48 protein-coding genes and 1 pseudogene (2 of these 49 cut by a window edge) are annotated in these 57671 nt (G+C 55.6%); 18 read left to right on the plus strand and 31 right to left on the minus strand.

Annotated elements, in window-relative coordinates; genetic code table 11:
• From AC0L6S_RS09440 to AC0L6S_RS09485, 10 genes are all read right to left on the minus strand, one after another.
• A protein-coding gene (locus AC0L6S_RS09440; protein WP_473428233.1) for a WD40/YVTN/BNR-like repeat-containing protein crosses the window boundary here: on the minus strand, positions 1–1029 show its 5' portion. Its footprint begins 78 nt before the window's first position; the window shows 1029 of its 1107 coding nt (coding positions 1–1029); its start codon is at positions 1027–1029; its stop codon lies beyond the left edge, outside the window.
• Between the two features lie 191 nt (positions 1030–1220).
• Positions 1221–2744, minus strand: a complete 1524-nt coding sequence (locus AC0L6S_RS09445; protein WP_473428234.1) for an efflux transporter outer membrane subunit — start codon at positions 2742–2744, stop codon at positions 1221–1223.
• Between the two features lies 1 nt (position 2745).
• Positions 2746–5973, minus strand: a complete 3228-nt coding sequence (locus tag AC0L6S_RS09450) for an efflux RND transporter permease subunit (RefSeq protein WP_473428235.1) — start codon at positions 5971–5973, stop codon at positions 2746–2748.
• Positions 5974–5990: 17 nt separating this feature from the next.
• On the minus strand, positions 5991–7190 hold the full coding sequence (locus AC0L6S_RS09455; protein ID WP_473428236.1) for an efflux RND transporter periplasmic adaptor subunit: 1200 nt from the start codon (positions 7188–7190) through the stop codon (positions 5991–5993).
• A gap of 315 nt (positions 7191–7505) precedes the next feature.
• Positions 7506–8951 carry a phospholipase D family protein gene (locus tag AC0L6S_RS09460; RefSeq protein ID WP_473428237.1) on the minus strand — a complete coding sequence of 482 codons (1446 nt, stop codon included), beginning with the start codon at positions 8949–8951 and terminating at the stop codon, positions 7506–7508.
• Positions 8952–9066: 115 nt separating this feature from the next.
• A complete protein-coding gene (locus AC0L6S_RS09465) occupies positions 9067–9951 on the minus strand; it encodes a Rieske (2Fe-2S) protein (protein WP_473428238.1) in 885 nt (294 codons plus the stop codon).
• Complete coding sequence (locus AC0L6S_RS09470) at positions 9932–12391, minus strand: SO2930 family diheme c-type cytochrome (RefSeq protein ID WP_473428239.1); 2460 nt, start codon at positions 12389–12391, stop codon at positions 9932–9934. Before AC0L6S_RS09470 ends, AC0L6S_RS09465 begins: the two co-directional genes overlap by 20 nt.
• A 232-nt stretch (positions 12392–12623) precedes the next feature.
• A complete protein-coding gene (locus AC0L6S_RS09475) occupies positions 12624–12977 on the minus strand; it encodes a Rap1a/Tai family immunity protein (RefSeq protein ID WP_473428240.1) in 354 nt (117 codons plus the stop codon).
• 68 nt (positions 12978–13045) lie between these two features.
• Entirely contained in the window at positions 13046–13510 is a 465-nt protein-coding gene (locus tag AC0L6S_RS09480; RefSeq protein WP_473428241.1) for a PPOX class F420-dependent oxidoreductase, read from the minus strand.
• A 32-nt stretch (positions 13511–13542) separates the two neighbouring features.
• On the minus strand, positions 13543–14157 hold the full coding sequence (locus AC0L6S_RS09485) for a TetR/AcrR family transcriptional regulator (RefSeq protein WP_473428242.1): 615 nt from the start codon (positions 14155–14157) through the stop codon (positions 13543–13545).
• 176 nt (positions 14158–14333) lie between these two features.
• Here AC0L6S_RS09485 and AC0L6S_RS09490 point away from each other — a divergent pair, with 176 nt between their 5' ends.
• Positions 14334–15161 (plus strand): hypothetical protein, encoded by an 828-nt coding sequence (locus AC0L6S_RS09490; protein ID WP_473428243.1) that lies wholly within the window; start codon positions 14334–14336, stop codon positions 15159–15161.
• The gene (locus tag AC0L6S_RS09495) at positions 15151–15930 is read left to right on the plus strand and encodes an SDR family NAD(P)-dependent oxidoreductase (protein ID WP_473428244.1); all 780 of its coding nucleotides are present in this window, start codon (positions 15151–15153) and stop codon (positions 15928–15930) included. The genes AC0L6S_RS09490 and AC0L6S_RS09495 overlap by 11 nt, the downstream gene beginning before the upstream one ends.
• Before the next feature lie 26 nt (positions 15931–15956).
• On the opposite strand, the gene AC0L6S_RS09500 is transcribed toward AC0L6S_RS09495, so the two are convergent.
• The 5 genes from AC0L6S_RS09500 to AC0L6S_RS09520 all read right to left on the minus strand — a co-directional run bounded on the left by AC0L6S_RS09500 (position 15957) and on the right by AC0L6S_RS09520 (position 22328).
• On the minus strand, positions 15957–17636 hold the full coding sequence (locus AC0L6S_RS09500) for a matrixin family metalloprotease (RefSeq protein ID WP_473428245.1): 1680 nt from the start codon (positions 17634–17636) through the stop codon (positions 15957–15959).
• On the minus strand, positions 17633–18337 hold the full coding sequence (locus tag AC0L6S_RS09505; RefSeq protein WP_473428246.1) for a hypothetical protein: 705 nt from the start codon (positions 18335–18337) through the stop codon (positions 17633–17635). The genes AC0L6S_RS09500 and AC0L6S_RS09505 overlap by 4 nt, the downstream gene beginning before the upstream one ends.
• Positions 18338–18673: 336 nt before the next feature.
• Positions 18674–19846 carry an aromatic ring-hydroxylating oxygenase subunit alpha gene (locus tag AC0L6S_RS09510; RefSeq protein ID WP_473428247.1) on the minus strand — a complete coding sequence of 391 codons (1173 nt, stop codon included), beginning with the start codon at positions 19844–19846 and terminating at the stop codon, positions 18674–18676.
• Positions 19847–19858: 12 nt separating this feature from the next.
• A complete protein-coding gene (locus AC0L6S_RS09515; protein WP_473428248.1) occupies positions 19859–20584 on the minus strand; it encodes a hypothetical protein in 726 nt (241 codons plus the stop codon).
• Between the two features lie 199 nt (positions 20585–20783).
• A complete protein-coding gene (locus tag AC0L6S_RS09520) occupies positions 20784–22328 on the minus strand; it encodes an arylsulfatase (RefSeq protein ID WP_473428577.1) in 1545 nt (514 codons plus the stop codon).
• 262 nt (positions 22329–22590) lie between these two features.
• Between AC0L6S_RS09520 and AC0L6S_RS09525 the strand changes: the two genes are divergently transcribed.
• Positions 22591–23811, plus strand: a complete 1221-nt coding sequence (locus AC0L6S_RS09525; RefSeq protein ID WP_473428249.1) for a phosphoinositide-specific phospholipase C-related protein — start codon at positions 22591–22593, stop codon at positions 23809–23811.
• Between the two features lie 6 nt (positions 23812–23817).
• On the opposite strand, the gene AC0L6S_RS09530 is transcribed toward AC0L6S_RS09525, so the two are convergent.
• From AC0L6S_RS09530 to AC0L6S_RS09540, 3 genes are all read right to left on the minus strand, one after another.
• Positions 23818–23976 carry a hypothetical protein gene (locus tag AC0L6S_RS09530; protein ID WP_473428250.1) on the minus strand — a complete coding sequence of 53 codons (159 nt, stop codon included), beginning with the start codon at positions 23974–23976 and terminating at the stop codon, positions 23818–23820.
• Positions 23977–24040: 64 nt separating this feature from the next.
• A complete protein-coding gene (locus AC0L6S_RS09535) occupies positions 24041–24430 on the minus strand; it encodes a hypothetical protein (RefSeq protein WP_473428251.1) in 390 nt (129 codons plus the stop codon).
• A 164-nt stretch (positions 24431–24594) separates the two neighbouring features.
• Entirely contained in the window at positions 24595–24963 is a 369-nt protein-coding gene (locus AC0L6S_RS09540; RefSeq protein ID WP_473428252.1) for a DUF1304 domain-containing protein, read from the minus strand.
• Positions 24964–25289: 326 nt separating this feature from the next.
• Between AC0L6S_RS09540 and AC0L6S_RS09545 the strand changes: the two genes are divergently transcribed.
• The 7 genes from AC0L6S_RS09545 to AC0L6S_RS09575 all read left to right on the plus strand — a co-directional run bounded on the left by AC0L6S_RS09545 (position 25290) and on the right by AC0L6S_RS09575 (position 34602).
• Positions 25290–27464 carry an HAD family hydrolase gene (locus tag AC0L6S_RS09545; RefSeq protein WP_473428253.1) on the plus strand — a complete coding sequence of 725 codons (2175 nt, stop codon included), beginning with the start codon at positions 25290–25292 and terminating at the stop codon, positions 27462–27464.
• On the plus strand, positions 27427–28314 hold the full coding sequence (locus AC0L6S_RS09550; protein WP_473428254.1) for an HAD-IIB family hydrolase: 888 nt from the start codon (positions 27427–27429) through the stop codon (positions 28312–28314). The genes AC0L6S_RS09545 and AC0L6S_RS09550 overlap by 38 nt, the downstream gene beginning before the upstream one ends.
• The gene (locus tag AC0L6S_RS09555; RefSeq protein ID WP_473428255.1) at positions 28311–29225 is read left to right on the plus strand and encodes a carbohydrate kinase family protein; all 915 of its coding nucleotides are present in this window, start codon (positions 28311–28313) and stop codon (positions 29223–29225) included. The genes AC0L6S_RS09550 and AC0L6S_RS09555 overlap by 4 nt, the downstream gene beginning before the upstream one ends.
• A 17-nt stretch (positions 29226–29242) precedes the next feature.
• The gene (locus tag AC0L6S_RS09560; RefSeq protein ID WP_473428256.1) at positions 29243–31201 is read left to right on the plus strand and encodes an alpha-amylase family glycosyl hydrolase; all 1959 of its coding nucleotides are present in this window, start codon (positions 29243–29245) and stop codon (positions 31199–31201) included.
• A complete protein-coding gene (locus AC0L6S_RS09565) occupies positions 31201–33324 on the plus strand; it encodes a VTT domain-containing protein (protein WP_473428257.1) in 2124 nt (707 codons plus the stop codon). The genes AC0L6S_RS09560 and AC0L6S_RS09565 overlap by 1 nt, the downstream gene beginning before the upstream one ends.
• On the plus strand, positions 33321–34028 hold the full coding sequence (locus tag AC0L6S_RS09570; RefSeq protein ID WP_473428258.1) for an endonuclease/exonuclease/phosphatase family protein: 708 nt from the start codon (positions 33321–33323) through the stop codon (positions 34026–34028). Before AC0L6S_RS09565 ends, AC0L6S_RS09570 begins: the two co-directional genes overlap by 4 nt.
• Positions 34029–34143: 115 nt before the next feature.
• The gene (locus AC0L6S_RS09575; RefSeq protein ID WP_473428259.1) at positions 34144–34602 is read left to right on the plus strand and encodes a hypothetical protein; all 459 of its coding nucleotides are present in this window, start codon (positions 34144–34146) and stop codon (positions 34600–34602) included.
• A gap of 252 nt (positions 34603–34854) precedes the next feature.
• On the opposite strand, the gene AC0L6S_RS09580 is transcribed toward AC0L6S_RS09575, so the two are convergent.
• From AC0L6S_RS09580 to AC0L6S_RS09590, 3 genes are all read right to left on the minus strand, one after another.
• Positions 34855–35292 (minus strand): MgtC/SapB family protein, encoded by a 438-nt coding sequence (locus tag AC0L6S_RS09580; RefSeq protein WP_473428260.1) that lies wholly within the window; start codon positions 35290–35292, stop codon positions 34855–34857.
• A gap of 144 nt (positions 35293–35436) precedes the next feature.
• A complete protein-coding gene (locus tag AC0L6S_RS09585; RefSeq protein WP_473428261.1) occupies positions 35437–35652 on the minus strand; it encodes a dodecin in 216 nt (71 codons plus the stop codon).
• A 279-nt stretch (positions 35653–35931) separates the two neighbouring features.
• Positions 35932–36705 (minus strand): hypothetical protein, encoded by a 774-nt coding sequence (locus AC0L6S_RS09590; protein ID WP_473428262.1) that lies wholly within the window; start codon positions 36703–36705, stop codon positions 35932–35934.
• A gap of 218 nt (positions 36706–36923) precedes the next feature.
• On the opposite strand from AC0L6S_RS09590, the gene AC0L6S_RS09595 reads away from it, so the two are divergent.
• A complete protein-coding gene (locus AC0L6S_RS09595) occupies positions 36924–38219 on the plus strand; it encodes a DASH family cryptochrome (protein WP_473428263.1) in 1296 nt (431 codons plus the stop codon).
• A 97-nt stretch (positions 38220–38316) separates the two neighbouring features.
• On the opposite strand, the gene AC0L6S_RS09600 is transcribed toward AC0L6S_RS09595, so the two are convergent.
• The 6 genes from AC0L6S_RS09600 to AC0L6S_RS09625 form a co-directional block, all read right to left on the minus strand.
• A complete protein-coding gene (locus AC0L6S_RS09600; protein WP_473428264.1) occupies positions 38317–40962 on the minus strand; it encodes a S8 family serine peptidase in 2646 nt (881 codons plus the stop codon).
• A gap of 219 nt (positions 40963–41181) precedes the next feature.
• Positions 41182–43284 (minus strand): molybdopterin-containing oxidoreductase family protein, encoded by a 2103-nt coding sequence (locus tag AC0L6S_RS09605; RefSeq protein ID WP_473428265.1) that lies wholly within the window; start codon positions 43282–43284, stop codon positions 41182–41184.
• A gap of 95 nt (positions 43285–43379) precedes the next feature.
• A complete protein-coding gene (locus tag AC0L6S_RS09610; RefSeq protein WP_473428266.1) occupies positions 43380–44957 on the minus strand; it encodes a class I adenylate-forming enzyme family protein in 1578 nt (525 codons plus the stop codon).
• Between the two features lie 106 nt (positions 44958–45063).
• Positions 45064–46854: an acyl-CoA dehydrogenase C-terminal domain-containing protein gene (locus AC0L6S_RS09615; protein WP_473428267.1), complete on the minus strand. Its 1791-nt coding sequence runs from the start codon at positions 46852–46854 to the stop codon at positions 45064–45066.
• Between the two features lie 130 nt (positions 46855–46984).
• Positions 46985–47449: a MaoC family dehydratase gene (locus tag AC0L6S_RS09620; protein WP_473428268.1), complete on the minus strand. Its 465-nt coding sequence runs from the start codon at positions 47447–47449 to the stop codon at positions 46985–46987.
• Between the two features lie 37 nt (positions 47450–47486).
• Complete coding sequence (locus AC0L6S_RS09625) at positions 47487–47975, minus strand: MaoC family dehydratase (protein WP_473428269.1); 489 nt, start codon at positions 47973–47975, stop codon at positions 47487–47489.
• Positions 47976–48246: 271 nt separating this feature from the next.
• On the opposite strand from AC0L6S_RS09625, the gene AC0L6S_RS09630 reads away from it, so the two are divergent.
• On the plus strand, positions 48247–48870 hold the full coding sequence (locus AC0L6S_RS09630) for a TetR/AcrR family transcriptional regulator (RefSeq protein WP_473428270.1): 624 nt from the start codon (positions 48247–48249) through the stop codon (positions 48868–48870).
• Positions 48871–49075: 205 nt separating this feature from the next.
• Here AC0L6S_RS09630 and AC0L6S_RS09635 read toward each other — a convergent pair whose 3' ends face one another.
• On the minus strand, positions 49076–49990 hold the full coding sequence (locus tag AC0L6S_RS09635) for an HpcH/HpaI aldolase/citrate lyase family protein (protein ID WP_473428271.1): 915 nt from the start codon (positions 49988–49990) through the stop codon (positions 49076–49078).
• A 186-nt stretch (positions 49991–50176) separates the two neighbouring features.
• On the opposite strand from AC0L6S_RS09635, the gene AC0L6S_RS09640 reads away from it, so the two are divergent.
• The 6 genes and pseudogenes from AC0L6S_RS09640 to AC0L6S_RS09665 form a co-directional block, all read left to right on the plus strand.
• The gene (locus tag AC0L6S_RS09640) at positions 50177–51397 is read left to right on the plus strand and encodes an acyl-CoA dehydrogenase family protein (protein ID WP_473428272.1); all 1221 of its coding nucleotides are present in this window, start codon (positions 50177–50179) and stop codon (positions 51395–51397) included.
• Positions 51398–51434: 37 nt separating this feature from the next.
• Positions 51435–52160: an SDR family NAD(P)-dependent oxidoreductase gene (locus tag AC0L6S_RS09645; RefSeq protein WP_473428273.1), complete on the plus strand. Its 726-nt coding sequence runs from the start codon at positions 51435–51437 to the stop codon at positions 52158–52160.
• A 3-nt stretch (positions 52161–52163) separates the two neighbouring features.
• Positions 52164–53243: a phosphotransferase family protein gene (locus AC0L6S_RS09650; RefSeq protein ID WP_473428274.1), complete on the plus strand. Its 1080-nt coding sequence runs from the start codon at positions 52164–52166 to the stop codon at positions 53241–53243.
• Positions 53244–53701: 458 nt separating this feature from the next.
• Positions 53702–54241 (plus strand): hypothetical protein, encoded by a 540-nt coding sequence (locus tag AC0L6S_RS09655; protein ID WP_473428275.1) that lies wholly within the window; start codon positions 53702–53704, stop codon positions 54239–54241.
• 88 nt (positions 54242–54329) lie between these two features.
• Complete coding sequence (locus AC0L6S_RS09660) at positions 54330–54629, plus strand: hypothetical protein (protein WP_473428276.1); 300 nt, start codon at positions 54330–54332, stop codon at positions 54627–54629.
• A gap of 94 nt (positions 54630–54723) precedes the next feature.
• Positions 54724–54894 (plus strand): annotated as a pseudogene (locus tag AC0L6S_RS09665) (IS1182 family transposase); the annotation flags it as partial.
• A 45-nt stretch (positions 54895–54939) separates the two neighbouring features.
• On the opposite strand, the gene AC0L6S_RS09670 reads toward AC0L6S_RS09665, so the two are convergent.
• The 3 genes from AC0L6S_RS09670 to AC0L6S_RS09680 form a co-directional block, all read right to left on the minus strand.
• Positions 54940–55398 carry an SRPBCC family protein gene (locus tag AC0L6S_RS09670; protein WP_473428277.1) on the minus strand — a complete coding sequence of 153 codons (459 nt, stop codon included), beginning with the start codon at positions 55396–55398 and terminating at the stop codon, positions 54940–54942.
• Between the two features lie 113 nt (positions 55399–55511).
• Positions 55512–56330 carry an SDR family NAD(P)-dependent oxidoreductase gene (locus AC0L6S_RS09675; RefSeq protein ID WP_473428278.1) on the minus strand — a complete coding sequence of 273 codons (819 nt, stop codon included), beginning with the start codon at positions 56328–56330 and terminating at the stop codon, positions 55512–55514.
• Between the two features lie 112 nt (positions 56331–56442).
• Positions 56443–57671, minus strand: the 3' portion of a protein-coding gene (locus tag AC0L6S_RS09680; protein WP_473428279.1) for an FAD-dependent oxidoreductase. It continues 256 nt past the right edge of the window; 1229 of the gene's 1485 nt are visible here — the last part of the coding sequence; its start codon lies beyond the right edge, outside the window; the stop codon is at positions 56443–56445.

A 57671-nucleotide genomic window follows, 5' to 3' on the forward strand; every position in this document is an offset into this window, starting at 1 on the left:
CAGACTGAGGCCATCTGCCAACTGCTTGCGCAGGAATGACCTTCCGCCGTCCTCACTGACCATAACAGTCCCGACAGCGCCAGCGAGTACAATATCTCCCTGAGCGGAAGACGTACCGCCGGCGAGTGTAATGTGGCTGTCGTTGGGGGCCTTTTCCCAGCTTGTGCCGAAATCCATTGAACGGAAAATATTACCGCGCAATCCAAACACCAGCAGCGCGGTGTAGTCCGTGTTGTAGACTGCGCCAAACCAGCTGCCCTCATAAAAGGGTTGCAGCGATTCCCAATGTTGGCCGCCATCGCCCGAGCGGTACATCACACCGCCTTCTCCCGCGACAAAAACCTGCCCACTGCCATCTCCAGTGACGGTGTTCAAGTGATACTCAAAGGGGTTTTCCAGTTGTTGCTGTTGGCTGACCCAGTGTTCGCCGCCATCTGTCGTTGTCACGAACGTACCGAATGCACCCACCGCCCAACCCCGCTCGGCATCCTGGAACCAAACATCCAGCAGTGGCGAGGTAAATACAGGTTCACTTAAGGTCAGTTCCGCGTCTTCCAGATCCAGTTGCGCATCCTCGAGTGCCAACGCCAGTGCCGGTCGAGCTTCATCATCCGCCAGCGCAAATGCCTGTTTCAGCTGCCTGATTTTGCGGTGAGCCGTCTCGCGCAATTCGAGATTGATCTGGTGTTGGACCGACAGGCCATCGCGTTGGATGCGCCAACTGCGAGCACCGTCCTCGCTGACGAGGATCAGACCATCGTGGCCAACCGCCCAGCCCAGATGATCGTTGACAAAATGGACACCCGTGAGCATCTGTGTCGTAGGCACGCTGGCCTGCCGCCAGCTCTCGGCATTGTCATCGGAGTAGAGAATAACGCCGTGTTCACCTGCCACCACCAGCCGCTGTCCGGCTGTAGCAAGATCCAGTAACAGCGCTTGCAGCGCCAGTGGCATCATCGGGGCAGCATCCTGCGCTGATACCGGCAACACTGCGGATAGCAGCAGAGTCAGCAACACCCTAGCTGTCATGGCTGGTTTTCTCACGACATGCATAATCCAGTTTTTATCGTATATATCGGAGTATTGTCTGGATTGTGAACTGCCTGAATCACGGACAACATGATGCGCGTCAATATTCCGGCAATGAGACAAGGGGAGGCCTGCCTTTTTCCAGGCATGCCCGTTGGAGATTCAAGGAGAAGCGTCGAGCGTCAACTCAACTAGAACAGCGGTGGGGCACCATCAACCGAGTCAACTGCCGGAGGTGCCCGGCCAATCAGCTTGTCCGCCTCATTGATCCAGCCGCCCCCCATCGCCCTGTAGATATCGGCGGAGGATGTCAACACCGAAGCGCGCAGGGCCGCCAGCGTCAGTTCCGCAGGAAACAGCGCCTGTTGCGCCTGCAATACGGTAGAGTAAGGCACGTAGCCGCCATCGTACTGCAATCTCGCCAGGCGCTCGTACTCTGCCAGCGCTTTAACCAGACGCTTCTGCGCATCCAGTTGCTGTCCAATTTTCTGGTTCGACACAAACGCATAATCGACATCGGCAAACGCATTCTGCACTGCCAGTTTGTAACTCGCCAACGCGGCGCGCTGCGCCGCCTCTGCTTGTGCCACCTGACCGCTGACGGCACCGAAAGTAAATATCGGCCCGACCACCTGCCCGGCGTAATTCCATGTCCGCGTTGAGCCCTGAAACAGATCCGACAGGCTTGAACTGGTACTACCGAAGGCCCCGGTGAGTGAAATCGTAGGGAAATACAGCGCTTTTGCGGCACCAATCTGCGCATTGGATGCGATCAGTGCCTGTTCCGCCTGCAGCAAGTCAGGACGCCTTTCCAGCAGGGTCGAGGGCAGGCCGGAAGGCGCCACAGGCGCGACCATCTCTGAGATCGGCTTGCCACGCGGAATCTCACCAGGATTGTTCCCCAGTAACACCGACAGGGCATTCTCCAACTGTGCTATCTGCGACTCGATCTGAGGGATCTGCGTCGCGGCCGTTTCGTACTGGGACTGTGCCTGCACGACGGTCATCAGTGAAGATTGCCCGTACTTGTACTGCAATTCATACAGCCGAACGAATTCACCGTAGGCTTTCAGAGTGTCCTTGCTCACCGCAAGCTGCTCATCCAGCCCCCGCAAACTGATGTAGCTGTCTGCAACAGAGGACACCAGCGTCAGAATCACACCCCGGCGCGCCTCTTCCGATGCCAGCATGCTCGCCTGTGCGGCTTCGGAGAGGTTGCGTATCCGGCCCCATAAGTCGAGTTCCCAGCTGGCGGAAAGAAAGGCCTCATAAGTATCCTGCGGGTTCGGAAAATTGGGTATCGCGGCGGTCAACCCGGTATCCGGCGCACGCAGTTCCTCGCCACTGGCTCCGTACCCTAGCTGCGGGTACAGCGCAGAGCGTGCCTGAGTGACAATCCCCAGTGCCTGCTCGACATTCGCCGCGGCAATTTCCACGCTGTAGTTATTGGCCAATGCGGTCGCAATCAATTCATCCAGTACCGGGTCGCCAAACTGCTCCCACCACGCAGTGTCGGCTGTCGCGGCGACAGCTGCCGGCTCAAATCGAAAGGACGCCGGCATATCGATCGCGGGCCTTTCGTACTGCGGGGCCAACGTTGTGCATCCTGTGATGAACGCCATACTGGCCAGCGCTAAGCGCAGACGGGGATTACATGCAAACCCTGCCCAGAAGCTTTTGCCACGGCGACCTCCCTGAAATTTAGCCTGCGCCATGTCAGTCATCCTTTCCTGAACGTTCTGGCGCGGCTATAACATCGGTGCTCCCACCATCCAAACCGGTTGATTCCGTAGTGGAGGTATCCGATTCAGGCGCATCTGACGCTTTGTTTTTGCGCTCGGCAAAGCTGTCAAAGAGGTAGAACAGCAACGGAACATAGAGCATCGCCAGTGTCGTCTCACCGATCATACCTCCGATGATACCGGTACCGATTGAATGTCGTGCATTGGCGCCTGCCCCCATCGCCAATGCCAGCGGCAAACATCCAGCCGCAAACGCCAGCGACGTCATTATGATTGGGCGCAGTCGTTGCTCACCGGCCAGCACAGTCGCTTCCATAATGGATTTGCCCTGCTTGCGAAAATCCACTGCGGCGGATACACGCAGTACAGCGTTCTTGGCACCCAGCCCGATCAACACCAGCAGGCCAATCTGGAAGTACACATCATTCTCCAGACCCCGCGCTGTAATCATCAAAAGTGCGCCCAAAATGCCAAAGGGTACTGCAGACATCACCGCTCCCGGCAACGTCCACGACTCGTACTGTGCCGCCAGCACCAGGAACACAATGATGAGGCCAAACACAAAGGCGATCATGGAGGTGCCACCGGACTGCTGCTCTTCAAACGCCATACCGGACCAGCCATAGGTGAAGCCCTGGGGAAGCGTTTGATTCGCGACCTCTTCCATCGCGGCAATCGCATCGCCGGAACTGAAGCCCTCCTTCGCACTGGCGTTCACCTTGGCCGCCGGGAAGCCATTGAAATGGGGCAGCATATCAGGGCCGGATACCCACTCTGTTGTGACAACAGCGGATAATGGCACCATCTTGCCATTGTGCGATCGGGTATACAGGTGTTTCAGATCCTCCGGGGTCTGCCGATACTTTGCGTCGGATTGCAGGATCACCCACCAGACCCGGCTGAACTGATTGTACTGGCTGGCTGTCAGCGATCCGAACTGCGCCTGAATAGCGCTGTAGACATCCTCTACCGGCACACCAAGCAGCGTAGCCTTCTCGCGGTCGACATTGACCCGCAATTGCTGGGTATTGGCATTGAACGTCGATGTGACACGCGTGAGTTCAGGACGCTGGGCGGCGGCCTTGATAAATGCCTTGGTAACAGCATCGAGCTGCGAGGGATCGCCGGCACCGGTGTCCTGTATCCAGAATTCGACACCACCTGTGGAGCCAATGCCGGGAATGGGGGGGGGCGCCACCGGGTAGACGATGGCCTCCTCAATATCGGCAGTCTCCTTGGCGAGCGTCATCAGCACGGTGCGGGCATTTTCCGCCCGCGCTGTCGACGCGGAATCATAGCGCTCGTTGAAATCTTTCAGGGTGACAAAGAAAGCACCTGCGTTGGTCTTGAACCCACTGTCCAGCAAGCTGTAACCGGTAATCATCGAGCGCGTATCCACACCGGGTATTTTCGCGAAAACCGCATCCACTTTTTCGGCGACAGCCTGCGTGCGTTCAATGCTCGCCGCCTCCGGCATGATTATGGCCGCCATCACGTAGCCCTGATCCTCATTCGGTACAAAGCCGGTGGGGATGACCGAGAATAAATGGTAGATACTCCACAAAAAGAACAGCAGCAATGTCAATGCGATGGCCGAGCGCTTGATCACAAGTTCAACGGCATGACCGAAACCGCGCGTTGTCTTGTCCACCTGTCGATTGAACCAGGCAAAAAACCCGCGCTTGGCAGGCGGATTATGCTTTAGGATCATTGCACACATAGACGGTGTAAGCGTCAAAGCCAGAAAGCCGGAGATCACCACAGACACCACGATAGTGACAGCGAACTGCTTGTACAGCTGTCCTGTAGTACCGGGCAGGAAGGCAGCAGGAACAAACACTGAGGCCATAACCAGAACAACGGCAACCAGCGACGTTCCAATCTCGCCCATGGATTTGATCGTGGCGGGCTTGGGCTGGAGATTGTGGTCGTGCATATTGCGCTCGACGTTTTCAACTACCACGATGGCATCATCCACCACCATACCGATCGCCAGGACCAGGCCAAACAGCGTAATCAGGTTAATGGAAAAGCCCAGTGCAAGCATGCCGGCGAAGGTGGCTATCAGGGCCACAATGATGGCAACCGTACAAATGATGGTGGTGCGAAAACTCTGCAGAAACAGGAAGACTACCAGCACAACCAGCAACACCGCTTCGATCAGCGTGTGAATAACCTCTTCTATGGAGATTTTTACAAAGTCGTTAGTATCCAGTGAAATGAGATACTCCAATCCCTCGGGGAAACTCGCCTTCATATCCTCCAGTGTTTTGCGGACCCCCGCCGACACCTTAAGGCCATTGGCACCGGGTTGCAGGTAGACGGCAATAAACGTTGCCGCTGTACCGTTTAGTTTGGAATCGACAATGTACTGGCGCAAGCCCACTTCGGCGCGAGCGACATCCCCGAGGCGCACGATGGCGCTGTTGTCCGAGTCAGCACGAAGGATAATATTCTCGTATTGTCTGGGGTCGACAAACGGCGACTGCGTCACTACTGGCACGGTGAGCTGTACCGGGCCCTCCGTCGGTTGCTGCCCGATCTGCCCTGCGCCAAACAAGGCATTCTGTTCTGCAACCGCCGTGGCTATATCGCTGGTTGTAATACGCAGTGACGCCATTCTGTCCGGATTCATCCAGATACGCATAGCCTGGTCCGGCACGCCCATAATCTGTGCCTGTCCGGCGCCGGGCACCCGCTTCAGTGCATCCAGAATGTACACATTCGCGTAGTTGGCGATGTAATCCGCGCTGTAGCGATCATCCTTCCCGTATACACCGATCAGCATCATGATAGAAGATGACTTCTTCTGCACCGACACACCCTGTTGCGTCACCGCCGAGGGCAACTGCGGCAGGGCGAGATTGACGCGGTTCTGCACCTGTACCTGGGCGATATCGGGGTCAGTGTCCAGCTCGAAGTAGACCGTCAGTGTCAGCTGCCCCGTGGCCGAGCTGTTCGACGTCATATACAGCATATCGTCCACCCCGTTAATCTGCGCTTCAATCGGCGCAGCCACGGAGTCAGCCAGCGTTTTTGAATCCGCCCCGGGGTAAGTTGCGGTGACGGTGACCTGAACCGGCGTGATCGTGGGATACTGCTGCACCGGCAGCACCGCCATCGATACTGCGCCGGCCAGGCAGAGAACGATGGCCACAACACTGGCAAAAATCGGCCTTTCGATAAAAAATCGGGAGAACATAGCAGCGGGCCCCTTGCCTAATCGCTCGTCGTCGGCGTCGAGGAGGCAGCTTTCCCTGGTGTGGCAGCTTTCTCTGGTGCGGCGGAGTTCACGGTGACATGTGTACCGGGACCGAGCCGCAATGCACCATCGACGACGACACGATCACCGCTGGAGAGACCCTCATTGATAAACCAGCTGTCACCGTGCCAGCTACCAACTACCACAGGGCGCATCTCAGCCTGATCCGACCCGTTTACAACCCAGACAAAATGACCTTGTGCACTCTGCTGCACAGCTCGTTGGGGCACCAGAATAGCGTTGGGGCGGGTGGCGCCAACCAGTCGCGTCCTGACATACTGATTGGGCCGCAGAATACCCTCTGGGTTTTCGACCACCGCGCGGATCAGAAAAGTTCCCGTGTCCGGGTTATAGGAGGGATCCGCAAAATCGATTTTACCTTTCTGCGGGAACAGCGTGCCGTCTCCCATCTCGATCTCAACAATAAACTGATCGTTCTCGGGTGGCTTCAACTGCCCCGCTTTCTCCTCCCTGCGGATTCGCTCCATATCGTTTTCAGACAGACTGAAGTTTATCCACATGGGCGACAGCACTGATACTGTGGTCAGCTGGGCATTTTTTGCATCCAGATAGGTACCGTCGGCCACCACTGAAAAACTGCTCACACCATCCACCGGTGACGTAATGGTTGTATATGACAGATTCAATTTCGCGGTCTCAAGCTGTGCCTCGGACTGCGCCACATCGGCACCAGCCTTCTCAAACTGTCCGCGCGCATCGTCAAGATCGCGCTGCGACAATGCATTCAATTCCACCAGCGGTTTGGTTCGCGCAAGATTGGCACGCGCCACCTCCAATGCCGCTTTATTGCGCTCCAGCGCGGCAGCGGCGCCATCCACCTGTGCCTGAAACGGCTTTTTATCCATTTCGAAGAGCACTTGGCCGGCCTTGACGGTCGAACCCTCTGTGTAAACGCGCTTTTCGAGAAAACCGGAAACACGGGCTTGAATATTCACCGCCTGAGAACTTTGCGTCTGCGCGATAAACACACTGGCCACCGGTACATCCGCGGGGATGACTTTCTGCACGGTAACAGCGACAGACGGTGGTGCCGGAGGTGGCTCGGAGCCGCCACATGCCGTTAATGCCGCAGCCACCAGCAACACGAGCAACCCATGTTTTCTGGTAACACTTCTATTGTTATGTCTGAACCTCATGAGCAGGCCTTGATAATATGATCGTAAGCGACACAGATGACGGAATGTCCCCCGCGCTTCATTGCACAGCTTCGCCAGCTTCTGCGCTCAGCTGGCTGAAGGCACATCACGCGAACCTGATTAAAATCTAGTTGCCAGGTGATAGCAACCCTTAACCGATTGCATTACCTCACACATCACCAAATTTAAAACGCCTGTCACAATAACTGTTTGCCGCGACAGCGGCGCAGGTCGCCGTGCAGCCGGATAGGACACAGTCAGGGCCTGACATCGCATCGACCGCACATGCAGTACAGCGACCCTGCGAAAATCTGCTTACAAAAGCGCGTTCATAGGCACCAGCGTGTATAACAGTAACTGCAGTCGTTTCGGCCAGCTGACCTGATTGTCCGGGTTAAACGAGGGAGTGATCGCCCAGCTGTTCTCGGGCGCCATATCCGTTTCGATACTGTCAGCCAACAACTGGCCCAACGGTGCACTATCCATGACAATGCCGACCTCTGTATTCAGGTTGGCTGAACGCGGGTCCAGATTAAACGTCCCGATGTACAGCTTCTCCCCGTCCACCAACAGGCTTTTGGCGTGAATCGCAAAGATGGTGTTACTGGACTGTTCGCGCTGTATCAATTGCTGGCGAACTGCCGCATCCGGACGAAATTCGTAAATTTCCACACCGGCGTCCAGCAATGCTGCGCGTTGCTTATAGTAACCACTGAAGGCCATAAGGTTGTCGGTTGAAGCGAGGGAGTTGGTCGAAATTCTAATCCGTACCCCCTTCTCCACCAATTGTGCAAACAGCTCGATACCCCCCGGCGGCATAACCAGGTAGGGTGATTGAATGAGTATGGATTCCGTGGCCTGGGCTACCAGCTCGATCAAACCGTCCGTCGACTCTCCACTGCCATCCAGCCTGAAGCGATTGTCGTTTTTCCCGGGTGCATCACTGATGAATACCACGTGCCCCCAGACCAGATGTTGTGCCAGCTCGCTGAAACGCAGGGATAACTGATCCAGAGCACTGCGGACCTCAGGCGCGAAGTTATCCGGGTTCTGGGCATAGTCTTTGAGCATCTGATAATGTGCATGGATATCCGCTGGTGCCAGATGCTGCTCATCCGAATCGATCAGACTACTCACCGGCACGGCCAGATCGCTCTGCCAGAATTCCTCAAAGTTCTCTGACATCTGCTTCACGGCAATACCCAGTAACAAGACATCCCGGTCGCGAAAATTGTAGTGATGATCAAAATCGTAGTACTCGTCGGCCATATTGCGGCCACCGGTAATACCGGCTACACCGTCAAAGATGGCCGTTTTATCATGCATACGCTGATTGGCACCGCGAAAATCCGTCAGCACACCCAGAACCCGTTGCCACATGGAAATGCCGACCGAATGTCGGGGATTGTAAATGCGGATGTCTACATTCTCGTGAGCGCCAAGCGCCAGCAGGGTTCTATCCTCGGCATCGATCAGTAGGTCATCGACCAGCACCCGAATTTTAACGCCACGGTTTGCTGCATCCAGCAGTTCCGTGCTGGCCAGAATACCCACGTTATCGGTGCTCCAGATAAAATACTGCACATCGATGCTGCTGGTGGCATTGCGCGCAAGCCAGGCTCTGGCCAGCAGTGCATCCCGACCGTAGTTGAGTAGAAATACACCTGTGCTGTCGTGTACTTTATCCGCACAGACAGCGCAGGCTTCTTTCAGCCAGAGTTGTGTCGCACTTGCCGCCTGAGAGAATCCCAGAAGCAACAAGGCACAGAGTGCTCGGGCAAGAAGGCCGTTCCGTGCAGCTTGAGCAGCACAGATGCAGCGCTCGATCCGATCACCCTCCCTGCCGCCTGATTTCGCCCCGTTCATTATTCGATGTTTACAGTCTTGCGATTATCTCATCGTCGACGTCGATTAGCTGGGGCGCGGTAGCAAGCTTGCAATCCGCACTCTGCGGATAGACACACTGCCCAGAATCCATATCAAACTCATAACCATGCCATGGACAGCGCAGCCGGCCGGTCGACAGATCCGCGTCTGTCAATGGCCCCAGCAGGTGTGGACAGATCGATGAATGGGCAATGAGGCGCCCCGCCTGCTCGCGAAGCTGGAACTCCTGCTTCTTCAGTTGAAACAAAATAGTTGCGCCCCCACGCAGGCTTTGCAGCAGTGCGTACTCTCTACCCAGTGTGATTTCTGAGGCGTTGTCGCGCTTCTCATGCAGGCGATAGTGCCGCTGGCACATCATCGCTTCATCCTCATCCCATAGAAGGGCATACAGCGACAACATCGCGCTGCCCAGTGGCTCGACACTCTCGGCGCCGATATCAGGAAAATGGAATTCGACATGCACCGCCGTCTGGTCCGTTTCGGCCCTCAGAGTTGTCCAGATTTCCGACACCTGTTGGCCTGCGCTATAGCTTCTCGCCACATACCGTGCGCTATCCACGACGGTGAGCTCTACGTAATCTGTATGGGTGCTGTTTGACCAGGTACGCCAACCCCAATCACCGGCATCGGCCAGTTCGACATAGTCAAAGGAACTCTCGTGAAGCCAGGGTAAGTGCGCCCAATCCAGAACATTCTCCCAGACGCGAACCAGGGGTGCCGCCACCAATCGATCATAGGTGGCAACACGCACCATATTCAGCGCATTGGGATTGAATATCTGCGCTTGCTGCTGTTGTGACATCGCCATACTCTGCTCAATAGCGCCTTCTACCCCCTGAACCGATAAGGGCTGCTCAATTGCCCTCGCAATCATCGACCGGCATGCTGTTGATCCACTGCGCTATTAGCTCAACCGCCTCGGTATGAATCACGCTGCGACCGATCTCGGGCATCCGCACCTCGGTGTCATTGGAGTCCATGCGGTAGTGCAGGATGGATGCATCAGCATCTCCAGGGACAATATCGAAATCCAGACCGCCACCGCCGCCGCCGGCAGCTACCGGCTTTTTACACACGCCGGTGTCAAACCCCGCCGGGCGGAAGTACTCCAGGAACAGGCCAGAGGTGTCCGCTGCGCCGCCGGGAGTATGGCAGTACATGCAGTTGGCATCCAGATAACCGCGAGCGCGATCATCCAGATCAGCCGTGGTATCGCCCCACAGCGGGATCGTGTCGATCGAATCGGTATCCGAGGGCGCACCACTCAGAATATCGAGCGCAGCCCACTGCTCCAGTTGATTGGCCGCACCGCCATCGTAAGGAAAGTCCTTGTTGAGCGATCTGGCCTTGGGCCCGATAGGCAAGATATCGTCGTGGAACTTGTGGCAGTTGGCGCAGTTATTAGTATTGGGGATCACATAGTCCGTGGACTGCGGATCGCCATTGCTATCGATCCAACTCACACTCTGACTACCGCCCGCCAGGGTTAACATCGCATCTGTTTTGTCCGCGTTCCAGGTATAAGGCAGGGCAGTCCAACCCTCTTTGCGATGGATCAGCAGCCGCGTTTCAATAATATCCTCCGCGCTGTTGTCGTCGCGCAAATCGGCCTTGATGACAAAGGTCTTGGCTATCACAGTACCCACCGGAAAGGCGAAAACATCCTGTGAACGATACGTCGCCTTCTCACCTTCCGGTACAAAGAGGAAGCGGTATTTGCCGGCGTAATCCGTAAACAGCGGTGTGTTGAGATCGTAGATAACGCCGCCACCGTTGGGGTTTTGCGTCGGGTCACTGGCATCCGCGAACAAACGGTAATCGGACAGGTTGGGGCAGTCTGCCACAAACGCATCGCTATTGAGGCCGGTACCCTGTGCGCCACACAACTTCTCTGTATCCACCGGAGGGACATCGGGATCATCCGGGTCTATCGGTGGCTCAAGCACCACGGGGGGCAGTGATGGATGGGTACAATCAAAGAGTTCACGATCATCGGTAATATTGGCATCGCCCGGTATTCCGGCCAGCAGCACCGAGCCGTTGGCCTGGCCCATGGTGGTTTCCGTGCGGTCATCCTGGAAGCACATCGCCTGGCTTTCCGTCAGCCCGTCAGGGAACTCAAGCAACAGCATGCCAGAATCGGTGCCGACGCCTGAGCTGTCATAGAAAATGACCGGTAATCCATTCGGAAAGATCGCACCGACTAGCGATGCAAGATCTTGTGGGTCGTAGCCATTGTTGCTGATGTCATTATCATGAATGTAGATTTTTTCAGGTATCGGGTCGTAGGTGGGCTTGCTGATCAACGCATCTACCATGTAGTAGCTCACAACGTATATGGCGCCCGACTGGTTGCCGGTGATGACGTTGTTGAAGATCTCATCGTCGTCATTGGCCATGACCAGAATCCCCGTACCCTGCGGTACGACTTCAAGCACACTGCCCTCTCTGGCAAAATTGGGCTCATTGTTGTCGTGAATATAGTTGTCAAATACGCGCGTTGCCTCGCCGCCCTGCACCTCGGGTCCCGGGAGATCAAACACCAGAATACCGCCGGTATTGCCAGTGGCTTCGTTCTCGTAAACATCGGCGAATTTGGAGTTCTCGATCTCAATACCGGCGACATTCTCCCACACGTAGTTGCGGCGGACGATAATATTCACGGATTGCCCAACATAGATGCCGGAATCGCTGGCACCGCGAATTCTGCTGTCCTCGATGAGTACATTGCGGGTCTGCACCGGATAGAGTGCATAACCGCCGTTATCTGGATGCGGCCCCCTGGTCCACTCGACTCGCACGCGGCGGATCGTCACACCGTTAGAGCCCTCGACTTTGATCGAGTCACCGGGCGTATTCTCTATGGCTATATCTTCGATGATGAAATTGTTTCCTGTCGCATAGACGCCCTGCGCACCACTGATCTGGTTATCGAAACGCAACACCGTGCCCTGCTCGTTGTCCATACCGGTACCGCGAATAACGATATTGTCGACACTGGAACTCAGCTCACTGGTAAAATCATAGATTCCAGCGGGAAACTGGATAACCGTTCTGGGCGACGCGGTAATTAGGGCTTGCAGCGCTCGCGACTCCAGATCATCGCCGGGTACCAACTCAACTATGGTATAGCCAGGATAGGTTGGCTCCACGGGATCTACAGGATCCACCGGGTCGACCGGATCAACCGGCGCGGCGGGCTGATTGTCGCTGTTATTGTCATTGCTGTTGGAGCAGGCCGTCACCAGTGTTATTGCGCACAGGAGGAGCAGTGGCTTTACCAGGGCTGTGTTGGCAAGGAAGGATAGGGGCATAGCGATTCCTCTGATGGGGCGGGGAAAATACCCCGGCGTTCTTTTGTGGCTTCGAGATTGATAACGGCTGCTGGGCACGGGTGATTTTATGTATCGAACGGCGGGCTGAGCCAGCCCTTGTTCCCTTTTTTTAGGTCTGTGCGCCAAACCACGTAAATTCTAGCAGAAATCATCCCGCAGAGGAAAAATACCCTCGACGGTTACGTAAGAAAGGTGCGCGAGGGCCGCAGGCCTACTCGCAGGGGTATTGCGCCCTGAATGCTGCAATCGCCAGCCCAGCTGCGGCAAACTGCCGCAGTGCATGATTGTCGTCTAGAAAAGTACGGTACACGTTGACCAGTTCAGCTCCCGTTGTTGATGTGGGAATACAGAATGGCGGCGTCATCTGCTGCGCTGCGCCGTAAAAAGCCGTGGCGCCGGCCACTCCCTCGACAAAAGCCTGGCAGACCTCCTCGGCCTCCTCTGCACCGCCTTGCGAACAGAGTTTCACCATTTTGTTCGATTTGGGTGACGCCATCTGTACGGCCTGTGCCAACTGACTCTGCATGGCCGCCAGCATCAGAAAAGCTGCAAATAGTGTCTTCATCATATCCCCGCAAAAGTTGGTTGAGCCCCTACACAGGGGTGTACTGTTCGTAAATCCGTTGAGGCGACCTACTCATCGCCGTGCTGCCGGGCGTATTCAGGGGTGTACCTTGTCATCCGGCCCCCATACAGGCTCGGGGCAGAGACTTTCAGCGGAATAATTTTAACGATCACACGCTCGGCATCGGGAGGATCATAGGCGAACTCATCCTCGCCAGTGAAGCGCTTCCACATGGCGCGCTGGAAGGCGCCACCGGGATCATCGGTCAGTTCAGCGGTACCGCGAATCTCGATGTACCGTGTGCTGTCCGTGGAAGAAGTGATACACAGGGTAATCTGGGGGTTGGCCAACAGATTCCTGTACTTAACACGCTGTTTCAGCGTGCTGAAGCGCACAAACTGGCCATCCCACTCGATGCTCACCGGGTTGGTGGATATACGTCCATCCTGATGGCGGATAGTGCTTACCATCGCCAGAGACTCCTGCTCGAGGATATCGCGATGGGTGTCCGGAATAGTGATATCTACCGCCATTATTACTCTCCTTCAGAATCAGAACCCTGTGGCTATCCGGGATGTTTAAGGCTGGAAAACGCCGCGTGAAAAAGCTGTTCTGACGCCGCCTTTGCCTTGTCGATATCGCGCTTCTTCATCCCCGACGTGATGGCATTGTGGACCAACCATTGTGCTGCTACCAGTAAGGCGACCAAAAACTCTCGCGACGGCGACCTGCCATAGGTGGCCCTGCACCAGCGCTGCATGCGCCGCGCTGCGCTATCAAATGCCCTGTGTATCACCCGATAGGCGTGTGAGTTCGGGTCGGCAGATTCAACAAACAACAGCCGGGCAACTTTGTGCTGCTGCAGAATGGCATCGATGGTCTGGTCAAAGACGCGGTGCAACCATTGCTGGTTGTCGTAATCGAGATCCCAGGCTTTCAGCACACTCTCAATGTGATCGTTTACCGAGGTCTGGTAGAGCTCATCGATGAGACTGCCTTTGTCGGTAAAACAGCGATAGTACGTATCTCTGGAAACCCCTGCGCCCTTACAGATATCCGACACAGAGACGGCGTTGCTGCCGTACACACTGAACAGATCAACGGCGGCAGCCAGAATCAGTTTACGTTGTTGCTCCTGCCCGGGGCGCTTTTTACTCTGCGTATTCATCGCTGCTGGCATCAGCACTATTCCTTGTTAATGGACATTCCCGCAAGCACGGCGGAGATACCGGAGAGTCAGTTCATAACTTTAGCGACTTCTGCCGGCATTGACAATAAGCTGACACTAGTGTCAGACTAAGTTCAGGCTCAAAATAAGACACCTCCAGATCAAACACTCGCATTGGGGAAAAAGCCATGCAAATTCAAGCCAAGACGCCGCAGGGCATTCCCTCACTGTTGGATTGGAGCCATCCCGCCCATACCGGCTTCAATATCCGCCGCAGTGCCTATATAGCCTCTGCCATCATGGTCCCGGGTGCGTTTTGTATCGCATGGACGTTGATTCTGACCGGGGTTATCGAGCCGACACCGGCGGACAAGTATGTCTCCATCAGCCTGTTTATTGGCTACTGGGCCGCGTTGTTCGCATTTGTCGATAACCCCGGCGAACAGCGCAGCTGGACCGCCAAATGGCACGAGTTCCTAATCGTCTGGCTGCTGACCAGCGGTGGTGCACAACTGGGCTGGGAGCTGCCGGCTGTCTACATGAAAGTCAGTTACCTCTACCAGCTCGGCGCTGAGCTGCAGCCCGATCAGCTGATATTCTGGCCATGGTGGCTGTACTCAGTCGCCGACACCCGCTACATGCGCCCGCATGAAGCACAACTGGCACATGAGGCAATGTTGGCACACTCGGGGTTCCTGGAGATTCTCGCTGCCTACCTGTTAGCGAGAGGTAAGTACTACAAGAGCGCCGTCGGAATCGCCATCCTCACCAACTGGGGGGCGTTCTACGGCAACACTTCCGTCATCTACCTCGGCGAAATTCTTGTGGACTACCGCAATCTTGCAGATGGTGCCTGGGGATTCTGGCTGAAGTGGGTCGGGCTGAATCTGCAGTGGTCTGTTTTGAGTCCGGCAGCCGCCATTGGCGGTATCTGGCTGCTGGTGCAGCGAGTTCGCGCAGAGACCGCAGAGGAGCTCTGTAACAGCAACCAACGAGCATCAGACAGTGACTTCTAAAAGAGCGCTGGTGACCGGCGCAAGTGCAGGGATTGGCAGGGAATTTGCGCGGCAACTCGCACAGCAGGGCTACAGCATCACCGGTGTCGCCCGCCGAGAGGATAAACTGCGCGAACTCATCGCTGCGTTACCGGGCGAACAGCACCGCTACCTGGTAGCCGACCTGGCGCACCACACAGGTGTGCAAACTGTCATCGATGCCCTGCAGGAAGAGCACTTCAACCTGCTGGTAAACAATGCCGGGTACAGTGCGTTCAAACCGTTCTCCGAATCAGAGCTGACATTGCAACACAATATACTGAATGTGAACTGCACTGCGGTAGTAACGCTGGCTCACACGTTTCTGCATCGGGCACAACGCGGAGATGCCCTGATCAACCTCGCTTCCGTAGTGTCATACCTACCGACACCGGCACAACCGATGTACAGCGCGAGCAAAGCCTTTGTGGCTTCACTGTCGGAGTGCTTGTGGGCCGAACAGCAGGCACGCGGCGTCTATGTGATGGGGCTGTGTCCCGGTGTGACGTCCACTGATTTTATCAGCACCGCCTCCGGCGGCGCTGCCGACGGAAAAAATCTACCCGGCGCGCTGACACAATCGGCAGAGGCGGTGGTAACCGAAGCACTGCATGCTCTGAAGAAACGCCGCAAGGCGATAATTGTGACCGGCCGCGCCAACCGCTTGATGCTGTGGCTGCCGCGAATCCTCAGCCGACACCGCCTGATCAAAACCCTGGCGATTGCCGGTGATCCCGAGCGCATGCTGTAGCCTGCCGGCGTACGTCGGCAGGTCCACTAGAACGCGATCTGCTGATTAACCTTCTGTTGGATAATCAGCAAATCTCCAGCGCTGAATACACCGTCCGATGCCGGCACACCACCGACCAGCGGCGCCACATCGCCGCGCTGGATTTGCGCGGGTGTGGGCGTCACTGTGCCAAGCAATATTTTCTGGCCCAGCAGCACATCTGCGATGTCCACAACCGCGTCTCCATTGATATCGCCATCGGCCATCGTGGGCACGCTTTGGCCGTCATTGGGATCACTACCCGCGGCAATTTCCTCACCGTCGCTGAAGGTGTCATCATCCGAATCCGGATCGAGTGGATCCGTCATATAGGTATTGATCTCGTCCTCGTTGCTGACGTTGTCACCGTCAATATCGCTGTCACAGGCATCGCCTATGACATCAGTATCCAGATCGGCCTGAGAAACATTCGAGACCGACGGACAGTTGTCCACCACTGTAGGTGAGATGGTAATACTAAAGGGGAAGTCGACGGTGTTGTACCAACTCGAACCGTTTGCCGAGAAAAAACCCGCACCACCGGCGTAGCTGCCACCAGAACTGATAAACCACCGACAAGAACCCAGCGACTGGGCAACCACGGCGAGATTACTGCCACCGGAGACAGCCGCTGGCGTGTCAAAATGGAAATCGATCACTCCCTGATTGGAGGTGGGCACACCCGAGCCCGAGGTAAACTGTTGAGACGCGAGAGCGGAACCAGTGGGCCTGCCGGAGCCATCGAGTGCGCGTACTGTTAGCACGAGATCCCCCGACGGGCAGGAAACTGGCAGGCTGATCGTGGCAAGCGACCCGGAAAAGGCCACCGGAAAACTCATCGCCCGGTAGGCATTAGAACCAGCGGCGAATGGGTAATAGCTATTGCTCAATGAGTCCAGCGCAAAACTGGCAGCCACGCCCGCGCTGTTGTAAATACCGTCACCGTCGATATCGGCATCACAGGCATCTCCCATACCGTCGAGATCCACATCAGACTGTGAAGAATTCGCATCATCAGGACAGTTGTCGAGGGCCAATCCAATATCATCGGCATCGCTGTCATACCTGACAGCAGCGCCGGCGATATCATCGGTCTGGGGTACTCTGGTATGCCCGGCCGTCGGCCACATAATTGCAGCACTGTCGGAAGAATGATTCAGGCCCAGGCCGTGCCCGAGTTCGTGCACTGCAACGCGTTTAAACTCAGCTGTACCGGTCCAATTGCCTGTGTAAATATCCCACTGCTTGGTGTTGTTGAATACCGTACCCGTTTTTACTGCGCTCGAACCCGAGGACCATGTCTGTTGCACCGCCAGCGTTGCGCCTCCAAAAGCCCCTCCACAACTGACGTCGGCAAACACGACACTGTTCAGCGGAGCGGTACCGGGATTCTCACAGGGGTCATCATAACCGCTGTTACTTGTGGCGGTGTAAGAAAACGTCGAAAAATTGTTCCAGGTCGTCATCGCCTGCAGGTAGGCCGTCTGCAGTTGCGCCGTTGAAGGGCCGCCAGGAACGATATTGGGCTGGTTCGCGCCGGGTGGATTGCTCGCTGCCAAATCAACGTGGACATGTGCCTGCCCGCCCTGCCAATACGAAGAGCTCAACTGATAGGCCGCTGCGCTGCCGCTGCAGAATACACCGCCACAGAGCAGCAGCGTGAGTGCTGTCTTTGTACCCTTGTTCATTCCCGTGCTTTCGCCTCAACCGACGCTTCGTTGACAGCACGGACCTGCGACAGTCGTGCCTTCAGGGCTTGCTTGAAGTCTTTTTTGTCTATCGCGGTATCCAGGCCATCCCGGGGAGAACCCAGTCGCAGGCCACTAGCTGCACCCTCGCTCAGCGGCAGCGCGGACGTCTGCGCCTTGCGCTGTTGCGCGCTGTTCGCGGGCATGGCGTCCTCCAGCCCTTGTATCGGCTCTTCGTTTTCCGTGAGCATACGCTCCGTGCCATGCGCATCCATTTTGACTTTGAAATGCCCCTGACCCCATCCAACCATCGGGTTCACCTGCGGTCGATCCGGGTTTTCAATAAAATAGATACCCTTCTCACCGAGCTGTGGGTAGACCATACCGCTCACCTCAAGCGTGGTATCTCCCACCCTGCCACCGGCAAAGCTTTGGACAATAGTGTCTGAGGACAGCTCGCCCTTTATCACATCGTCCACCCTGAAGGTGACCCAGGTTGAAATATAGGTGTTGTCCTCATTCCACCGGGCTTCGCTGGCGATGACTTCGCCCTCGAAGATGACCGCGGCATCATTGAGTAACTGCTCCATATCCAACTGCAGCACAGAAGTCGCATACAGCCACTGCGGGAGACACAGAAACAGGAGTAGAGACGCAGCGCAGACCTTCAATGCTGCAAGCATGGGTTTCAAAAACTTCATTGTAATATGCTGTCTCCCGTCCCCACTGGACATTTGGAACAGAGTACACCCCACCGCCATCCACGCGAGGGGCGCCCCTGATAATGAGCATAAGCTAGACTAGCTGTCCCATTAACGGTTGTCTTGTGATTCTTTCGCTATCTGTCATTTTTGCGACTTCTATCCCCGTTTTTTGTGGTTACAGCTTGTTTTCTGCATTGCAGACAGAAGCTTGCAGCGAGCAGCCCGCTCACACCCGGCTGCCGCCAGCCCGGTGTCAAATACGATCAGAGCGCACAGGCGAGCACCCCTGCTGGCTTGTCGCTAAAAACGGGCATACAATCCTGCTGACAGCGCCTACTTGTCCGCTGGGCAAGCGGGTTGATAAGCCCCCATTTTCTCAGCCAACAAATCGTGAAACGCGCCGACGCCGGACTCGTGCGCGCCCAGTAGCAAGTAATCGTTAGTGCCTGAAGCCATGCCTATCTGGGCCTGCTCACAGACAAAAAAATCCTCCGGGTGAAACACACCGTTCTCGATAATGTCGAAGGCCCGCTCCCAGTGTGCGGCAGCTTTTTCATCGCGGGGTTCCTCTTCGATAAAACAGCCGTGAACAACAACGGTTTCATCGACCTTCGTTGGGAAAAACGCGAGATAGCTGATGTAATCCGGGTGGATAATCATTTCAACATTGGGAAACAGGTACATCGCGCACGCTGACTGGCGGCGCATATCCCACTGATCCGGCACCTGCTCCAGCGCATCCGCAAAATCCTTGCGCGCCACGACCGATACCAGGTGATCACCGCTGCGCTCGCTGCGCGCTATACCGTCGATAAAACTCGGACCCACGGTATTGCGGTGCAGTCGGGTGACGTGGTAACCGTCCTGGAAGGCGTCCACCAATAGTTTCCAGTTGGTCTTGAGGGTAGTAACTGTCTGCCTGAAAAAGACATGTTCCGACAGTTTGAACGCCTTAAAGTCGTCCTTCACCATACCCATGTGCTGTTCAATGTCGATACTCCCGTCGGGGTCGGCGCAGACGAAGATTAGGCCCTCACAGACAGCTAACGGCAACGCCTTCAGACTGTGGCACTGTTTATCGAGGCCTGGAAAGCTCTCCTCCTCCAGCGGTACGCGCTTGAGTTCACCGTCGAGCCCGTAAACCCAGTTGTGGTAGGGGCAAACGAAGCTGGTTTTATTCTGCACCTGCTCACCATTGACCAATCGCACTCCGCGATGGCGGCATACATTCAGAAACGCGTGCAACTCACCGTCCTTGCTACGCACCACCATAATCGGTTTACCGAGGTGGTCGTGGGTGAATACATCGCCGCTGTTTTTCAGCATCGACACGTGTCCAACCAGTATGGGTACATCGCTGAACAGCGCCGCCCGCTCCTTCTCAAACCACTGTGGATCCGTATAAAACCGGGTATCCACCCTGGCTTCAAACGGAGCAACCTCTACCCCACTGCGGAACTCTTCAAGCAGGTTGGCGAAAACGTCGCGAAATCCTGGTGCGTTCATACACAGCCTCACTTACAGTTGTTGAATAAAGTGCAACCATTGCTGGCGGCCCCTGTTGTCGTATTCGCTTAACAGGCGGATAAGCTGGCGACGACTATCGCCGCTGGCGATATCGTCGGGCAGCAGCGGATCTTTCAACAATAGCCTGATGGTATCGCCACCGAGCTCAATGGTTTCTATCAGCACAGTCGGAAGATCGGGGCTATCGAGGCGCTCGGAAGCCGCCTGCAACTGCACGATGCGTCGCCGGTATTCGGCCTCCAGATCCGTCTTGTTCCACAGCGCTCTCAGGCTGGCCTCGCAACTTGCATCACCTCGATAAATCAGGCACTGCCCTTTCATCGCATCCAGCCCCAGAGACAGCAGTTCCTCGCCGAGACGGACAAGCCCCCCGCGCAAGTTATTCGGCCGCACCCACAGGCCTGGCCGCCAGCGCTGCAGTCCTCGCAGCGCCAACGCACGCGATTGCGTGCGCAGTTGCGTACTGCCCTGCGCGGCAAGACTGTCCGTTAACACGCCGCACCAGTCACCACTCCAGGTTTGCAGGCGCTGCTCCAGGTCACGCCAGTTCTGCACTTCACGCTGGATCGCAGTCGCTACACCAGTCAACCCGTAATGCCCACGTTTGGGCTGAAATAATAAGCCGTCAGCCACCAGACGGCTGAGCGCCACGCGCACCTGGTTTTCGGTAAAGCGAAATACCTGGCCGGCTGCCACCAATCGACGGCCGTTTCCCATAAAATCCGGCTCCGCATTCAGCATTTCAAGGATCAACTGCCTGGGGCTGAGACGCGACGGAGTGTCATGGGCCAGATATTGCATTGCGCCAATATTACTGATTATGACTATATAATGTCAATATTTGAAATATTTGGAAGCAAAAACGGGCTCCCTGGGGGCCCGCTGCCCGGATTGAGCAGCGGCAAGACTTGCCGGACTAACGCTCCATGTAGCCCATCATCTCCTGAGCCAACGCATTCATATCCAGTGAGTCCGGCTTTTGCCGAGGCGGATACTTCTGAAATGTTGTCAGGAACTTGTAGGACTCAAGGCCAGCGCCATACAGCATGAAGATATGCTCAAAGTACCACCGCTCATAACCGCCGGCTTCCTGGCGCGCCCGCTCAAAAGGGTCCTGGCGCAGGTTGAACAGCAGGGGCATACGCAGCTTGGTGAACGGGTATTGCCACACCGCGTTACCGGTGGCCTCCTGTATGGAGTACATGATCTTCCAGTCGCCCCAGCGCAGCGCCGAGTAATCGCCATCATCGGTAAAATAGTGAAACGTATTGCGCGGAGACGTGTCTGACTCGCCACTCAAATAATCGGTCAGATCGTAGCCATCGAGGTGGACTTTGTAAGTTTTCTCACCAGCCTGATAACCTTTTAACAGTTTACCCTTGATATCCTCAACACCGGCAGCAGCGAGCAGTGTCGGCAACCAGTCGTTGTGAGCGGCCATTTCGTTGAAGCGTGTACCGGGCTTCACGGTACCGGGCCAGCGGATCAGGGCAGGCACACGGAATCCGCCCTCCCAGGTGGTGTTCTTCTCGCCGCGGTACTGGGTGGTACCGCCGTCGGGCCAGCTGAACACCTCAGCACCGTTGTCGGTGGAGTACACCACGATAGTGTTGTCGGCGATGCCTTTTTCATCGAGGAAATCCAGCAGTTGCCCCACGTGATTGTCGTGCTCGACCAGGCCGTCACCATAGAGCCCGCCCCGTTTGGAAAGCCCCTGGCTCTCCTCTTTAAGGCGCGTCCAGATATGCATGCGTGTAGCATTCCACCAAACGAAGAACGGCTTGTCTTCCTGCACCGCTTTATCCATGAACTTTATTGCGTGCGCAGTTATCTCTTCATCGACAGTCTCCATGCGCTTCTTGGTTAGCGGCCCGGTATCGTTGATCTTGCCATCAGCGAATGAGTGAATCACACCGCGTGGAGAGAATAGTTTCTTGAACATTGCATCCTGGGGGTAGTCCACATGCTCCGGCTCATCCTCCGCGTTCAGGTGATACAGATTGCCGAAGAATTCATCGAAGCCATGTTGCGTGGGCAGATGTTCATCACGATCGCCCAGATGGTTCTTGCCGAACTGGCCAGTGGCGTAACCCAGTGGTCGCAACAGCCCGGCTATGGTCGGGTCTTCAGGCTGCATACCTGCCTCCCGCCCTGGGCTGCCGACCTTGGTAAGTCCAGTACGCACGGGATGCTGACCGGTGATAAACGCCGACCGGCCCGCCGTACAGGAATTTTCACCGTAGTAGTCAGTGAACAACGCGCCTTCAGTCGCGATGCGGTCAATATTGGGCGTCTCAAACGCCATGGAGCCGAGGTTGTAGGCACTGAGATTCCAGGTGCCGATATCGTCACCCCAAATCACCAGAATATTCGGTTTATCTGCGGCCACCGCACTGGCGGCGAGCAGGGACAATACACAGGCGCGTAGCGCCACCTTAAAAATACGAGGTAAATGCGTCATACGACTGAGTTCCTGTACCGTAATGTGGCCGAGCATCGTATCTGTTTTTGCCGTCACCACCAATATGCCGGGATGCTCGTCTACGGCTTGATTCAGATACACAAACCATCGCCGCAATAAACGCCCCCCTGCAAACACAATATTTAAACCGGTGAGCAGGCCTTCGCCTCAGTCGACCTCCATATCCACACAGAAATGGCGCGAGAGTAAATGAAGGTGTAGGCTTGGCGCCAAACCGTTAAATAACCATCACGGATATATAATGACACACACACAAGGCCGCTTTTACCTGCTCGGCGCAACACTGGCCTGCATACTACTGCTCAGTGCTTGTAGCAATTCAAATTCCAATTCAGGACAGTCCGGAATCGGAAATAACGACACTGTAGAGCCCACTCCTGCACCTGATATTGCGGTAACCACCCAGTGGTCCGCCACCGAGAACACGCTGACAGTGAATCTGGCAATATCGAATTTCCAGCCTGCGCAGGTGCGCCTGTATCCCAGGGGTATTGAAAATGACTGGGTGGAAACAGACGATGCGGCGCCCTATTCATTCGTCATTGATATTTCCGGGTTTACTCCCGGCGCTCACCCGATGCTGATCATTGCCGAAAACGACGACACGGAGGTACAACATAACAAGACGATTACAATAAATGGCTGCAATGGAGAGCAATCGCTGTGTAATCGCAGCTACGATCAAGTCCGCTACGTCACCACACACAACGCGATGTCGAGTTCAATGGATGGCTGGGTCGGACCCAACCAGAATCTGGATGTGCCAGCCCAGTTAGAGGCCGGCGTCTATGGACTAATGCTCGACGTTCATCGTGCCGGCAATAAAAACCAGTTCGATGCCATACAGGTGCCGGACGCCGATCCCGATGACAGTTTCCTGTGCCATTCAGTCTGCGCACTCGGCAAGCAGCCTCTCGCCGAAGGCCTGGCAGAAGTTCGCGAATTTCTGGACAATAACCCCGGAGTCGTGATCACCTTCATTCTTGAATCGTACCTGAGCCACGCACTCACCGCACAAGCGTTTGAAGAAGCAGAGCTGACTCCGTACACCTATGTGCATACGGGGGACGCCTGGCCGACGCTGGGCCAAATGATCGATGCGGGTACACGCCTTGTGGTAATGCAGGATAGAGCCGTCGACCCGACCTATCCGTGGCTGATGAATGTCTGGTCTCACGCGTTTGAGACACACTACTCGGCCTTAACACCGGACGATTTCTCCTGCGACGTGAACCGCGGTACACCATCGAATGATTTGTTTATCTTCAACCACTTCCTCACGGATGTGTTCGGCGCTGAGGAGTTTGCTGAGCAGGTGAACTATAACCCGTATCTGTTGAATCGCATCAATGAGTGCGAGGCATTCCATGGCGTGCCAGGCAACTTTATCACCGTGGATTTTGTCGATATCGGGGATGCGGTTTCAGCGGTAAAAACCCTGAATGACACAGGTGGATTCTGATACCAGTCAGTGCTGAGCCGCCTGCTCCCGGCGCCGTATCAATCGCGCCATCAGACCAATGCCGGCCAAGCCCAGTGCCAGTGATGACGGAGCCGAGACCGGCACTGCGGCCGTTCCGACTCGAAAGCCATTTGATCCGTCAGGGCCGGATGCCGCTTTCAGCACTGCCGTTTCCAATCCCGATGTATCGCCATAAGTGATCGTATGCCCCAGAGCTCCCGAGCCGAAATTAAACGAGGCAGTGGGTTGCGGGGGGGAAAAAACTGAACCCGACATAGGTGATCGATGAATCCGCCGCGCTTGTTCGCGTAATGTATAGCTCATCTCCAAGCTGAGACCACGCCAGCTGCATCGTGCCGAGCGTTTCGTTCGGGAGTGCCAGTGAAAAAAAACTCAGGGAGCGAACAGGCGTTTCAGCATTGCGCTGCACGAAAAGGCTATAGGCACCAATGTTTGAACCATCAATCGGCGCCGCCGGATCAACCCTCAGCGCACCGAACACCCTCAACTCGTTACCAAGTTCACTGGTGCCGGACAAGTCAACATTGAACAAAACGGGGCTCGCCAGCGAAGCCGTCACGCTGGAGAAAAACAGCACTACAACCAAAAGTAATCGCATATCATACCTCGCGTTAAATTCTCGCATCGCCAGTGACAGCCCCACGCGCGCAGGCTATTCCTGAAGCTAGCATACCGCACTGTGCAATGGTACAAGCCGCACTCCCGGCACAAAAACGCCAACATCGCCTTTTACAGCGCGTCTACGGTCTCTGTTCCACGGCGCTATCTCACAACCCTGTTCGAACTCACCAACACCAGAGTCAGTGCAATCAGTGCCGGCAGGCCTTGGGTAAACAGAATGCTTGTCTTTGCTGTGACACCGCCAAATACCCCGGCAACGACCACACAAACCAGAAAGAAAACCTTGATATCGACGCGGTTCACCAGCAACCCCCAAAATAGTCCCGCCGCCAGGAAGCCATTGTACAGCCCCTGATTCATGGCCAACACAGCCGAAGACTCAGCGACCTCGGGGGTCATTGAAAATATCCTTTGCCCGAGCGGATGATTCCAGAAAAACATCTCCAATATCAGTATCCCGACGTGACTTATCGCGACCAGCACGGTCAGAAAATTTGCCAATACATTCATGGAATTGCGCTCCTGCAGGTACCCTGCGCTGCCAGCGCCGGCGGGAAGGCGCGCCTGGGCCGACAGTGCAGGCAGTGGGTGTCATAACATACCCAACGCTGAAAACACCGGAGATTCAGCGCTCAGCAGTTTAGCCTCACTATAACCGCTGCACAGACAGATACTCCACTTATTTGCGCTCCCGCGCTGTCAATAGTCAAAGATAGCGCACTGAAAACTGATCCAACAATGCTGTGTAACACTGCTATATGTAAGGGTATTCGCGAGAAAACAAAGAGGCCGCAGGGGTTGCCTGACAGCGCTTGCCGGTTCACAATTTCCAACCTATGACCGCGACCGCAACCAGGAAAAAGGCCGAGCGTTCTGCCGGGCAGGGGCTCTATATTGGCCTGCTCAGCATACACGGCCTGATACGTGGTAAGTCGCTAGAGCTGGGGCGCGACCCGGATACCGGCGGTCAGACCAAATACGTTATCGAGCTGACCCGGGCACTGGCGGCGCATCCCGATGTGGGTCAGGTCGATCTGTTTACGCGGCGTATCGTCGATGCAGAGGTCAGCGATGACTACGCTGCGGAAGAAGAAAGCCTCTGCCCCAGTGCTCGCATCATTCGCATTGACTGCGGCCCACCGGACTATATCCCCAAAGAACAGCTCTGGGATCACCTTGACAGTTTTGCGGACAATCTACTGGACTGGCTTACCCAGCGGGACATTTCACCCGACATCCTGCACGGCCACTACGCCGATGCCGGATACGTGGGTGCACGCCTGTCACATTTACTGGGCGTACCGCTGGTATTCACCGCACACTCACTGGGCCGGGACAAACGGAAACAGCTGCTCGCACAGGGCCTGTCGCGCGAGAAAATTGAACAGTCCTATAATATTGCGCGGCGCATCGACGCAGAGGAAGAAGTCCTCGCCAGTGCCGATCTCGTAATTACCAGCACCCAGAATGAAATTGAAAGCCAGTACGGTCTGTATAATTACTATGACCCCAGCCGTATGCGGGTGATACCGCCAGGCACAGACCTGAAAAAGTTCACGCCCTACACGACCGATGAAAAAATCAGTTTCAGCAATGCCCTCGACCGCTTTCTGACTGAGCCTGAAAAACCGCTGATACTGGCACTCTCGCGACCAGACGAACGCAAAAACATTCTTACGCTGGTAGAGGCCTTTGGCGAATCGCAGGCGCTGCAGGAATCGGCCAACCTGTGCATTGTCGCGGGGAATCGCGAGGATATTCGCGCAATGGATCAAAGGCCACAGTCGGTGCTGACCAACATCCTGCTGCTGATTGACGCCTACGACCTGTATGGCAAGATCGCCATACCGAAACGACACGAACCCGCCGAGGTTCCGGAGATCTATCGCCTGGCCGCTGCGCGCAAGGGTGTCTTTATCAATCCGGCACTGACAGAACCTTTTGGTTTAACTCTGCTGGAGGCCGCGGCCAGTGGCCTGCCGGTGGTCGCCACAGAAAATGGCGGCCCGGTGGATATCATCCAGAATTGTCAGTGTGGGTTGCTTGTCGATCCACTGGATAAATCCGAGATTACCACCGCACTGCTGAAAATTCTGCGTGATCCCGTGACCTGGCAGCAGGACTCTGACAATGGCATCGCCGGTGTTCGCGAGCACTATTCCTGGCAGGCGCACGCCAATGCCTACCTCGGAAAATTGGTAACGCTTGGGCAGCACAGTGACCCCGAAACACCACAAAGTGCGCTGCCGCGGACGCTGCGCTACCGGGACAGAATGATAGTCACCAGCATCGATCAGAACTTGCTCGGCGACAGATCCTCACTGTCACAACTGGTCGCGATAATAAAAGAAAAGCGCAAGGTCATATCCTTTGGCATCGCCACAGCCCGACGCATCGATTCGGCGCTGGCCATCCTGAGAAAGTATGATGTACCGCGTCCCGATGTACTCATCACCAGCCTGGGGACGCGTATATACTACGGCGAGAATTTAACGGAGGACGACTGGTGGACTGACCATATCGACCACAACTGGAGTCCGAAGAAAATACGGCGGCTGCTCGACGAATTACCGGGGTTGACGCTGCGCCCAGAGAAGGAGCAGACAGCGGAGAAGATATCCTACCTCTACGACGCTGACTCGGCGGCGGAGATAGACGAGATCATCGCATTGCTTCGGCAGCACGAACTGACCGCCAACACATTTTTGTCGTTTGGAAAATATCTGGACATCGTGCCGATTCGCGCATCCAAGGGTCAGGCGCTGCGCTATGTGGCACAGCGTTTGGAAATAGCACTGGACAGCGTACTGGTCGCCGGCGGCTCGGGCGTTGATGAGGACATGATGCGCGGCAATACGCTGGCTGTCGTCGTCGCCAATCGCCACCATGAACTGTCCTTGCTGCCCGAGGCAGATACTATTTTTCATGCGGCCGGGGACTATGCAGCAGGGATTCTGGAAGCGCTGGATCACTATGATTTTTTCGCTGAAAACCGTGGCGTCGATGCCTGAGCGTCTGCTGGTATGCACTGACCTGGATCGCACACTCATCCCCAACGGTGTGCAGCCGGAGTCTGCCCGCGCGCGGTGGCACTTTGCGCAGCTGGCACAGCAGCCTGAAGTCATGCTGGCGTATGTCAGTGGCCGCCACCGGGAACTGGTGCAGTACGCCATCGATGAGTACCAGCTACCGCAACCTCAGTATGTTATCGGCGATGTCGGCACCACCATCTATACGGTGGACGCGAACGGTCAATGGAGCCTACTCGAAGCGTGGGAGAACAGCCTCGATCAGAACTGGCAACACCTGTACCCTGAAAAACTGAGCCACACACTGGCCGGGTTCGATGCGCTGCAACTGCAGGAGCCGGAGAAGCAGAATCGCCATAAGCTCAGCTTCTATGTCTCCCCCTCTTGCGATATGGAGCAGCTGAAATCCGCAATCAAGGACACATTGGCTGCAAAACACTGTTCTTCTCGTCAGGTATGGAGTGTCGATGAAGTCGCGGGGATGGCACTGCTGGATATCGTGCCCGTTCAGGCCGGTAAATATCACGCCATAAAGGCACTGCAGGGACTGGAGGAGTTCTCCAACGCCGATACCGTGTTCAGCGGTGACAGCGGCAATGATATGGAGGTATTGGTCAGCCCGGTTCCCTCGACGCTGGTCGCCAACAGCTCGCCACTGCTGCAGCAGCAGGCCGCAGATATGTCTGCGGCCGCTGGCAACAGCCACTACCTGTACACCGCGCGCGGCGACTTCAGGGGCATGAATGGCAACTACGGCGCCGGCATACTGGAGGGTATCGCCCATTATCACCCCGAAACACTTGCATGGATGGGGTTTGAAGGCACCGTATGAGCAGTGTGCGACAACTGAGTGAGCAACAGCGATCAGTCTGCGTATTTGGTGAGGTCCTGTTCGACCATCTGCCGGATGGCCGTCGTGTACTTGGCGGCGCACCTTTCAATGTCGCGTGGCACCTCAATGCATTTGGCCTGACCCCCGACTTTATCAGCTGTGTCGGCAACGATGTCGAGGGCGATGAGGTGCGTCGCGCCATGCGCAATTGGGGGATGGCGCGGGAGGGCGTTCGTGTCGATCGAGCGCTGCCCACAGGTCGTGTCCATGTGGCGCTCGATACCAATGGCGAGCCCAGCTATGAGATCGTCGACAACTGCGCGTACGATGCGATTGCAACGGTTCCCGAGCGCCGCTACGCCCTGCTCTATCACGGCACGCTCGCTGTCAGGCAGGCACAATCGGCAGCCTCGCTTGATGCGTTGCGCGAACACGGGCACGGGTACGGGGATGTTTTTGTCGATGTCAATCTGCGAACACCACACTGGCATCGAGACAGCGTGCTGAGCCTGCTCAAGAGCGCCGACTGGGTCAAGCTCAATACGCAGGAACTGCATCTTCTGGCAGGCGGCAAACGCGATACGGAAAGCAAAGCACAACGCATGCTGGAAGCCTATGAGCTCAAGGGCGTGTTGGTCACCTCGGGTGCCGCCGGCGCTCAGTTATGGCTGGCGCAGGGGGAGCCGATCAAAGTGGCGCCGCACTACACCACCGAGGTAGTCGACACTATTGGCGCCGGCGACGCGTTTACAGCGGTGATGGTGACGGGTCTGCTGTTGCAGTGGCCATTGCAGGAAACCATGGAGCGCTGCCAGCGTTTTGCCGCCAGCATCGTCGGCAGGCCCGGTGCGACAGTCGCGGACAGGCATTTTTACACACACTTTTTAAACGACTGGGGGCTCCTGAAGTAGACGGGTAGAGATCAACGATGTATGAACAGGAAGCACATTCACTGCTGAACAGGATACTCGACAAACTCGAGCACGATGTCAGCGCGCATGAATTGCGCCATCTCTACACACGACTGGGCGCCAATTTTTACGCCATCTACAAGCTGTTCAGCCAGTTGTATGGCCAGCGCGACGATTTTGAGCAGCAACTGGGCCGCCTGGTGGAAGTCGCCATCAGGCAGTACATCGCACGCGACACGACACTGCGTGCTATCGACCAGCAACGCGAACGGGATCACGACTGGTTCCTGAGTCAGCAATGGGTCGGAATGGCACTATACCTGAATGGCTTCGCCGGCGATCTTAGCGGCCTGGCGCGCCACCTGCCCTATCTTCAGGAACTGGGCATCAACCTAGTGCATATACTGCCCATTATGGAGTGCCCCCAAGGCGCCAGTGATGGCGGTTATGCCGTCAACGACTTCCGCAATATCATGCCGTGGGCCGGCTCGATGGATGAGCTGCGTCAGCTCGCGCAGACCTTGCGCGAGCGCGACATGCTGCTGACACTCGACGTTGTGCTGAATCACACCTCCAATGAGCACGCGTGGGCTAAACAGGCGTTATCGGGCGAAAAAGCCTATCAGGATTACTACTACATCTACGATGACAGGACGGTCCCTGACCTGTTTGAGGAAACCATGCAGGAGGTGTTTCCCGAAACCGCCCCGGGGAACTTCTCGTTCGATGAGCGCATGAACAAGTGGGTGATGACGGTTTTCAACGAGTACCAGTGGGATCTCAACTACACTAACCCCACCGTGCTGATCGAGATACTGGACATCATTCTGTTTTGGGCCAATCAGGGTGCAGATATTCTGCGCCTCGATTCCGTCGCGTTTATCTGGAAGGAAATTGGCAGCACCTGCCAGAATGCGCGCGAGGCACACATCATCCTGCAACTGCTGAAAGACTGTTGCCAGGTTGTCGCGCCGGGCGTGCTGTTTATCGCCGAGGCTATCGTCGCACCCATAGAGATCACCAAGTATTTCGGCGAGGATGCCATTATTGCCAAAGAGTGCGAGATTGCTTACAACGCGAGCTTTATGTCCCTGATGTGGGACGCCGTGGCCACTAAAAATGCCAGCCTGTTGAATCGCGGCATTCTCAGCCTGCCCGACAAACTCGATCGTGCAACGTGGCTTAACTATATCCGCTGCCACGATGACATTGGGCTGGGCTTTGACGGCGCGGATATGCGCGCAGCGGGTCATGACCCGCAATCCCATAAACAGTATCTCGTCAAATTCTACACAGAAGCCGGCCAGGGGCATTCAGCCCGCGGCCAGGTTTTCGGCTACAACGCGAAGACCGGTGACGCGCGTATTTCCGGCTCCCTGGCGTCCCTGTCCGGCCTGCAGCTTGCCATCGAGAAGGGCGATGAATCGCAGATTGCAGCCCATATCGATCTCATACTGACGCTGCATGGGCTGCTGATGTCCTTCGGGGGCATTCCACTGCTCTACTACGGCGATGAACTGGGTACGCTGAACAATGAATCTTTCAAGCTGGATGTAGCCAAAGCCAACGACAGCCGCTGGCTGAACAGGCCATCCTATGACTGGAGCCGCGTGGCACAGCGACATCAACACGGCTCCGTGGAGCAACGTATCTTTGACGGCATCAAGCGCATGATCGCAGCGCGAAAGTCGCTCCCGGCCTTTGCCGATTTCAACAACAGGGAACTGATTGCTGTCAGTAATGAACACCTCTTTGTCTTTACCCGTCACAACCCCGTCGGTGCCCGGGAGCATGTACTGGTCGTTACCAATTTTAACGATCAGCCCGGCAATCTGGATCTCGGTGACCTCGGTAATCGTGACAATTTCGGTACCGGCAGGCTGCAGGATGTGCTCAGCGGGCAAACGCCCAGCCGCTGTGGAGAGTCGATCGTCATACCGCCCTATGGGCATTACTGGCTGCTAGGGTCCAACTGATGATCGAGCTTAAACCATCGGACAACTGCTGGCGGGTTGAGCACGCATCGCGCGCGGCACTACTCATTGACGGTGAAAACTACTTTCCGGCACTGCGCGAAGCGTTGATTCGCGCACAGCACGCCATCGTTATCGTCGGCTGGGATATTCACAGCGAGGTGCGACTGGTCAGGGATGGCACAGCCGATGAGTACCCCGTCACGCTGGGCGCGCTGCTGAATGCATTGGCTGATGAGCGGCCTTCACTGGATGTATACTTACTCAACTGGGATTATTCGATTGTGTACGCGATGGAGCGCGAACTGTTCCCCACCTATAAATTGCAGTGGCGCTCCCATGACCGCTTACATTTTCAGTTCGATGCAAAGCATCCGCTGGGCGCATCGCAGCATCAGAAACTGGTGGTGATCGATGACAGCATTGCATTCTGCGGCGGCTTCGATCTGAGCAAGTGGCGCTGGGACACTCGAAAGCACCTCGTAGATGATGATAAGCGAACCGACCCCGATGGTAACTCTTACCCGCCCTTCCACGATATCCAGATGCTGGTGGACGGTGCTGCGGCCCGTGCGCTGGGCGAGGTGGCCCGGCAACGCTGGCAGTTTGCCACCGGTCAGGCACTCAAGGATTTTGACGCAGCGGACACTGATCCCTGGCCGCCGGGCATTCAGGCAGACTTTGAGAACGTGGAGATCGGCATTGCACGCACACTGCCAGCCTTCGACGGGCGCGAGCCGGTGCGGGAAGTCGAACGGCTGTATCTCGACAGCATTGCGGCTGCACAGCAGTTTATCTATATCGAAAACCAGTATCTGACGTCGCAGACGATCAGCGAGGCGCTGATCGCGAAACTGCAGGAAGAAAACGGCCCAGAGATCGTCATTGTGATGCCGCGAGAGACAGGCGGCTGGCTTGAACAGCATACGATGGATGTACTGCGTGCGCGACTGGTAAGGCAGTTACGGGATGCAGACGAGTACGGTCGCCTGCGCATCTTCTATGTAACCCTCGGCGGCGAGCCGACAGTGGCGTTGATGGTGCACGCCAAATTTATGGTGATTGACGATTGCTTCCTGCGGGTCGCCTCCTCCAACCTCAGCGACCGCTCCATGGGTCTGGATGCCGAATGCGATCTGGCGATTAGCTGTGAGCCCGGGGGAGATCATAGCGCCGCCATAAAAGCGATACGCCACAGCCTGCTCGGCGAGCACCTCGACGTTGATACATCGGCCGTCGCGTCATCAGAAAGTGAACAGGGTTCACTCATCGGCGCGATAGAGGCACTGCAAGGGAATACCCATAGCCTGGAAGAACTCTCGGGTGAAATCCCGCCGGAGGTGGATGCCTGGGTGCCGGACGCCGACCTGATTGACGTCGGCAATACCGTAGAGCCGGAAGAACTGTTGGACCATCTCGTAGGGCAAAAGAACCAGGGCCGCCAAGCCTGGCATTACCTTATGCGCGTGGCATTGCTGCTTGGGGCAGTGATTGGCCTGGCGGTGCTCTGGCGCTTTACACCGTTGCATACCTGGCTGGACATCGAGCGCATGGCTGACGTGGCCAAGACCATTCAGGCCAGCCCCTTCACACCACTGCTGGTACTGCTGGCGTACGTACTCAGTGGCATTGTGGTTGTACCCATGACACTGCTGATTATCGTAACGGTCAGTGTATTCGGGCCTTGGCTGGGCGCATTCTATGCACTGCTGGGAGGCGAGCTTTCTGCATTGGTGACCTTCTACGTCGGGCACCTGATGGGGCGCGACAGGGTGAGCCGTATTGCGGGAAGCCGTGTTAAAAGCATTTCAAACGCACTGGCAAGACGCGGTGTGCTTGTCATTATCACGCTGCGCATCGTACCGGTGGCACCGTTCTCGGTAATCAATGTAATCGCCGGTATCTCCGACATCCGCGCGCGGGACTTCGCCATCGGCAACCTGCTGGGCATGATTCCCGGCGTCCTTGCAATCGCTTTTCTGGCGGACCGGCTGGTCGCGTCCGTGCTCGACCCCAGCGCTGCAAGCATCGTACTGCTATTGCTGGCTGTCGTTCTGGTCATTGCCGGGCTGTACGGCCTGCGCCACTGGGTAAAAAGGAAGCGTCAACGCATGGAGGGCTCGTGAAGCGCCACTCGCTGCGCGTAGCCAGTTGGAATATACACCGGTGTGTCGGGCGCGATGGCCGTCTGGATATCGAACGAACAGCCGCCGTGCTGCAGGAAATCTCCGCAGATGTCATCGGTCTGCAGGAAGTCGGGTTCTGGGCGGGCGAACACCGCAATGTCCTTGAATACTTTGCCAATGTCACCAATACGACGCCTATCGAAGGCATAACCCTGGAGAACGAACTGGGCCACTATGGCAACGCCGTCCTGACGCGATTACCCGTCGAGGCCAGTTACCAGCATGACTTCAGCATCAGCGGGCGCGAACCCCGCGGTGCCATTGAGCTGAGAATGGAGCTGGCTGACAGCTGTATACGCTTTGTATCCACACACCTTGGCCTGCGCCCGGCAGAGCGCCGCTATCAGGTAAAATGCCTGCTAGAGCTGTTCGAAAAGGAGCGCTGTGCACTGGATATTTTGCTCGGCGATCTGAACGAGTGGTTTCTGTTCGGCAGGCCCTTGCGTCGACTGCATCGCTGTTTTGGCGCACAGCGCGCACCGGCAACATTTCCCTCCGGCTGGCCGGCATTCGCACTCGATCGACTCTGGGCTCGCCCGTATGGCGCAGTCCACAAGCTCTATGTACATCGCAGTCCGCTGGCGCGGGTGGCATCCGACCACCTGCCACTGCTGGCGGACCTCGAACTGGAGTTACCGTGCTAGTCAGGTACCGCTGGCAACAGTAAGGCCGAACTAAAAGCCACCTCTGTGTTCGCCTGGCTGGCTTTGATGCCGTAAGCTGCTTTAATGAAGGTACGTTATCACTAGAGGTCAAAAAATGAGGAAAGTCTTTTCAGCAATCTTCACTCTGGGGCACCTGTTTGCCGCGTTAAGCCTTGTCGCCTTGTCCCTGCTGATCATGGGGTGGTCTATCTACGATGTCGTTTCCAATATCAGGGACGCCGCTGAGTTTATTCCGCTGATGCTGCACTATGTCAGCGCGATCATCATCGCTGCAGCCATTATTGACGTCGCGCAGTACATGATGGAAGAAGAGGTTTTTCTCAACAAAGAGCTTCGCGATCCGAAGGAAGCCAGAAAAACAATCACAAAAATTATTGTTATCATCACGATCGCAGTGAGTATCGAAGGGCTGGTGTTTATATTCAAGGCCGGCATCCAGGATCTCACACTGTTGATGTATCCGGCATTACTGATTCTCGCAGCAGCGGTACTGATCGTCGCGCTGGGTATCTACCAGAAATTGAGCCTGTCTGTAGAGAAAGAGAAAGTGTAAAGCTAGCCCCCGGCTATTTTTCCAGGAGGTTCTCGTCTCGGATCATCAATCTCTGGCGGCTGGCGCTCCGGCTCTTTCACCGGCTTCGGGGGCGGCTGGTCCGGTGGGGTTGGGCGTGGTTTTTTGGGCTCGGGCCGCTGACCCTGCCGGGTGCCGGTTGCAACACAAATGCCATGCATCGTTGACGATACCTCCGTTATCGATTTTGGCTGGTATGCCCCAATGCCGTTCATGACCGTGGAAGCATTGAGGTCAGTTGTCGCCATCGGGCTGGGGATGATTCTTGATAAAACCGGAGAACTGGAAGATCAGAAATCCGATCGTCGATAGCACAATGGCGATTTCATATCGCATGTAGGCCACGGAGAGACCGATAGCGCCCGTTAGCCAAAGGCCCGCAGCGGTTGCCGTGCCCTCCGCGCGCTTGCCGCTTTTAATTATCGATCCACCGCCGATAAAGCCCATACCGGTGATGATGCCGTACATGATGCGCGCCTCAGCCTCGCCACTGTCGTAGACATCCATGCCCACCAGCATAAACGCACAGGAGGCGATTGCCACCAGTGGGAACGTGCGCAACCCAGCACCGTTGGCCTTGTACTCTCGGTTCAGAGCGATAGGCAGCGCCAGTAAGAAGGCAATGCCAATTTTGTAAAGGTGCTGCCAGATCAGGTAGACGTCCAGTTCCATTTTCGCGCCCTCCGCGCAGGATACTTATGCGGCAGCAGCGCTGAAGGCGATGACCTTGCCATAGCGCAGCTTCACCCAGGCAGTGGTGACGTCGTTTTAAACAGCCGCCAGGAAAAAATCCAACACATGATTTGGCCCTATCGACTACGCCGGGGAATCGAGGGTGATGCCCAGTTTTATCGTGGCCTGCCAGTGGCCGATTTTCCCATTCTCCAAATGACCGCGCACATTGGTCACTTCGAACCAGCGCAGATTGTGCACACTCTCCTGAGCACGGGATATAGCGGTAGTTACAGCATCCTCTATGGACGTTTTTGATGAGCCGGTGATCTCGAGGGTTTTATAGACATGATCGCTCATTGTGATTCTCCTGTACTTGATAACTTTTCGCTGATGCCAGCGTGGAATATCAAGCGAGAACCATGCCAAGACCTCACTATGCCAGTATCCCACGCAGCCCGTAAGAGATGACCTGCCTTGAGGGTGCTATACCCGCATGCAAAGCGTGATCATCACCACCCTGCGCACTTCACCGACAACAGAGAAATGCTGTCACGTGATGTTTTTTTGAAAGGATTGCAATTTTTCTGGAGAGTTTTACAAACCGCTATTTACTGCAGGAGAATGAAATTTCCGGCATCAGCGAAAGGTAAGAAGTTGCTCCGGCGTTGCGCTGAAGTCCCTCACAGTATCGTGATTGCGCACTGCATACTCTACAACACCGTCGGAATAGGAGTAGCACGCTCCGCGCATATTGGTATGCTCCAGGGCCGACTGCCCGCCGACATTGCTCATATCAAATAGCCGCGAGAATGCGACAAAGACGCCTTTACTCAGGACAAAAGCGGCCTCCCGCGCTCCCCCCTCGAAAGCTTCAATGGCCCAGACCGAAAAACCTTTCATCATCGGCCTCCCGGCAAACACCACAGGCTCAACGACAGTCGTACCGTCCAACAGCCAGCGATGTATCGATTTGCCATTGAGAAAGACCTCGGCCCGCGCCGGACTGCCATCCTGAGGCTGATCAGCCACCTCGACGTCATAGATGCGCTCCGGTTCAACCTGTGTGGCATGGGCCAGCGCCAGCAGGGCCAGATCGTACCAATGCGTGCAATTGTCACGTGCATTTATACGGGCCAGGATCTGCGGCAAAGGTGAATCCAGCGCGGTACCGATCAATGCCTGCAAAGGTGTAATCGCGCGTCCGCAGGTACTCATAGGCACACGCAGTGCATCGCCGGATACGCCTGTCACAACGCGGCCATCATGCCGCAGTGCCACGCGAAAGCCGTGGCAGTCGTCTTCCAACTCGCCGACAACCTTACTCCCGTGCTGTACAAGACGGATGCGCCGACGGTACAGGCCGCGGCCATAACGGGGGTTGCCGGGATAATCTGGGACTTGTGATTTCATTGAGAAATAATGGTAACAGTTTTTCTGGTGAAATAAGGATATAGCACCAGGACAAATGCCACTATTGCGTGAAACCTCGCTACGGTGCAATGTATTAGGCGACTGACCCCGATAACCCATCAGCTGTAAGATCTCCCGGCCAGACCGACACAAGTGATCTTCTTGCGCCTGTTACACGTACTGTCATAATATCTTCAGCGCAACGCAGTGGGTTTCCCTTGACCGACATTTACTGGTTTCAACACGATCTCCGCCTTCGGGACAACCCCGGGCTGCTGGCTCACGCGCGCTCGGATAAACTGTTACTCGTCTACTTCTGGCCCGAGGCAAGACCCTGGTGCAATCTCACCGGCATCGGCGAACAACGGCATCGCTTTCTTCTGGAAAGCCTTGCCGCGCTGCGCGAGGAACTCGGTTCGCTGGGGCAAAACCTGCTCATCTCCAGCGGTGAGCCACATCGCGTGTTGCCCGAACTCGTGCGCACCATTGATGCTGGCCGTGTCGGGACATCGCTCTCCCCCGGTTATTATGAGCGCCTTGCGCGCGAGCGCGTCGCGGCGAGCTTGTCCGTGCCGCTGCGGGTGCATGGCGGCAACGTGCTGTTTGATGAAACCCAGCTGCCCTTCGGCCTCGCCTCGATGCCAGGACAATTCACGCCTTTTCGAAACATGATCGAGGCCTATATGCCCCTCGGTACGGTCCCCGCGCCAGCGCGGCTGCCGGCTCCACCACCCGGCATTCACTTCGGCGAGTTGGAGACATCCACAGTGCGGCCACATACCTCGTTCCCAGTGCGGGGCGGCTCTTCAGCGGCTCATCGCCGACTCCGGCAGTTTGTCTTTGACCGACAGGACATCGTTCGCTACAAGCAAACCCGAAATACGCTGGACGGATTGTCGGGCTCCAGTTCACTCTCTCCCTGGCTTGCGCTGGGTTGCCTCTCGGCCCGCGAGGTGGCTGCAGCAATAGAAGAGTTTGAGCGTGATGTCTTGCGTAATGAATCCACCGAATGGTTGCTGTTCGAGTTGCTGTGGCGCGAGTTTTTCCACTGGCGGGCACTGGCAGACGATGTGAGCCTGTTCCACCACGGTGGCGCCCCCAGGCGCGTTCATCACTGCACGTTTGAACCGAGGAATTTTGCCCGCTGGTGTCAGGGCGATACCAACTTCCCGCTAGTGAATGCCCTGATGCACCAGTTGGTAGAGAGCGGCTGGATGAGTAATCGGGGACGCCAGATCGCGGCGAGCTGTCTAGTCAATGAATACGGTATCGACTGGCGCTATGGCGCCGCGTTTTTTGAAAAGCACCTGATCGACTACGACGTGGCGAGTAATTACGGTAATTGGCAGTACCTTGCTGGCGTAGGCGCAGACCCTCGCGGCGGTCGTCATTTTAATCTACAGAAACAGACAACTGAGCATGACCCTCAGGGGCTATTTGTTGGCAAGTGGAAGGGGCAACGACCGCAGCAACCCGATCACGTGGTAGACGCCGCTGACTGGCCTATAGACTGACTGCATTTTCGAGAATCGCGATCAGCTTGCCGATGACTTCGAAGCGGCTGCCGGTTTTCTGCCACTGGTTACGCGGACCCGCTTGACCGTGACTAGCTCATTTTGCCTCGGCATCGATTGTCCGACGAGGCTGGGCGTTGCTGCTCTCACTACGCAGCGTGGCGCTGACCAACGTGGCGGTGGCGCTGCTGTCAGTCGGCAGGGAGACCAGGTATTCCACCGGGAAATTAAGGCCGGAGACATCGGCATCGACAGGGATGCGGATTGGCTGATCCACGGTCAGCCAGGCACCGCATGCTTCACCTGCATCACAGATAAACAGGTCGTTGTCGGAATCAGTACCGGCCGATATCTCATACTCCCCCTCCTGTACGTCGATAAACTGAAACGGATACGCGACGCCATTACTGGTGATGGCCCGCTGCGCGACTGTCTCGCTCGTCAAGGGGTCGATCAGCAGAACATAGATCACACCGAGATCTGCGCTGTTTTCGACACCCCCGACGGAGGCTAGCACCTGAACTGCGAGGTTATTCACCGAAGACTGCGCAGTAATCTCCGCCGCGTAGATGCCCGGAGGAAGGTTGCTACGATCTACCGTGACCTCGTATTCACCGAGGCCCGACTGATCCACATTTGTGGCCGTAATCTGCAGCCAGGATTCTGAGGTAGACAGACCCAGCAATGCCAAGTCACCCTTCCCGCCATTGCGCAAAATCAGCGTCAGCGAGGTGCTAGCACCACCAAAACTGAGGGTGTTGACTGACGATGTCAGGCGCGGGTTGTTTGCGGGGGAGTTGCCTGTCGCTTCCAACGCCGCGAGCACCGCGCGCTGCGCGTTTATGATACCGTGACCGAATTGATTATCTCTGCCGGGTGCACCGAGGTCATCACTGAGTAATCCCATTGCCAACATCGCGTCGATGTCCGCAGGCGTCAGACTGGGGTTGACACTTTTCATCAGCGCGAACACCCCGGCGACATGCGGCGATGCCATAGAAGTACCACTCAGGAATGAATAGACAAAGTTCAACGCATTGCCACTGACCCTGCCGCCAGTGCTCAACACGCCGTCCGGGTAGCCGTCACCGTTCAGGTCCACACTGTTATCCCCGCCGGGGGCGGCTACATCGATGCGGTTTCCAGTATTGGAATAAGGGGCCAGGCGGCGCTGTAAATCTACCGCGCTCACAGAGATGACCCCATCGTAGGCGGCAGGGTAGCCCGGTGCCGCTGTGGCACTATTCCCTGCGGCGGCGACTACCAGCACGCCGGCAGCCCTTACTTCGTCATATAGACTTTGCGTGGCCTGGCTGAAGGGTGCACCGCCAAGGCTCAGGTTGATGACGTCTGCGCGCTGCTGGGGCAGTGTGCCAGAATCATTGGCCAACCCGGCGGCGTAACGAACCGCCTGATCGACATCATAGGAAGTACCTCCTCCATTGGTGCCCAACGCCCGCAATGGCATGACACGCGAGCCATAGGCGCTACCCGCAACGCCGAGTTGGTTATTGCCCGTTGCTGCGACCGTCCCGCTGACATGGGTTCCATGAAAGGTGCCTGATGAGCCCGAGCCAGCGGGATCCTGGGGGTTGGGGTCAATGCCATCACCATCCCCGGCGTTACCGGGATCGCGCACAAAATCGTAACCGTCCACCAGCTGCCCGGCCAGATCAGGGTGGTTTGACAGGATGCCGGTATCGACTACAGCTACCAGCACGGCGGAGTCACCAGTGGTAATTTCCCATGCATCGGGCAGTCCAATCAGCGGGTAGTGCCACTGCAACGGGTAGGCGGAATCGTTGGGGGTAGCCAGCGCGTTTACCCGATAGTTGGGATCTGCGTGGAGCACGTCAGGATCTTTGCGCAACGTCTTTATCGTCATCAGTGTTTCCCACCGAGCCCGCGTATCGGGATCGCTTATCGCACTGAGTTTTTTGTCGGCTGTGCCCAGCCGCTGTTGCATTTGCTGCGCGGCTACCAATCCCTGGCGCAACGCCATCAGTCGGGCGCGACCACGACCGCCGGCGCGCTCTTCGAGACCCATTTTACGACTGATGCTATCGGCCGGGTCGGTCTTGCGTATCTTGGGGCCATCGTCGCGGTAAGTCACCACGGCCTGCCAGGGCAGGATAGTAGCTGACGCCGGCTGGAACTGTGTGGGCTCATTCGGACTGCCGATCGCGATAATATAATTGGTGGCACCGGCAAAGGCGAAGGCATTGACCAGATACGTACCATCGCTCTGGATCAGCAGGCTCTCCACCTCGCCGGTATCGATGGAGAAGTCCACGATATTGCCCTGCATATCAAATAGATAGAGATCGGCATCGGCATCCTCGAAATCACCCACCAGCATCGTGATGCGCTGTCCGGCCAGAAGTTCCACCTGGAAAAAATCATCGATGTCTCCGCTTTGCCGGGAGCGTCCCGCGGGACCCGTACCCGGCAGGTTGATGTAGCCACCGATCGTTATTGGATTGGAAACCACCTGAGCCAGACTTGGCAGATCGTTACTAATCGCCGGCTGGGTCGGGTCGTTGGTGTCGCTATCCACCGCCTGGCTGCTGGAAGCCGTAATGGTTCCGGACAGGGTAAATGTCTGTACTGTCGGAGTGGGATCCACCGGGACAATTGCTGTATCGCCGGAAGAGTCCGAGCCGCCGCCTCCGCCACCACCGCAGGCAGTGACGACAAAGGCGGCTATCAGGCCGATAAGCGCTCCCGACATGGCTTTTTGCATTGTTTACTCGCTGTATCTGCTAACGCTCACCATTACAACGATAGCAGACATCTTGAGTTAAGGGAGACAGGAGGGAGCCTTTCCTAGCCAAATTCACTGCGCCGATAGTCTGCGTCGCGCGCATCACCGATACTGATAGCGCTGAACGATAATCGACGCACTCCTGCTACTGGAATGCGCAACTGACTGGGGTGGGGGTGTGCAACAGTCTCAGCGCCGTCACGCGGGTTCGATAATGACAGGTATGCCGTTCAACACCGTACCGCCTGATATCCTGTCACTATCGGCAGGATTATCACTGGCCAGTATGTTTGAGTTAACGCCACCGCGCTGATTGGCAATTTTCCAACCGCCCTGGTGACCCCAGCCATGGGGCAGCGCCACATTACCTGCGCTGATTCTTTTCGATATTCGTGCAGTAATGCACACCTCACCATAGGGTGAACGAATCCGTATTTCACTATCATCTTCGATACCGCAGCGCTGCGCATCTTCAGCACTGATTCGGGCATAGTGTTGCCACCGGCTTTTTACAAGACTTTGCGCATTGTGCATCCAGGTATTGTGCGTCAGCACTTCTCTTAAACTGTGGAGACGTAGAGGGAATTCTGGCTGGTCAAAAAACGCATCAACGAACAGTTGCTCCATTTCAGTTAGCAGTTCGGGTGGCTCAAGATTGATCAACTTATTATCGTTTGCGACAAAGTCTTCAAGCACACCGGTGGGCATATGCTCCATCAGTTCGACACCATTGGGGTAATCATGCAGCAACTTGTCATAGGTGAGACCATCGGCGATTTCACCAAACTTATCGCCAAATTCACTATTGCGGATAATACCGTCAATCATGTCATGCGGAGTCACCGCGGTGGCCTCGCCCTTGCCTAGACGATTGCACAATTCAAAGTATATTTCCCATTCCTCCTTGACCTCGCCTCTGCGCTCTACCACGGCTGCCGTGGCATAGAGGCTGGGCCGCAGCATCATGCCGAGCAGTGACACGTAGGGCACATCTTCACGCTCCCACATAGTGGTACAGGGAAGAATATAATCTGCGAAACGATTGGTTTCGTTGATATACAGATCGAGCGAAAAGAATAGATCCAGATGCGGTATCGCCTCACAGAGTCGGGCTCCCACTGGCGCGGCCAGCGCCGGATTCGCGCCAACCATCATCAGCGCTTTAACCTGCCCGTCGCCGGGCTCAATAATGTCGCTGGGTAGTGCTACCGGTGGCAAGGCACCACCAACATCCGGCAGGCCGGTGGTTCGACTTCTCGCAGAGCCCGTTTTGGGGCTGTCACCCTGCAGCATACAATAGCCAAAAGAAAGCCCACCCTCACTATCGAGATTGCCCGTGACGATAGCGATAAGATGCATAAGAATATTGGACAGCGTGCCGTACCGCTGGGTGCAGGTACCCGTCCTCCCGTAGATGCAGGCGCTTTTGGCACTGCCGAACTGCTGCGCGAGTTCTCGAATCGTGCCAGCTTTTATGCCACTGAAGCGTTCCCCCCACTCCAGCGAACAGGGCGCCAGAATGTTGCACAGTTGATCAAACCCGCTGGTATGATCGTCCACAAAATCAGCATCCACGAAACCCTGATCGATCAGCGACTTTAACAGCGCCGCCAGAAAATACGGATCGGATCCAGCCAGTATGGGTTGGTGTTCAAACCTGTGGGCCGTGTCGCTGCAGTATGGGTCGACGGCGATGACTCTTCCACCCCGATCGACAATACTCTTTAGCGCTTTTCCCACAATAGGCTCACTAATGAGTGAACCATGAGAGCCCACCGGGTTTGCCCCTACGAGCAATGCAAAATCTGATCGCCAAAAATCGGGCCGGGTGAGTGAAATCTTGCCAAACAGCGCTTCCACTGCGACCGCAAATGAAACAGCATCCTCGAAGTTGACGCTATACCGCCACTTCATCCCAAGCGCTTGTGCCATAGCATGGTGTGCAAGGGAATCTGCTGAGATGAACGCGGGTGGATTACCAATATAGCTGGCAAATGCAGCATCGCCGAATTCTCCGCGAACTGTACTTAACCTATCAGCGATCTCACTGAACGCCTGCTCCCAGGAGATGCGTTCAAATTCACCGGGGCCGCCACTGCGTTTCAGTGGGTAGAGGACACGATCCGGATCGTAGGTAATGTCGACTGCGCCCATCGCCTTTTTGCAAAAGTGGCCTTTGCCCAGAACATGGTCAGGGTTTCCGCTGATTTTGGTGATTCGACCGTCCTCAACGGTTGCGAGCACACCACACATGGGCTCACAGACTCGACAAAAAGTGGATACATCCCGCTTTTCCCCCATCGTGCCTCATTCCTCTTTATTCGTCTGGCATCACCGGTATTTGCTGGTGGATATCTATAGTCTCGGGATAGAGCCCGACTAATGCCGTGGTGGATTCAGATTTTCCTGGCGTGCCCTTCCCAGTAGGAGGCCCTGAGCACCTTCTTGTCGATCTTGCCAACGGGGGTACGGGGAAAATCGTCCACAAACTCCACCGACTTGGGGGCCTTGACGCCACCGAGCCGCTCCTTGGCCATCGCCATGATCTGCTGTTCATCGAGATTAGTATCGCTTTCCAACTGCACCAACGCCTTTACCGCTTCCCCCCACTTCTCACTGGGAACGCCGATAACGCTCGCAACACTCACTCCTGGTATCGCCATCAACGCCTGCTCCACTTCAGTGGAATACACGTTGAAGCCCCCGCTGATGATCATGTCTTTCTTGCGATCGACAATGAACAAGTAGCCGTCCTCATCCAGGTAGCCGATATCGCCGGTTAGATGCCAGCCGTTGCGGCGGATTTTTGCGGTTTCTTCCGGGGCCTGGTAGTAACCGAGGGAGACACAGGGGCCACGGACACCGATCTCACCAAGTGACCGCGGGGCCAACATGTTGCCCTCATCATTGAAGATCGCCAACTCGGAAATGGAGGTCGCCCGTCCCACACTGGCAAGGCGCGAGTCCGGGGCGATTTCACCATCTATCAGGTGCTCTTCTGGCGAAAAGGTGGTGATAAACAATGGGCACTCTGTCTGGCCGAAGCCGCTCTGCATTACCGGACCAATCACCTTTATCGCCTGGCGCAGCTTGTCCAGTGAAATCGGTGCCGAACCATAGCCGATGCGTCTCAGACTGGAGTAGTCGAAATCACCAATATTGGGCTGCTCCAGCCAGGTATAGATAGCCGTTGGCGGAAGAAACATATCCGTGATTTTTTCCCGCTCAATGACTGCCATGATTTGCTGGATATCGACCTGATCCAGTATGACAAACGTACTGCCACTGGACAGAGAAGCTAATGCAATACGCCCTCCCACATGGGTCATGGGTGCTGCACACAACATCACCACATCGCCATCAGCGCCACTTCCCTGACGCATGGCGTAATCGAACGCACAGAAATTCGAGTGTGACAGCATCACACCCTTGGGCGTCCCTGTGGTCCCACCGGTCAGGGGAATCGAAACGAGGTCATCGGGGTCTACTGCCACCGCCGGCGCGGCGTCGGAGTACCCCTGAATCCAGTCGTTGAGGTATTGCGCGTGATCTGTGCCCTGATCAAGATTGACTGCGATAGTGTCTCCTGCCAACTGCTCGCGCACCTCCATAATCGGCTCTTCAAAACCCTGCTGGTAAAACAGGGCCTGGCACTCAAACTGCAACATGATCTTCACATTGTCTGTTGCAGAGTTGCGTGGATTCACCGGTATCCAGGCGCCGCCGGCGCGAATAATCCCGAGGGTTGCGATAAACCCGACAGCCGAGTTGAGCGCGTAAACGGCACCCTTCATACCAGGCGTGAAGCCAGCGGCCATCAGCGCATTGGCTATTCGCGCAGAGGACTTGTCCACCTCCGCATAGGTGTAGGTGGCGCCCTGGAACCGGATGCAAATGCGATCCGCATGCGCAGTGAAGGCCTCGTCCAGGATATCGAGGAAGGACCGCCTGAAATCGGGTAGATTGTTATCCACGTGTCTCCTGCTCTCTATGCTGGCTGTCTTACAGGCATTATATCCAACAATACTTATTGTTCAACCAGTGTTTTTATAAGCAATGCAGAGCGGCCCGCAAACCGCCCTAAATATGCGCAAGAAATTGCTCTGGCGGCATAGCCATAAGGCTGTCAGCGCCCGCCAATATGGACTTTTCCAGAGCCTCAATACGCGGTAGCAATTTGGCAAAGTAAAAGTCAGCAGTATGCACTTTTGAGGCGTAGAACGCGTCCTCGGCTGCGCCTTCATCGATCTTCTGTGCAGCCAGCAGCGCGGCCCGGGCCCAGAAGTAGGCGAAGAGCAGGTAACCGACAAACATCAGGTAATCCACCGATGCCGCACCTACCTCATCGGGACTGGACTGCGCTTTGGCACCTACGGCGAGTGTGAGGTTTTGCAAGCGCGGCAACAACGCCGCCAACTGCTGTGCACGCTCATCGCCGATATTGGCCTCACAGAACGCTGCGATCTCGTCCAAAAGCGGTGCGGCGACGGCGCCCTGGCTGGCCAATACCTTGCGGCCCAACAGATCCAGGGATTGCACGCCAGTGGTGCCCTCGTACAACGTTGCGATGCGTGCATCGCGCAGGTTCTGCTCCACCCCCCACTCACGGATATAGCCATGTCCACCAAAGCACTGCACTGCCAAACTGGCGGATTCGACACCCAGTTCTGTGAGAAAGGCCTTCACCACAGGTGTCAGGAAGGATAACTGCTGGTCCGCCCGCTTGCGTTCCTCCGGGTCTTCATGCGCGTTATAGATATCCGTCAACCTGGCACAGTAGGCCACCAGCATCCGGCCACCCTCAGCGATGGCTTTCTGGGTCAACAGCATCCGCCGCACATCCGGGTGGACAATAATTGCGTCCGCAGGACCATCGGGATTTTTGGGGCCACTCAACGACCGCATCTGCAAACGCTCCTGTGCATACGCGGCGGACTTCTGCAGCCCCATTTCCGCATGGGCGAGCCCTTGCATCCCGGTACCTATGCGGGCAGCGTTCATCATCAGGAACATGGCCCGCAAGCCCTGGTTCGGCTCACCCACCAGATAGCCCCTTGCCGCCTCAAAGTTCATCACACAGGTCGCCGAGCCCTTGATACCCATCTTGTGTTCGATCGAACCGCAATGCACTCCGTTGCGCCTGCCGGGTTTTCCGTTGTCATCGAGATACTTGGGCACCACGAACATCGAAATCCCGGCGGTTCCTGCCGGCGCCCCCTCGATACGGGCGAGCACCAGATGAACGATGTTCTCCGTCAGGTCGTGATCACCGGACGTGATGAAAATCTTGGTACCCGTGATCGAATAAGTTCCATCTTCCTCCGACACCGCGCGGGTGCGCAGCAGGCCGAGATCCGTGCCGCAGTGGGACTCAGTCAAACACATCGTACCCAGCCATTCTCCCGTACAATATTTTGGGATATATCTCTCACACAGCTCCTGTGACGCATAGGCGCGCAAGCTCTTGGTGGCCGCCCAGCCAAACCCGATCAAGCTGCTCCAGGCGTAGTTGGCGCTGCCGAGATACTCCGCCAATAGCATTTTGAGAGATTCCGGCAGGCCCTGCCCTCCCTCTTCAAGCTCGTAATCAAGGCTGGGCCAACCCGCCTGTTGGTACTGCTGGTAGGCTTCCCTGAATCCACCAGGCGTCGTCACCGCGCCCTCATTCCAGGAACAGCCCTCTTCATCGCCACTCTGGTTCAGGGGCGCTACCACGTTCTCCGCAAACTTCGCCCCCTCCGACACAATCGATGACCAAAGCTCCGGTGTCACCTCTTCATATTTGGGAAGAGACTGGTAGTGGCGATTAAAATCGAACAGTTCCTGATAGACAAACAATGTGTCTCGCTGTGGCGCCTTGTATTCGTACACCTAAAAACCTCTCGTCATTTAATTCATCCAGAAGCTCTCGACCCTCACCACAGGGTGCTCGACCGACTCTCCACGAGTAAAATGGCCACAGCGATTCACATCAGGCATGGCCGTATTGCAGTTGACCTGATCAGTGAGGCCGTTTGAGAAGCAGGGCGGTACGATCACCCTGAAACGCGACATTCTCGTCCTGATCCACACCGTAGTGACGAAAGGTTACCAGGCCGCTGTTGTTATCAATGTCTTCTTTCGCCAGCACCTCGGTATAGGCATACAGGGTGTTGCCGTGGACGATGGGGTGCATAAGCTTGATCCCGGTCAGGCCGCGCTCCTCGATCACCTGTTCACCCGTATCCTGATATGCCAGGCCGATGGTAATTGAGATAGTCACCCCTCCGTATACCAGGGATTTGCCGACGAAGGTGTCCTTCATTTTGTCGTCATTAAAATGTGCATCGGCAGAATTCATTACCAGATGGCAAAGCGTCACCGCGTCATTTTCAGTAACAGTCTTACCCCGTGCGTGCTTATAGACCTTGCCTACTTTGAAGTCCTCAAAGTAGTTGTCGTTGGCTGTCAGTTTTTGCAGTTTCATAGTTTGATCCTCAGCGCAAGATGGACACGTTATGCGACTACTCTTGCAGGAAGTTGGAGCGCGTGTATTCGATGACCGGTTCACCGCGCTGATTAAAACCTTCCGTTTTCCAGGTAACGATGGCAGTACCGGGTTTGCTCTTGGAGAAGCGCCGCTGCATGACCACACTCTTTGCCGTCAAGGTATCCCCCTCATAGACCGGGCGGATAAAGCGACAGTCGTTGATTCCAACGAACGGACCGCGCAGGCTCAGATCTTCCACCGACAGACCCAATACCGTGTTGAACACCAGCAGAGGGTTGATGACCACACCCGGATGCCCCATTTCAACGGCGTAGCTGTGGTTGAAGTAGAGCGGGCTATACATCTGGCACAGGGTTGTAAACAGACTGTTATCACCAGCGTTGATAGTCCTGCCCCAATGGTGCTCAAACACACGCCCTTCCTCAAAGTCGGAAATGTAATTGCCCTTATCCCACAGTTCCGCCTTATCCAGGAAGGCCGGTCTCTCTTTCTGTTCACTCATCGCAGTCATTCCCACTGTCTGTGCGCTATTGCAAATACTTCAGGTAGAGCGATGACGGCTTTCCCCTATCGTCCGATCAACCCTGAGCAGGCATATTACTTATTGTATACTCAACTAGTATATAGCGTCCAGAATTACGTACCAATCTATTAGTACGGCACGTCGAATGCTAAATACTGACATATACAAACTGACGGGCTGTTTAGTATAGTAGCCACCAATAGCATTCCTGCATTGCCACCGATTCATTAACAAAAACGGACTTATTGAAATGGCTCAACAGAAGAAAAGGCGCACCCAGGCGGAACGGACTGAGGCCTCAGACAAGGCTATGTACAAGGCAGCTATCAAGCTGATCGCGAAAGAAGGGCCGGAGAAAATGACGCTGGCCAAGATCGGAAAGGTTGCCGGGTTTAGCGGAGGTCTGATCAGCTATCGCTTTAAATCGAAACAAAAATTACTCGAGGCGACGGCGCAGCGCATCCTCGACCTGTGGCGGGAACGAGTGCTGTTACCCTCACTAGAGGAAGCACAAGGGTTGGATTTCCTGGAAATGACGGGTAGGCGCTATCTTGAGGCCGTCGAAGCTAAATCGGACCTGATGCTGGCCCAGTTCAGACTGATGAATGAAAGCTATTCCACCTGCAAGGAATTGCGCCCTTTCTTCAGCGACTATGATAAGGAAGTGAGACAAGGCATCGTAGACATTCTTAAACCGTTACAAAAGAATGGTGAGATAGATGCGAAGGTAAACCTCGACGATTTTGCGGTGATCTATATGGGCATACTGCGAGGCGTAGCTGTCCAGTACTTTGTCAATGGTGAAGCCGTCGATCTGGACCGGGCATATAAAATGCTGGAGTTGACCTGCGACCGCGTGTTGATGAAAAAGTAACCCTACACGCTCAGCCCCCCTAGTCACCGCCTCGACAATAATTCCGGCGCCTCAGCCTTCGCACCTGGCGCCACGACCTCTTCCCGGTCCAGAGTCAAATACCCGCTGGCAACACATTCGCCACTATTCAGCGCCTGCCGGTTAGCCCATCGGATGTCTATGCAGGAAGCGCGCAGCCAGCAGTCAATGCTGGCGACCCATTGCCTCACATACCGATCAGGTCAGCACGATCAACCACATTCTGGAACACGCGGGCCGTGGCTGCATCGACCATGGCGCCCTTATGGTTTACTGAACCAATGCCCTGGGCTTCAGCCTCGCGAAATACCTCAATGTATTCTCTCGCCAGATCGACATCTTCCTGATCCGGGGAAAACGTCTCAAGTGCTGGCGCGATCTGGGAGGGGTGGATCGCCCATTTGCCGACCATGCCAATCGTTGCACAGCGCTTACACTCTTCTGTGTAGCCCTCGGGGTTACTGAAATCCGCATAGGGGCCATCCACAGCATCAATACCGGCCGCCCTGCATGCGATAGTCAGTTGGTAGCGAGGGTAGTGCCAGATATCGCCGGGATAGGTCGCCTTACCTATATCCTTGACTGACATACCCTGACTGGCTGAATAGTCGCCCATGCCAAATATCAGGCACTCCAGGCGCTCACAACTGTGGGCTATATCCCACACATTGTGCATAGCCTCGACCTCTTCGATCAGGCATTCCAGCCCGATTTTCTTCTTCAGTCCCAGCTTCTTCTCAAGCTGTCTCAGCAACTTATCCGCAAACAGCACGTCGGCAGCGGAAAAAGGCTTGGTCAACATAATGGTGTCCACGTTCTCACGAGCACCTTCAACGATGGCAATGATGTCATCGTGGCACCACTGGGTAGTGACATCATTGACGCGCACGCAGCGCACGGTGCTACCCCAGTCCAGACCGTTGAGGGCATCGACAATTGTCTGCCGCGCCCCCTCCTTGGCCGAGGGTGCTACGGCGTCTTCGAGGTCACAGAACACATGATCCACATCCAGGCCGGCGGCCTTGGTCAACATTTTTTCGCTCACGCCGGGTACGGCAAGTTGAGAACGGCGCAGGCGCCGGGGTTTATTGCTCGCACTCATGATAGGAACTCCTAAGAAACACGGTAAATCTCTGATGCCCCGACAGGACACAATGGCCGGGCATCCACATCCATTTAATCTGCCTGCCAGTATATCAGTATTTACTTATTGTTCAATAAGTAATGTATGTCTATAATTATTGTTTAATCAGTAACATTATTATTATGTCGAAAGAGAGCACGTGGTATGAACTTTGAACACAGCGACAAGGTAAATGACCTGATGGCGCGGGTAGATGCCTTTATGCAGGCGCATATTTTCCCGATCGAGGAGGCTTACGAGGAGTTTGTTAACGATCCGGCCAACCTGTGGCAAGTGCACCCAGTGATGGAAGAGCTGAAGCAACAAGCCAGGGCACAGGGGCTGTGGAATTTGTTCCTGCCGAAAGAGTACGGAGAGTTCAGTCCCGGCCTGACTAATCTCGAGTATGCGCCGCTGGCAGAACTGATGGGACGGGTAGAGATGGCCTCCGAGGTCTTCAACTGCAGCGCCCCCGACACCGGCAATATGGAGGTACTGGCCCGATACGGCACGGCGGCACAACAGGAACGCTGGCTGAAACCACTGATGGACGGCGAAATTCGCTCCGCCTACCTGATGACTGAGCCGCAGGTAGCCAGTTCCGACGCGACCAATGTGGAGTGCTCCATTGTGCGCGACGGTGACGAATACGTTATCAACGGCCGTAAATGGTGGTCCTCCAGTGTCTACGACCCACGCTGCGAATTACTGCTGGTAATGGGCAAGACTGACCCGGATGCGCCCAAGCACATCCAACAGTCCACCATTATCGTGCCGCGCAATACACCGGGAGTGAAGGTGCTGCGCCCGCTGAAGGTGTTCGGTGCCCTGCACTCCCCCTCTGGCCACGGCGAGGTACTGCTGGAGAATGTGCGCGTCCCGGTTGAGAACATCATCCTCGGGGAAGGCCGCGGATTCGAGATCGCCCAGGGTCGATTGGGCCCCGGCCGCATTCACCACTGCATGCGCCTGATCGGCGCCGCCCAGCGCTGCCTGGATCTGATGTGTAAACGTGTCGACTCACGGGTTGCTTTCGGCAAGAAGCTCGCAGACCAGAGCAGTATCCGACAGGAAGTCGCCAAATCCCGCTGCGAGATTGAACAGGCGCGCCTGCTTACCCTAAGCGCCGCAGACAAACTGGACAAGGTAGGTAACAAGGAGGCGCGTGAACTAATCGCCATGATCAAGATCGTAGCACCGCGCATGTGCCAGGAAGTGGCGGACCGGGCAATCCAGGCCCACGGCGGCATGGGATTATGCCAGGACACACCTATCCCCAATATTTTCAGCTACGGTCGCTTTGTGCGCCTGGCGGACGGGCCCGACGAGGTTCACATGTCACAGCTGGGCAAAATGACCATCAAAGCTGCAGCAGAGAACCGCTGAATACTATCAAGACATTCCCGGCAACAGGACAACGATTATGAGTTTGGTTAACGCACTGGATTTTACAGGCAAAAAAGTACTGGTCTGCGGCGCTTCAGACGGCATCGGCTACGGTGTTGCGCAGGCCTTCCTGGAGGCCGGCGCCCAAGTGGCAATCACCGGCACACGCAACGCGGAGGATTACGACAGGGACTTCAGCGGTATGCAGTTCCACTCCCTGAATATCCAGGACCCAGCGGCCATCAGCGCACTGGCGACAAAGTTTGACGCACTGGATGTGATGGTGAACTGCATCGGTTCGGTGCTATGGAAAAAAGCCGAGTTTGAGCGCGAGGGTTTCGAGAAAGTTCTCAGTATCAATCTCACTGGCGCCATGCAACTGTGTACCGAGTTCTATGACCTGCTGGCAGCCAGCGGCGGCAATATCGTCAACCTCGACTCGATAGTGTCGATCCGCCCCGCCCTGAACAACCCCGCGTACAGCGCCAGCAAGGCCGGTCTGGTGCAACTGACCAAATCCCTGGCCATGAAATGGGGCCGCAAGGGTATTCGCGTCAATAGTGTAGCGCCCGGTATGGTACCCACCAAGCTGACCGCGAATCAGTCGAGCCCGGAGCAGGAAGAAGAATTCAATAAGATCAACCCTCTGGGCCGTTTCGGCACACCACAGGATATCGCCGGCGGCGTACTGTTCCTGGCCTCCCCCATGGCGGCCTATGTCACCGGCCAGCAGTTGACCATCGATGGAGGTCTGACCCTGTAAGCTATGAGTACTTTACCCGAATCAACGATGTGGCAGGCCATCGACGCCTATCTGACAAGCATCGGACACCAACTGGATACAGATTTCCCAATCTGCAAGTTGTCCGGTGGCTCCGCCAATTACAACTACCTGATATCAATGGACGGTGCGAAGGCCGTGCTGCGCCGCCCGCCGGATGGCCCCCTGCCCCCCGGCGCCAACGATGTAGCCCGCGAATACAAGGTGCTGTCCAGCCTTGGCGATGCTTTCCCCCCGGCACCAAAAGGCCTGGTATTCTGCGACGATGAATCCGTCATCGGCGTGCCATTCTGCATCAGCCAGTTTCGTGAAGGAGTCTGCATCGGCCGACACTTACCCGAGGCGTTACAGGGCCGGGCACAGATCGGCCACGCACTGTCAGAACTGCTGGTGGAGACACTGGCGCAGCTGCACCGGGTGGATGTACAGGCCGTGGGCCTTGCCGATCTGGGTAAGGCCGACGGCTTTCTGGAGCGTCAGGTGGGCGGTTGGTTCAAGCGCGGCCAGCGGGTGCTCAACGAATCGCAACAGGAGAAACTCGCGGTCATCAGGGACTGGCTGTCCGCCAATCTGCCGCAGCAGCGTCCGGTGACTCTGGTGCACAACGACTTCAAACTGGACAATATGTTGATTGATCCCGATAGCCTCGAAGTGGGCGGCGTTGTCGACTGGGACATGTGCACTATCGGCGACCCGTTCTATGAACTGGCTATCCTGCTGGCCTACTGGGGCAGTCGCAGTGACCATGAATTGATCGCCTATCAATGTCGCATGCCCTGTGAAGCGAATGGCTGGTGGACACGGCGACAGGTGGTGGACCGCTATCTCGCCCTTACCGGCCAATCATTGGATGACCGGGAGCTGACCTTCTACTGGTGGCTGACCCAGTACCGCAATATCGTAGTGTACGCCCAGCTCAACACCCTATTCTCTCGCACCGGGGAACGGCCAAACGCGATGACCGAAGAAGAGTTTGAGCGGCTCAAGACGATCGCAAGTGACTTACTTCATTTCGCGGACGATCAACTGGGCAAGCTTCCAAATGATCTTCTGGCTGCCGGTTGACTGGAAGAGACACCAATCAGTCAAGCATGGATCGCTCAACACGCCTCAACCTGGATGGAAGCTGGGTATGGTCGTCAAATCGAGCGGTGCCTAGTTGCAATAGTGCAGGCCAGATCAAGCAGGGCTTGTCAGATGTTATGCCTCCTTTTTCTCCCAAAAGCGGGCACTATCAAGACCCAATTCTTGGCGAGGCCAATATACTCAATCGCCTACACTCGGCCCTTAATGTCTGCTAGGCTTGGATTGAGTTCGCGACCGAATAGCGGACACTCGATATAAAAAGATAAACGCTCAGCACTGTGGCTCCCTATGTAGCGTTATATGCGCCACTGGAATTGACAGGAGGTTGATTTGCAAAGGGAATTGATTCAACTGGAATTTACAAACTGGGCCGGGGTGTTATTTAGACCGGTCTATGTTCTCAGCTGTTAAGTGCCCATGAGAGCGGCCACAACGACATGAGCGACCACGAACAGCCAATTCCACATCGAATTATCTATTCTTCCTGGGATTTTCAGCAGGCGCTTTCGGCTGTGACATTTTTATGTGAAGAGTGCGATTTTGAAGAGCAATACTCGAGAGTGCAGCTGCGCAAATTTCGATGCTTTGAAACGACCGCTATCGTATCCTTTTCACGCCCCTTTAAAGTTGGGCGTGGGCGAAAAACGCTAGACTTAGCGGCAATTGGCTTTGAATTCTCCGAAGAGGAGGACGACCTAAAGAACAAAATTCTTCGGCTCCGAGATAAGATAGTTAGCCACTCTGACGAGGAAGAAATGGAATATAGAACTTCTTCTTTTACCGTCTTCGACGATACAGATGTTAGAATGCCGACGGCGATATTTCGTGAGTCTCTCTACCTGACTCAGGATGAGTACGATGCCTTCGAGGCTCTTTTGCATAGGCTGATGTACGCCATTTCCAAATATAAATTCGAGTTTGCTCAGTCTAATTCGGACTTATTCGAACAATTAAAGGTACCAGTAGGCTTAGAGTGAGGGCACTTAACAAATCAAGGCAGCGAGGGCGCTTCGCGCCGGGACCGCTTACCAGCGGCCCCTGCTTGAAGCGTTATAGAGCCTTAGTATGAGTGAGAATCCACTATCGTCATTAAAAATCGATTCTTGGTACAAGATTCTTCCAGTTCTGGGGACGCTTACCTTGATACTAGGCCTCACCGTGGAAATGAAGGGAGTGAGCAACACTCTTGTACAGCTCGTTTCCATCGGTGTAATTTTTGTAGGCATCGGTGAGTGGATTAATCATCCGCTTCAGACCCAAGTGGGTGCGGGTTTCAAGATTACCAGCCACAATAGGCTGAATACCTTTGCAGGCAATACCTGGGTATTGGTTGGGCTTGGAATCGTAGTTTATGCATTTGTCTAGCGGCTCAATAACAAGTAAGGCAACCGGACGGCTGCGCCGCCGGTTCCTTAGGCGTATGCGTAAAAGAGGAATACCGACTAATGTCCGATCTTTCGAAAACATCCAGAGGCAGTGCGAACACAACATTGTCTTCAAGACGTTGTCCTCCGATAGAGTGCCGCACTGAACCAGCATTGCAAACTTTATCAGCGCTTACCCCGATGCGATTGAATCCGTGTTCGAACAAGTTCTGTTGGTTTGTGATCAAGAGGGGCTGCTTGGCCACTTCAGAGACCGAAACTTGGTTGTCAGCCTATACGCGCTAAAACCGTTATTGATAATAATCCTGATAGGCGGTTGCGAGTTTTCGAAAGGCGGATTTCTGCACTGAGCGCAGCAGAGTCTTAAAAAGCCAACCAGTACCGAAACACTTGGGGTTGAAACGCCCTTTATACTTTGCAGTCAGCCCACCCTTGTGCACCTCAAAAACCATTTCACCCACAAACTCATTCACTGGCAAGCTGCCATTGTGCGTGGCATAACTAAAATATTCCGGCGGACGAAAACCGACTATGTCTTCCTTGATACGCATCGACCCAGTGACGACAGATCGCGTGCCCCCCTCTCCCATCGGATGATTCTTACCGGGTTTGAGAATTGTGATCTGTCCGGGCAAGCTATCCGAGTTCGACCACGCTTCGTAATCGACAAATAAATCCCAGAACTTCTGGCGATCAACATTTGGAAAGAAACACTCAAAGTCGTAATGAATTTTCCCGGCATTTTCCATGGCAGACATCTCATCTATGCGCTGATAGCTCTTTGACAGTCGCAGAATGCGTGAAATCGAGTCCGCAATACAAGAGCGCTACTTTGAATATGAATGGTTGTGATAAAACGCTGTCAGTACTCATTGAGCAGTTGTTTTGCAAGTGCCCTGGAATCATATATTTGATCGCCTTCATAGTGCGGCGCATAGCGGTCAAATGCGTTAGTGATTTCCTCGGAATTCTCGCTGACATAATCTCTACCGTAGGGATGAGAGACTATATGGAATTCATCGTTCTCTATTTGCGGCCAAATTTTGTCGATAAATTCATCCGTAGTCATGCCCGATTTGGTGATCTCTTTGGTACCTCCAAGTTCTGTTTGAACCATACCCGGATAAATACATCCGACATGAATTTGCTCTGGCACTTCAATTCTCAATGTTTCACAGATAGCCCGCACTGCATATTTCGATGCCGCGTAGATACCGGTCATGGGGCCCGGTGAGTACAGTCCGGCTTCAGAGCAAACGGTTAAAATCATACCGGGGGTTCCCTGCTCGATTATCCGATTTCCAAAAGCCCGGATACCGTTGAGCGGGCCGATCACATTGGTGTTGAACGTCTGGTGAAACGACTCCTCTGACGAATCGACAATCAGCTCGGGCAAGCCCGCGATACCGGCGTTATTGACAAGGACATCGACAGTGCCGAATTCATTCCACGCATAGTCTGCTAACGCCTTTACATCCTCAAAGTTTGACACGTCGCAGACCTTGTAGTGAGCGTCTACGCCTTTATCTATCAGGCCCTTCACCACCTCCTGCAGCCTGTCTTCGCGCAGATCGCAGACAAGCACCCTCGCCCCTTCGGCGCCAAACCGGTTGGCCATTGCCCTGCCAAGGCCACTTGCTCCGCCTGTGATCACAGCTGCTTTGCCCTTGAAATCTTTCATATCACTCTCCTCTAAATTATCTACTGCGGCGTCAATGGACCAGCCAGCGCACACTCCGGGCTCAGCTAGAGCTCAATCAATCCCGTCATTCTGGTAGTTGAGGCCTGGACGATTAATCGGCAGCGTGGGCGCCGGCGATACGCCCGAAGATCAGACCGCGCAGCACGGAAGTCGCGCCGACGTACTGACCGTAGTACATGCCGATGGTTTCACCGGCTGCGTAGAGCCCGGGGATCACATCGCCACTGTAATTCACCACCTGTGCGTCCGGTGTAATGCGCAGACCGCCGCACGTCAGGCAGATGGAGGACATCATCGGGTAACAGAAAAAGGGTGGCTTATCGATGCGCTTGGCATAGTTACTTTTCGGAATAGCCAGCCCCTGTGTACCAATGCCATCGAAAAAACCACCACCCACACCGAAACGCGTGTAGTCGACCTCATCCGAGCCATGGCAGGCATTGTTGTATGTTTCAATGGTATTGATGAATTTGTCGGCCGGAATATTAAGCTGCTCAGCCAGCCCTTCGAGTGAGTCCGCCTGAATGGCAGGCACTTCGCTGCGGATGCCAAAGCGCCACTCCTGATCACCGCTGTCGAGCTGGTTATCGTAGATGATGTAACCGATTCCGCCGTCCTGCTCGATAACCGCGCGCCCCGCCGACTCCTGGAAGGTACCGGGATCGTGGGGACATTCGTCCATAAAGCGGTCGCCGTTTTGATTGACCACAATCCCGCACGGCCAGATATCCACAAGAGCCTCGGGCTGTGTTGAGCGCGGATCGACCTGCTGCAGATGGACGTCGCTCCAGTCGCCCGACGGCGCGGCATTAAGATCCAGCGCCATGCGTAAGCCTTCACCCTTGTTGAAATACCCGCCCTTCGCTACCGGCTTCATGTATCGCGATTTCTGCCCAACGTATTGTGCCAGCATCTGCGGGTTGCCCTCGAAGCCGCCACTGGCGAGTATTACCGCCTTGGCATTGATCTCGACTGGCTCGTTGTTTTTCCCGACACAGCGCACGCCACATACGCGTCCCATATCGTCACTCAGCAGCTTGACCGCCGTAGTTTCGCAGAGGAATTCACCACCCTTGGCCTGTATCAAGGGAGTCAGTTTGTCGATAACCTCCAGCCCCCCGCCAGAGATATACGGCATCCGCATGATCTTGAGAAAGAAGGGGAAAAACTTGCCGTCCATATTGAACTCGACCCCGTGGTTTTGCAGCCACTCCACTGTTTCGGGCATCCCTTCAGCGAAAGCGCTCAGCAACTCAGGATCAAGAAACGGTGCCGTTTTAACATTGGGGTGCCAACTAGCGTAGTCATTGGCTGTTTCCG

The organism is Halioglobus sp. D3-4 (genome assembly GCF_055809315.1).

Excerpts from the sequence above, each read along its gene's own strand:
- AC0L6S_RS09525 (WP_473428249.1), top strand. The coding sequence starts at position 22,591 with ATGACACACACACAAGGCCGCTTTTACCTGCTCGGCGCAACACTGGCC.
- AC0L6S_RS09450 (WP_473428235.1), bottom strand. The coding sequence starts at position 5,973 with ATGTTCTCCCGATTTTTTATCGAAAGGCCGATTTTTGCCAGTGTTGTG.
- AC0L6S_RS09625 (WP_473428269.1), bottom strand. The coding sequence starts at position 47,975 with ATGAGTGAACAGAAAGAGAGACCGGCCTTCCTGGATAAGGCGGAACTG.
- AC0L6S_RS09650 (WP_473428274.1), top strand. The coding sequence starts at position 52,164 with ATGAGTACTTTACCCGAATCAACGATGTGGCAGGCCATCGACGCCTAT.
- AC0L6S_RS09550 (WP_473428254.1), top strand. The coding sequence starts at position 27,427 with ATGATTTTTTCGCTGAAAACCGTGGCGTCGATGCCTGAGCGTCTGCTG.
- AC0L6S_RS09465 (WP_473428238.1), bottom strand. The coding sequence starts at position 9,951 with ATGATTGCGAGGGCAATTGAGCAGCCCTTATCGGTTCAGGGGGTAGAA.
- AC0L6S_RS09660 (WP_473428276.1), top strand. The coding sequence starts at position 54,330 with ATGAGTGAGAATCCACTATCGTCATTAAAAATCGATTCTTGGTACAAG.
- AC0L6S_RS09480 (WP_473428241.1), bottom strand. The coding sequence starts at position 13,510 with ATGGCGGTAGATATCACTATTCCGGACACCCATCGCGATATCCTCGAG.
- AC0L6S_RS09580 (WP_473428260.1), bottom strand. The coding sequence starts at position 35,292 with ATGGAACTGGACGTCTACCTGATCTGGCAGCACCTTTACAAAATTGGC.
- AC0L6S_RS09600 (WP_473428264.1), bottom strand. The coding sequence starts at position 40,962 with ATGCAAAAAGCCATGTCGGGAGCGCTTATCGGCCTGATAGCCGCCTTT.
- AC0L6S_RS09605 (WP_473428265.1), bottom strand. The coding sequence starts at position 43,284 with ATGGGGGAAAAGCGGGATGTATCCACTTTTTGTCGAGTCTGTGAGCCC.
- AC0L6S_RS09490 (WP_473428243.1), top strand. The coding sequence starts at position 14,334 with ATGCAAATTCAAGCCAAGACGCCGCAGGGCATTCCCTCACTGTTGGAT.
- AC0L6S_RS09630 (WP_473428270.1), top strand. The coding sequence starts at position 48,247 with ATGGCTCAACAGAAGAAAAGGCGCACCCAGGCGGAACGGACTGAGGCC.
- AC0L6S_RS09620 (WP_473428268.1), bottom strand. The coding sequence starts at position 47,449 with ATGAAACTGCAAAAACTGACAGCCAACGACAACTACTTTGAGGACTTC.
- AC0L6S_RS09515 (WP_473428248.1), bottom strand. The coding sequence starts at position 20,584 with ATGGGAAACGGCCGTCGATTGGTGGCAGCCGGCCAGGTATTTCGCTTT.
- AC0L6S_RS09470 (WP_473428239.1), bottom strand. The coding sequence starts at position 12,391 with ATGCCCCTATCCTTCCTTGCCAACACAGCCCTGGTAAAGCCACTGCTC.
- AC0L6S_RS09545 (WP_473428253.1), top strand. The coding sequence starts at position 25,290 with ATGACCGCGACCGCAACCAGGAAAAAGGCCGAGCGTTCTGCCGGGCAG.
- AC0L6S_RS09560 (WP_473428256.1), top strand. The coding sequence starts at position 29,243 with ATGTATGAACAGGAAGCACATTCACTGCTGAACAGGATACTCGACAAA.
- AC0L6S_RS09535 (WP_473428251.1), bottom strand. The coding sequence starts at position 24,430 with ATGCGATTACTTTTGGTTGTAGTGCTGTTTTTCTCCAGCGTGACGGCT.
- AC0L6S_RS09565 (WP_473428257.1), top strand. The coding sequence starts at position 31,201 with ATGATCGAGCTTAAACCATCGGACAACTGCTGGCGGGTTGAGCACGCA.
- AC0L6S_RS09670 (WP_473428277.1), bottom strand. The coding sequence starts at position 55,398 with ATGGAAAATGCCGGGAAAATTCATTACGACTTTGAGTGTTTCTTTCCA.
- AC0L6S_RS09590 (WP_473428262.1), bottom strand. The coding sequence starts at position 36,705 with ATGAAATCACAAGTCCCAGATTATCCCGGCAACCCCCGTTATGGCCGC.
- AC0L6S_RS09540 (WP_473428252.1), bottom strand. The coding sequence starts at position 24,963 with ATGAATGTATTGGCAAATTTTCTGACCGTGCTGGTCGCGATAAGTCAC.
- AC0L6S_RS09475 (WP_473428240.1), bottom strand. The coding sequence starts at position 12,977 with ATGAAGACACTATTTGCAGCTTTTCTGATGCTGGCGGCCATGCAGAGT.
- AC0L6S_RS09455 (WP_473428236.1), bottom strand. The coding sequence starts at position 7,190 with ATGAGGTTCAGACATAACAATAGAAGTGTTACCAGAAAACATGGGTTG.
- AC0L6S_RS09555 (WP_473428255.1), top strand. The coding sequence starts at position 28,311 with ATGAGCAGTGTGCGACAACTGAGTGAGCAACAGCGATCAGTCTGCGTA.
- AC0L6S_RS09505 (WP_473428246.1), bottom strand. The coding sequence starts at position 18,337 with ATGAAGTTTTTGAAACCCATGCTTGCAGCATTGAAGGTCTGCGCTGCG.
- AC0L6S_RS09575 (WP_473428259.1), top strand. The coding sequence starts at position 34,144 with ATGAGGAAAGTCTTTTCAGCAATCTTCACTCTGGGGCACCTGTTTGCC.
- AC0L6S_RS09655 (WP_473428275.1), top strand. The coding sequence starts at position 53,702 with ATGAGCGACCACGAACAGCCAATTCCACATCGAATTATCTATTCTTCC.
- AC0L6S_RS09485 (WP_473428242.1), bottom strand. The coding sequence starts at position 14,157 with ATGCCAGCAGCGATGAATACGCAGAGTAAAAAGCGCCCCGGGCAGGAG.
- AC0L6S_RS09500 (WP_473428245.1), bottom strand. The coding sequence starts at position 17,636 with ATGAACAAGGGTACAAAGACAGCACTCACGCTGCTGCTCTGTGGCGGT.
- AC0L6S_RS09635 (WP_473428271.1), bottom strand. The coding sequence starts at position 49,990 with ATGAGTGCGAGCAATAAACCCCGGCGCCTGCGCCGTTCTCAACTTGCC.
- AC0L6S_RS09640 (WP_473428272.1), top strand. The coding sequence starts at position 50,177 with ATGAACTTTGAACACAGCGACAAGGTAAATGACCTGATGGCGCGGGTA.
- AC0L6S_RS09510 (WP_473428247.1), bottom strand. The coding sequence starts at position 19,846 with ATGAACGCACCAGGATTTCGCGACGTTTTCGCCAACCTGCTTGAAGAG.
- AC0L6S_RS09520 (WP_473428577.1), bottom strand. The coding sequence starts at position 22,328 with ATGACGCATTTACCTCGTATTTTTAAGGTGGCGCTACGCGCCTGTGTA.
- AC0L6S_RS09585 (WP_473428261.1), bottom strand. The coding sequence starts at position 35,652 with ATGAGCGATCATGTCTATAAAACCCTCGAGATCACCGGCTCATCAAAA.
- AC0L6S_RS09445 (WP_473428234.1), bottom strand. The coding sequence starts at position 2,744 with ATGGCGCAGGCTAAATTTCAGGGAGGTCGCCGTGGCAAAAGCTTCTGG.
- AC0L6S_RS09645 (WP_473428273.1), top strand. The coding sequence starts at position 51,435 with ATGAGTTTGGTTAACGCACTGGATTTTACAGGCAAAAAAGTACTGGTC.
- AC0L6S_RS09675 (WP_473428278.1), bottom strand. The coding sequence starts at position 56,330 with ATGAAAGATTTCAAGGGCAAAGCAGCTGTGATCACAGGCGGAGCAAGT.